Origin of the sequence: Thiomonas bhubaneswarensis (genome assembly GCF_001418255.1) — a bacterium.
GTDB lineage: Bacteria > Pseudomonadota > Gammaproteobacteria > Burkholderiales > Burkholderiaceae_C > Thiomonas > Thiomonas bhubaneswarensis.
The window spans coordinates 1-57,671 of sequence record NZ_LIPV01000004.1 but is presented as its reverse complement, the minus strand read 5'-3'; the positions used below and the strand labels follow the sequence as shown (position 1 = coordinate 57,671).

General features: G+C 65.9%; 45 protein-coding genes (1 of these 45 running past the window's edge). 22 read left to right on the top strand and 23 right to left on the bottom strand.

The features are described from left to right. Nucleotides 1–1,754, top strand: the 3' portion of a protein-coding gene (gene ppc, locus ASC45_RS06335) for a phosphoenolpyruvate carboxylase (RefSeq protein ID WP_055450203.1). It extends 1,057 nt beyond the left edge of the window; only the last 1,754 of its 2,811 coding nucleotides appear in the window; its start codon lies off the left edge, out of view; the stop codon is at nt 1,752–1,754. Between the two features lie 17 nt (nt 1,755–1,771). On the opposite strand, the gene ASC45_RS06330 is transcribed toward ppc, so the two are convergent. Beyond that, nucleotides 1,772–2,671, bottom strand: a complete 900-nt coding sequence (locus ASC45_RS06330; RefSeq protein ID WP_245609971.1) for a patatin-like phospholipase family protein — start codon at nt 2,669–2,671, stop codon at nt 1,772–1,774. 216 nt (nt 2,672–2,887) lie between these two features. On the opposite strand from ASC45_RS06330, the gene ASC45_RS06325 reads away from it, so the two are divergent. From ASC45_RS06325 to ASC45_RS06310, 4 genes are all read left to right on the top strand, one after another. Next, on the top strand, nt 2,888–4,441 hold the full coding sequence (locus ASC45_RS06325) for a TolC family protein (protein ID WP_055450201.1): 1,554 nt from the start codon (nt 2,888–2,890) through the stop codon (nt 4,439–4,441). 64 nt (nt 4,442–4,505) lie between these two features. After that, nucleotides 4,506–5,516 carry an efflux RND transporter periplasmic adaptor subunit gene (locus ASC45_RS06320; RefSeq protein ID WP_055450200.1) on the top strand — a complete coding sequence of 337 codons (1,011 nt, stop codon included), beginning with the start codon at nt 4,506–4,508 and terminating at the stop codon, nt 5,514–5,516. Next, complete coding sequence (locus ASC45_RS06315; RefSeq protein WP_055450199.1) at nt 5,516–8,731, top strand: efflux RND transporter permease subunit; 3,216 nt, start codon at nt 5,516–5,518, stop codon at nt 8,729–8,731. The genes ASC45_RS06320 and ASC45_RS06315 overlap by 1 nt, the downstream gene beginning before the upstream one ends. Nucleotides 8,732–8,817: 86 nt before the next feature. Further along, nucleotides 8,818–9,351, top strand: coding sequence for a cupredoxin domain-containing protein (locus ASC45_RS06310; protein WP_245609970.1), 534 nt, complete (start codon nt 8,818–8,820; stop codon nt 9,349–9,351). Here the strand turns inward: ASC45_RS06310 and ASC45_RS06305 are convergent, their stop codons facing one another. Beyond that, complete coding sequence (locus ASC45_RS06305; RefSeq protein ID WP_055450198.1) at nt 9,352–11,019, bottom strand: multicopper oxidase family protein; 1,668 nt, start codon at nt 11,017–11,019, stop codon at nt 9,352–9,354. Nucleotides 11,020–11,214: 195 nt separating this feature from the next. Here ASC45_RS06305 and ASC45_RS06300 point away from each other — a divergent pair, with 195 nt between their 5' ends. The 8 genes from ASC45_RS06300 (at nt 11,215) to ASC45_RS06265 (ending at nt 20,540) form a co-directional block, all read left to right on the top strand. Beyond that, complete coding sequence (locus tag ASC45_RS06300; protein WP_055450404.1) at nt 11,215–11,538, top strand: PepSY domain-containing protein; 324 nt, start codon at nt 11,215–11,217, stop codon at nt 11,536–11,538. A 358-nt stretch (nt 11,539–11,896) separates the two neighbouring features. Further along, nucleotides 11,897–12,229, top strand: a complete 333-nt coding sequence (locus ASC45_RS06295; protein WP_055450197.1) for a PepSY domain-containing protein — start codon at nt 11,897–11,899, stop codon at nt 12,227–12,229. An 82-nt stretch (nt 12,230–12,311) separates the two neighbouring features. Next, on the top strand, nt 12,312–12,929 hold the full coding sequence (locus ASC45_RS06290; RefSeq protein ID WP_055450196.1) for an undecaprenyl-diphosphatase: 618 nt from the start codon (nt 12,312–12,314) through the stop codon (nt 12,927–12,929). Nucleotides 12,930–12,934: 5 nt separating this feature from the next. Next, nucleotides 12,935–14,323 carry a TolC family protein gene (locus ASC45_RS06285; RefSeq protein ID WP_055450195.1) on the top strand — a complete coding sequence of 463 codons (1,389 nt, stop codon included), beginning with the start codon at nt 12,935–12,937 and terminating at the stop codon, nt 14,321–14,323. Further along, nucleotides 14,320–15,381: an efflux RND transporter periplasmic adaptor subunit gene (locus ASC45_RS06280; RefSeq protein ID WP_055450194.1), complete on the top strand. Its 1,062-nt coding sequence runs from the start codon at nt 14,320–14,322 to the stop codon at nt 15,379–15,381. The genes ASC45_RS06285 and ASC45_RS06280 overlap by 4 nt, the downstream gene beginning before the upstream one ends. Continuing rightward, a complete protein-coding gene (locus ASC45_RS06275; protein ID WP_055450193.1) occupies nt 15,378–18,545 on the top strand; it encodes an efflux RND transporter permease subunit in 3,168 nt (1,055 codons plus the stop codon). The genes ASC45_RS06280 and ASC45_RS06275 overlap by 4 nt, the downstream gene beginning before the upstream one ends. Next, the gene (locus tag ASC45_RS06270) at nt 18,526–19,203 is read left to right on the top strand and encodes a response regulator transcription factor (RefSeq protein WP_055450192.1); all 678 of its coding nucleotides are present in this window, start codon (nt 18,526–18,528) and stop codon (nt 19,201–19,203) included. Before ASC45_RS06275 ends, ASC45_RS06270 begins: the two co-directional genes overlap by 20 nt. Then, complete coding sequence (locus ASC45_RS06265) at nt 19,200–20,540, top strand: ATP-binding protein (RefSeq protein WP_055450191.1); 1,341 nt, start codon at nt 19,200–19,202, stop codon at nt 20,538–20,540. The genes ASC45_RS06270 and ASC45_RS06265 overlap by 4 nt, the downstream gene beginning before the upstream one ends. Here ASC45_RS06265 and ASC45_RS06260 read toward each other — a convergent pair. From ASC45_RS06260 to uvrB, 3 genes are read right to left on the bottom strand one after another with little or no spacing between them, the layout of a single operon-like run. Further along, nucleotides 20,518–21,060 carry a Uma2 family endonuclease gene (locus ASC45_RS06260; RefSeq protein WP_055450190.1) on the bottom strand — a complete coding sequence of 181 codons (543 nt, stop codon included), beginning with the start codon at nt 21,058–21,060 and terminating at the stop codon, nt 20,518–20,520. The genes ASC45_RS06265 and ASC45_RS06260 overlap by 23 nt on opposite strands. A 49-nt stretch (nt 21,061–21,109) precedes the next feature. Further along, nucleotides 21,110–22,351: a PQQ-dependent sugar dehydrogenase gene (locus ASC45_RS06255; RefSeq protein WP_055450189.1), complete on the bottom strand. Its 1,242-nt coding sequence runs from the start codon at nt 22,349–22,351 to the stop codon at nt 21,110–21,112. Between the two features lie 32 nt (nt 22,352–22,383). Further along, complete coding sequence (uvrB, locus tag ASC45_RS06250; RefSeq protein WP_055450188.1) at nt 22,384–24,477, bottom strand: excinuclease ABC subunit UvrB; 2,094 nt, start codon at nt 24,475–24,477, stop codon at nt 22,384–22,386. Nucleotides 24,478–24,612: 135 nt separating this feature from the next. On the opposite strand from uvrB, the gene ASC45_RS06245 reads away from it, so the two are divergent. Then, entirely contained in the window at nt 24,613–25,818 is a 1,206-nt protein-coding gene (locus ASC45_RS06245) for an amino acid aminotransferase (RefSeq protein WP_055450187.1), read from the top strand. 140 nt (nt 25,819–25,958) lie between these two features. Here the strand turns inward: ASC45_RS06245 and ASC45_RS06240 are convergent, their stop codons facing one another. The 3 genes from ASC45_RS06240 to ASC45_RS06230 all read right to left on the bottom strand — a co-directional run bounded on the left by ASC45_RS06240 (nt 25,959) and on the right by ASC45_RS06230 (nt 28,901). Then, nucleotides 25,959–27,155 carry a M20 aminoacylase family protein gene (locus ASC45_RS06240; protein WP_055450403.1) on the bottom strand — a complete coding sequence of 399 codons (1,197 nt, stop codon included), beginning with the start codon at nt 27,153–27,155 and terminating at the stop codon, nt 25,959–25,961. A 61-nt stretch (nt 27,156–27,216) separates the two neighbouring features. After that, entirely contained in the window at nt 27,217–28,662 is a 1,446-nt protein-coding gene (locus ASC45_RS06235) for a sodium:solute symporter family protein (RefSeq protein ID WP_055450402.1), read from the bottom strand. Between the two features lie 26 nt (nt 28,663–28,688). Beyond that, nucleotides 28,689–28,901, bottom strand: a complete 213-nt coding sequence (locus ASC45_RS06230) for a DUF3311 domain-containing protein (protein ID WP_055450186.1) — start codon at nt 28,899–28,901, stop codon at nt 28,689–28,691. A 505-nt stretch (nt 28,902–29,406) separates the two neighbouring features. Between ASC45_RS06230 and ASC45_RS06225 the strand changes: the two genes are divergently transcribed. From ASC45_RS06225 to queF, 3 genes are read left to right on the top strand one after another with little or no spacing between them, the layout of a single operon-like run. Next, nucleotides 29,407–30,699 carry a polyhydroxyalkanoate depolymerase gene (locus tag ASC45_RS06225; RefSeq protein ID WP_055450185.1) on the top strand — a complete coding sequence of 431 codons (1,293 nt, stop codon included), beginning with the start codon at nt 29,407–29,409 and terminating at the stop codon, nt 30,697–30,699. A 9-nt stretch (nt 30,700–30,708) separates the two neighbouring features. Then, nucleotides 30,709–31,368, top strand: a complete 660-nt coding sequence (locus ASC45_RS06220) for an RnfABCDGE type electron transport complex subunit B (protein WP_055450184.1) — start codon at nt 30,709–30,711, stop codon at nt 31,366–31,368. Nucleotides 31,369–31,388: 20 nt separating this feature from the next. Further along, entirely contained in the window at nt 31,389–31,808 is a 420-nt protein-coding gene (gene queF / locus ASC45_RS06215) for a preQ(1) synthase (protein ID WP_055450183.1), read from the top strand. A 1-nt stretch (nt 31,809) separates the two neighbouring features. On the opposite strand, the gene ASC45_RS06210 is transcribed toward queF, so the two are convergent. The 4 genes from ASC45_RS06210 to dnaX all read right to left on the bottom strand — a co-directional run bounded on the left by ASC45_RS06210 (nt 31,810) and on the right by dnaX (nt 35,885). Beyond that, nucleotides 31,810–32,907 carry an NHL repeat-containing protein gene (locus ASC45_RS06210; RefSeq protein WP_055450401.1) on the bottom strand — a complete coding sequence of 366 codons (1,098 nt, stop codon included), beginning with the start codon at nt 32,905–32,907 and terminating at the stop codon, nt 31,810–31,812. Between the two features lie 102 nt (nt 32,908–33,009). Continuing rightward, the gene (gene recR, locus ASC45_RS06205) at nt 33,010–33,621 is read right to left on the bottom strand and encodes a recombination mediator RecR (RefSeq protein WP_055450182.1); all 612 of its coding nucleotides are present in this window, start codon (nt 33,619–33,621) and stop codon (nt 33,010–33,012) included. A 13-nt stretch (nt 33,622–33,634) separates the two neighbouring features. Then, nucleotides 33,635–33,964 (bottom strand): YbaB/EbfC family nucleoid-associated protein, encoded by a 330-nt coding sequence (locus tag ASC45_RS06200; protein ID WP_055450181.1) that lies wholly within the window; start codon nt 33,962–33,964, stop codon nt 33,635–33,637. A 58-nt stretch (nt 33,965–34,022) separates the two neighbouring features. Next, nucleotides 34,023–35,885, bottom strand: a complete 1,863-nt coding sequence (gene dnaX / locus ASC45_RS06195; RefSeq protein WP_055450180.1) for a DNA polymerase III subunit gamma/tau — start codon at nt 35,883–35,885, stop codon at nt 34,023–34,025. Between the two features lie 135 nt (nt 35,886–36,020). Between dnaX and ASC45_RS06190 the strand changes: the two genes are divergently transcribed. Continuing rightward, the gene (locus tag ASC45_RS06190) at nt 36,021–37,409 is read left to right on the top strand and encodes a hypothetical protein (protein ID WP_055450179.1); all 1,389 of its coding nucleotides are present in this window, start codon (nt 36,021–36,023) and stop codon (nt 37,407–37,409) included. A gap of 135 nt (nt 37,410–37,544) precedes the next feature. Continuing rightward, on the top strand, nt 37,545–38,600 hold the full coding sequence (locus ASC45_RS06185; protein ID WP_055450178.1) for a cupin-like domain-containing protein: 1,056 nt from the start codon (nt 37,545–37,547) through the stop codon (nt 38,598–38,600). 27 nt (nt 38,601–38,627) lie between these two features. Here ASC45_RS06185 and ASC45_RS06180 read toward each other — a convergent pair whose 3' ends face one another. Together ASC45_RS06180 and ASC45_RS06175 are read right to left on the bottom strand one after the other, a co-directional pair. After that, complete coding sequence (locus ASC45_RS06180; protein WP_055450177.1) at nt 38,628–39,311, bottom strand: 7-cyano-7-deazaguanine/7-aminomethyl-7-deazaguanine transporter; 684 nt, start codon at nt 39,309–39,311, stop codon at nt 38,628–38,630. A 138-nt stretch (nt 39,312–39,449) separates the two neighbouring features. Next, the gene (locus ASC45_RS06175) at nt 39,450–40,058 is read right to left on the bottom strand and encodes a hypothetical protein (RefSeq protein ID WP_055450176.1); all 609 of its coding nucleotides are present in this window, start codon (nt 40,056–40,058) and stop codon (nt 39,450–39,452) included. Between the two features lie 98 nt (nt 40,059–40,156). On the opposite strand from ASC45_RS06175, the gene ASC45_RS06170 reads away from it, so the two are divergent. After that, complete coding sequence (locus tag ASC45_RS06170) at nt 40,157–42,991, top strand: valine--tRNA ligase (protein WP_055450175.1); 2,835 nt, start codon at nt 40,157–40,159, stop codon at nt 42,989–42,991. Between the two features lie 67 nt (nt 42,992–43,058). Here ASC45_RS06170 and ASC45_RS06165 read toward each other — a convergent pair whose 3' ends face one another. The 8 genes from ASC45_RS06165 to gyrA form a co-directional block, all read right to left on the bottom strand. Further along, a complete protein-coding gene (locus ASC45_RS06165) occupies nt 43,059–43,391 on the bottom strand; it encodes an integration host factor subunit beta (protein WP_055450174.1) in 333 nt (110 codons plus the stop codon). Nucleotides 43,392–43,535: 144 nt separating this feature from the next. Further along, on the bottom strand, nt 43,536–45,239 hold the full coding sequence (gene rpsA, locus ASC45_RS06160) for a 30S ribosomal protein S1 (RefSeq protein WP_055450173.1): 1,704 nt from the start codon (nt 45,237–45,239) through the stop codon (nt 43,536–43,538). Nucleotides 45,240–45,310: 71 nt separating this feature from the next. After that, nucleotides 45,311–47,299, bottom strand: coding sequence for a bifunctional 3-phosphoshikimate 1-carboxyvinyltransferase/cytidylate kinase (locus ASC45_RS06155; protein WP_055450172.1), 1,989 nt, complete (start codon nt 47,297–47,299; stop codon nt 45,311–45,313). Continuing rightward, the gene (locus tag ASC45_RS06150) at nt 47,289–48,203 is read right to left on the bottom strand and encodes a prephenate dehydrogenase (protein WP_055450171.1); all 915 of its coding nucleotides are present in this window, start codon (nt 48,201–48,203) and stop codon (nt 47,289–47,291) included. Before ASC45_RS06150 ends, ASC45_RS06155 begins: the two co-directional genes overlap by 11 nt. Before the next feature lie 4 nt (nt 48,204–48,207). Then, nucleotides 48,208–49,338: a histidinol-phosphate transaminase gene (gene hisC, locus ASC45_RS06145; protein WP_055450170.1), complete on the bottom strand. Its 1,131-nt coding sequence runs from the start codon at nt 49,336–49,338 to the stop codon at nt 48,208–48,210. Between the two features lie 54 nt (nt 49,339–49,392). Then, on the bottom strand, nt 49,393–50,490 hold the full coding sequence (gene pheA / locus ASC45_RS06140; protein ID WP_055450169.1) for a prephenate dehydratase: 1,098 nt from the start codon (nt 50,488–50,490) through the stop codon (nt 49,393–49,395). A gap of 6 nt (nt 50,491–50,496) precedes the next feature. Further along, nucleotides 50,497–51,600 (bottom strand): 3-phosphoserine/phosphohydroxythreonine transaminase, encoded by a 1,104-nt coding sequence (serC, locus tag ASC45_RS06135; protein WP_055450168.1) that lies wholly within the window; start codon nt 51,598–51,600, stop codon nt 50,497–50,499. A gap of 6 nt (nt 51,601–51,606) precedes the next feature. Continuing rightward, the gene (gene gyrA / locus ASC45_RS06130; RefSeq protein WP_055450167.1) at nt 51,607–54,201 is read right to left on the bottom strand and encodes a DNA gyrase subunit A; all 2,595 of its coding nucleotides are present in this window, start codon (nt 54,199–54,201) and stop codon (nt 51,607–51,609) included. A gap of 436 nt (nt 54,202–54,637) precedes the next feature. Here gyrA and ompA point away from each other — a divergent pair, with 436 nt between their 5' ends. Together ompA and aptA are read left to right on the top strand one after the other, a co-directional pair. Continuing rightward, nucleotides 54,638–55,330, top strand: coding sequence for an outer membrane protein OmpA (ompA, locus tag ASC45_RS06125; RefSeq protein ID WP_055450166.1), 693 nt, complete (start codon nt 54,638–54,640; stop codon nt 55,328–55,330). A gap of 178 nt (nt 55,331–55,508) precedes the next feature. Beyond that, nucleotides 55,509–56,867 carry an omega-aminotransferase AptA gene (gene aptA / locus ASC45_RS06120; RefSeq protein ID WP_055450165.1) on the top strand — a complete coding sequence of 453 codons (1,359 nt, stop codon included), beginning with the start codon at nt 55,509–55,511 and terminating at the stop codon, nt 56,865–56,867. A 78-nt stretch (nt 56,868–56,945) separates the two neighbouring features. Here aptA and ASC45_RS06115 read toward each other — a convergent pair. Next, the coding region (locus ASC45_RS06115) for an IS256 family transposase (RefSeq protein WP_141655740.1) at nt 56,946–57,671 on the bottom strand (726 nt) is incomplete at its 5' end.

Genomic DNA, 57,671 nt, shown 5'->3' with positions numbered 1-57,671 from the left:
CGGCCAATCTGCGCAAGCTCGCCGGGGTGCAGGCCACGCTGCCCGAAGTGGGCAGCGCCGAGCCCTATGCGAATGCCGACGAGTTCATCCACGATCTGCGCATCATCCGCGACTCACTCACGAGCCATCACGCCGAGGCGCTGGCCAGCGCGCGTCTCGACCCGCTGATCCGCGCCGCCGGGGTGTTCGGCTTTCGACTGGCCACCATCGACCTGCGGCAAAGCTCCGATCAGCACGAAGCCGTGCTGCGCGAACTGCTCGCCGCCGCCGATCTGTGCCCAGACTACAGCCATCTGGACGAAGCCGCCAAGCAGGCCTTGCTCATCCGCTGCCTCAACGACCCGCGGCCGCTGCGACTGCCGCATCACGTCTATTCGGAATGGACGCGCAGCGAGCTGGCCGTGTTCGACCGCGCCTACAGCGCACGGCGCGACTTCGGGCCGCGTGCCATCCGCCAATACATCATCTCGCACTCCGAGACCGTCAGCGACCTGCTCGAACTGCTGGTGCTGCAAAAAGAGGCGGGGCTGTTCCATGGCGCCTTGAACAGCGCCGACAGCCATGCCGAACTGCTGGTGGTGCCGCTGTTCGAGACCATCGAAGACCTGCGCAACGCCCCGGCTATCATGCGCGACTTCTACGCCCTGCCCGGCATCGCCGCCATGGTGCGGCGCTCCGGCGGCGAGCAGGAGATCATGCTGGGCTACTCCGACAGCAACAAGGACGGCGGCTTTTTCACCTCCAACTGGGAGCTGTATTGCGCCGAAGTGGCGCTGGCCGAGCAGTTCGAGCATCTCAAGGCCGAACATGGCATCACGCTTCGGCTGTTCCACGGACGCGGCGGGACGGTGGGCCGCGGCGGCGGCCCTAGCTTCGATGCCATCCTGGCCCAGCCACCGGGCACGGTCAACGGCCAGATCCGGCTGACCGAGCAGGGCGAGGTCATCACCAGCAAATACGGCAACCCCGACATCGGCCTGCGCAACCTCGAAACCCTAGTTGCCGCCACGCTGCAGGCCACGCTGCTGCCGCAGACCAAGGCCGTGAGCGCGCCACCGCACAAATTTCTTGAGGCTGCCGCCGCGCTGTCCGAGGCCTCGATGGCGGCCTACCGCAAGCTGGTGTACGACACCGCGGAATTCACCGACTACTTTTACGCAGCCACGCCCATCTCCGAGATCGCCGAGCTCAACATCGGCAGCCGCCCCTCTTCGCGCAAGGCCACCCGCGCGATCGCCGACCTGCGCGCCATCCCTTGGGGATTTTCCTGGGGCCAGTGCCGCGTCGCCCTGCCCGGATGGTATGGCTTCGGCAGCGGCGTGCAGGCCTTTCTCGAAACGCAGCCCGATGGCCTGAAGCTGTTGCAGCGCATGGCCAAGCAATGGCCCTTCTTCGCCACCCTGCTGTCGAACATCGACATGGTGCTGGCCAAGACCGATATGCGCGTGGCCGAGCGCTACGCCGAGCTGGTGCCCGACGCCAAGACGCGCAAAAAGGTGCTGGGCGCGCTGCAGCGCGAGTGGCAGCTCACGTCCGAGATGCTCACCGCCATCACCGGCAATGCCGACCGTCTGGTCGACAACCCCACGCTCAAGCGCTCGATCCACGCCCGGTTTCCCTACATCGACCCGCTCAATCACCTGCAGATCGAACTGCTCTACCGCTTCCGCGAAGGCCAGACCGACGAGCGCACCAAACGGGGCATCCACCTCAGCATCAACGGCATCGCGGCGGGGCTGCGCAATACGGGGTGAGATAACCGCGGCCCGCTTCAGCCGCCCATCTTTGCGTCGCGCAGCGCCTGCATGGCGGCGTCGTAGCCGAGCTGAATCGCCTCTTCGGCACGGCCGAATTCCAGAAAGCGGATGTCGCCCAGCGGCGGGCGGATCAGCACATCGGGCGGCTCGACGCGCAGGCGGCTTTCGGTGATGTGCATCTCCATCACGTTCACCGACGCCAGCAAGACCTCGAACACATTGGGCAGCGCCTCGTCCCTGGTCGACCAGCGCGAGAACTGATCCTTGATCGGCGCGCTTTGCGCAGCCAGGCGGTTTTTGAGCTCGGCCAGCACATGCCGATACTCGGCAGCCCAGCGACCGCCTTCGTTCTGCGGCGGAGATTCGGACTCGGCCTTGACCGATTTGACCCGGCGCTTGAGGCGGCCGTCCACCACACCGTAGTTGAGATCGACCGCGATCACCCGGTCCGCGCCCATGGCGCGCACCACGCTCACCGGTACCGGATTGCTCAGCCCGCCGTCCACCAGAACCCGCCCACCCAAACGTACGGGCGTGAAGATGCCAGGAACGGCGATGCTCGCACGCACCGCTTCGATCACATCCCCCGAACGCAATACGACTTCGGCGCCACTGCCCAGATCGGTGGCGATGGCGGCGAAGCGGATCGGCAGCGCCTCGATGCGCGTGGTCGGCAGGTGCTCGCGTACCAGCGCCGTCACCTTGGCGCCGTCGATCAGACCCGCGCGGGGAAACACCACATCGAAGAACGAGAGCGTCTTGCGCCAATCGAAGGTCTTGAACGTGGCCTCCAGCCCATCGGTGCTGCCCGAGGCGGCTACCGCGCCCACCAGGGCCCCGATGCTGCAGCCCGCGATGCAGTCGATCTGCACCCCAGCATCCGCCAACGCCCGCAATACCCCAAAATGTGCCATCCCCCGCGCCGCGCCACCGCCCAGCGCCAACCCCACCCTGGGAGCACGTCGGGCTTGGAGCGCGGATGGCGATGCGGCAGGGCGGGCAGCGGCGGATTGATTCATGCCGCAAGCATAAGGCGAGGCCGTCGAGGTAACGACCCTGAGTTCCCTAAGCCTGCGCTAAGGCAGGCTGCCTAGGGTGGAAGGCGTTCATGCCGCCACCTTGCGCTTCCCATGCAGCACGCTCCTTCGACTGGCATTCGGCAGCATCTTCAGCGCATCGGCCTGCTGACCGCCCTGCTTCTGGGCGGTTGTGCCAGCGTGCCCCAGCCGGCGGCCGTCACCACGCCCCGGATCAGCGCACAGAACCTGCTGCAACGCAGCCTCGGCGAGCCTGGACTGCAGCGCTTTCTTGCCGCACAGACGGGCACCAAACACCCCGCAAACCAGCCCTGGACTGCCTCCGACTTGAGCCTGGCTGCGCTGTATTTCCACCCCAAGCTGAAGTTGGATCAGGCCGCGCTGCACCTGGCCGAGGCCGATCTGCGCATCGCCCGCCAATATCCCAACCCCAGCTTGGACCTCGGCCTGAAGTACGGCGCCGCCGATGTCATGGCCGCGCCCAGCCCGTGGACGGTGGGTGCGGCCATCGGCCTGCTGATCCTGTCACATTCGCAACGCGCGGCACAGACCACGCAAGCCGAAGCCGGTGTGCGCGCCGCGCAGCTTTTGTTGCAGGATGCCCACTGGCAGGTCCAGGCAGGGGTTCAGCAGGCTTTTGTGGCGCTGTGGGCGGCGCGCCATCAAGCACGGTTGCAACAGCAGGTGCTCGACTCGCAGCTCGATCTGCAGGGCCGCACCGCGGTGCGGGCGCAGGCGGGGCTGGACGCGCCGTTGGCCGCCGCGCTGGCGCAGGAAGCGGCGCAGCGCGCGGCATTGCAACTCGCTGCCGATCGCGGTGCGGTGCAAGACGCCCAAGCCGCATTGGCCGCGGCCATTGGGCTGCCCGCATCCGCGCTGAACGGCGTGGCCCTCGATTTCGCCGAACTCGATGCGCCGACGCCGCAGCCCGATGCCGCACGGCTGGCCCGGTTGCGCAACAAGGCTCTGGCGCAGCGTCTGGACGTGCGTGCCGCCTGGCAGCGGGTGCATGCGGCGCAGGCCGCGCTGCAACTGGCGCAGGCGCAACGCGACGGCGGCCCGCCGCGCCTTGCCCCCGGTGGGGAGCGCGACCAGGGCGTGGATCGCCTGACCCTCACCGCCCGCGTGCCTCTGCCGCTGTTCAACCAGCATCAGGGCCAGATCGACGCCGCTCGGGCGCGTCTGGAGCAATCACAGACCGCGCTGCAGCAGGTTCAGCTCCGCGCGCTGGCCGCCATCGACCAGGCGGAGGCCGCGCTGCGGGCAGCGCAACAACAACATGCCGAGTCCCTGCAATTGCGCGACGCCGACCTCGCACTGCTGCACGCCGACCTTGCCGCGCAACACCGGGGACTGCTGGGCCCGGTCACGGTGCTGCGTGCCCGGTTGCGCGCCCTCGTCACCGCGCAGGCTGCACTGAAAGCGCGGGTAGCGCAATGGCGGGCGCTGGACGCGCTTCAGACCGCGCTGCAACAGCCGCTGCAACGCACAGAGGCCGACGGAACATCTGCGCCTTCGCCGACGGCGCCCTCTTCCCAATCCCCGCGCAACCGGCCGCCGGTTGCGCCGCACCTCTCCACCGTGATCTGGCGCGCGACGGCACCCGACCACTCGCCGCCACCTTGGAGCCAGCACGCCGATGAATGAACCGCAGCCGCAATCTGCTTCCTCCCCAGACAGGGTGACGGCTGGGTTGGGGAAGCCTTTCCCCATGCCCCGCTTCCTTCGCTCGACCCTCGCGATCACCGCGTTGGCGGCCCCGCTTGCCGCATCACCCGTCCCGGCTCGTGCCGCGACGACGAGCGCCGTGCATTGGAGCGCGGCGCAGATCGGTGCGTCCGGCCTGGTCATCACGCCTCTCGCTCCGGCGGCATGGCGCCAGTCGTTCAGTGCTAGCGCCATGGTGCAAAACCCGGCGCAGCTGTTGCAGGACTTGAGCGCGCTTGCCGTGGCGCGGGCGCAGGTGGTCGCAGCGCGCAGCGCAAGACAGCTCGCGCAGCTGCAGGCACAGCGGCTGGAAGGCTTGTTCCAGGCGGGGCAGAACGTGGCGCTGGCCGCGGTGCAACAGGCGCAGTCCAAGGAGCAGCAAGCGCAGGCGCAGCTCGACGTGGCTCAGGCCACCGAGCAGGAGGCGCAGGTCACGCTGCGCACCGACCTCGGCCCGGCTCTGGCCGCGCGTCTCGAACATGACGCCGCCTTGCGCCAGGCCCTTGCCGACGGCCGTGAGCTGATGGTTGACCTCACCCTGCTACCCGGCACGGACTTGCCTGCCGCCGCCCGGGTGCACTTGCTTCGGCCCGGCGCGAGGGCCGCAAAGCCAGATGCCTGGCTGCCCGCGCAACTCGTCGGTCCGGCCGCATCGGCCTCGGCGCAGGTTCAGGGTCTGCGCTATGTCCTGCTCGCCCCCGCCGCCAGCGGGCTGATGCCGGGTCTGCACCTGCAGGCGCGGGTGGAAGCGGGGCGCACCGAGACCGGCGTGCTGTTGCCCGCATCCAGCGTGGTGTGGACGCACGGCCAGGCGGTGGCCTTCGTCGCCAGCGCCGCACCAGGTGGCGGGCAGCGCCTCGCGCCGCGCATCGTCTCGACAGGCTGGCCGCTGCACGGCGGCTATGTGCAGCCAGGATGGGGTGCGCTTGCCGTGGTGACACGAGGCGCCGGGCTGGTGCTCACGCCGCCTCCCGCACCCCAGGCGCACATCGCAACCGGCGGGGACGACGACTGATGCCGCAGCAAGCCACACCTCCCGACAAGAACGATGTCGCGCCCGCCCCGCGTGGCATTCAGGCCGCGCTCCTGGCCGCCAGCATCCGCCGCCGCGGCGTGGTGCTGGCGCTGGCCGTGTTGCTGGCGCTGCTGGCGGCCAACGTGGCACGCACGGCGCGCACCGACGTGTTTCCCGAGTTTGCGGCCAAGATGGTGAAGGTGCAGACCGAGGCCCCCGGTCTGTCGCCCGAGCAGGTCGAGCTGCTGGTGACCGACCCGCTCGAAGCCGCCGCCAGCGGCCTGCTCGGGGTCAGGCAGGTGGCGTCGAAAAGCCTGCCCGGCATTTCCATCTTGAAGCTGTATTTCGAGGCCGACACCCGGCTGCAGGACGACCGCTGGCGCGTGGCGCAGCACCTCGCCAGCGTGCAGCTTCCCCCCGGTACCGGGCCGCCGCGGCTCATTCCGTTGACCTCCAGCACTGGCACCGTGCTGATGGCGGGCCTGACTTCGGCTCAGCATGGTCTGATGCAGCTTCAGTCCATCGCGCAGTGGACGCTGCGGCCTCAGCTCATGGCCGTGCCCGGCGTGGCCAATGTGCTGGTGTTCAGCCAGCAGGTGCGCGCGCTTCAGGTGAGGGTCGATCCGCAGGCGCTGCTGCGCCACGGTCTTGACCCTCAGCAGGTCGTCGCAGCGACACGCCATGCCACTGGCCTGCTGGGCGCCGGCTTCATGCCCACGCCGCAGCAGCGAGTGCTGCTGGTCAGCAGCGGCACGGCCACCTCGCCTGGGGCTCTGGCCGATACGGTGCTGCAGGCCACGCCGGACGGTGTGGTCACGCTGGGTGACGTGGCGCAGGTGGGCTACGCACCGCTGCCCGCCATCGGTGGCGCCAGCATCGGCGGACAGCCCGCGGTGATCCTCAAGATTCAGGAGTCCTACGGTGCCAACACCGTGCAGGTCACGCGCGGTGTGCAGGCGGTACTCGAACGCCACCGCGCCAGCCTGGCCGCGCAGGGCATCGAGCTGCATGCCGACTTGTTCCGCCCGGCGGACTTCATCACCCTGGCCATGCACAACGTGCGCGATTCGCTGCTGCTGGGCGCGCTGCTGGTGGTGCTGGTGATCGCGCTCACCTTGCTGGACTGGCGCGCCGCGCTGATTTCCTCGCTGGCGATCCCGCTGTCGCTGCTGGCTGCGGTGGCGGTGCTGGTGAGCATGGGGGTGACGCTCAACGTCATGACCCTGGGCGGTCTGGCGATCGCCATCGGCGTGGTGGTGGACGACGCGGTGATCGACGTCGAAAACATCCTGCGTCGGCTGCGCGACAACGCCGCTTCGGCGCAGCCGCAAGCGCCGCTGAGGGTCATCCTCGCCGCCTGTCTGGAGGTGCGTGGCGCCGTGGTGTATGCCACCGCGGCGGTGCTGCTGGTCATCGTGCCGGTGCTGCTGCTGCCGGGGCTGTCGGGGCGGCTGTTCTCCCCTCTGGCGCAAAGCTATGCGCTGGCGGTGCTGGCCTCGCTGCTGGTGGCGCTGACGGTCACCCCGGCGCTTTCGGCCCTGCTGCTGGCCGGGGCCGAACACCGCCTGCACATTCCCGCGCCGGTACGCGTGGCGCAGCGCGGCTATGGCGCGCTGCTGCGCCGCCTGCTGCCGCATTGGCTGCCCGCGGCGCTGTTCACCGCATTGCTCATCGGCGCGGCGGCGTGGCTGGCGCAGGGCATGGGCGGCAGCTTTCTGCCGCCGCTGCAGGAAGGGCAGTTCATCGTGCACATGCGGCTCGCGCCAGGGGCGTCGATCACGGCCTCGCTCGACATGGGTGCGCGGGTGAGTCAGGCGCTGGAGCGTCTGCCCGAGGTGCGTCTGGTGGCACAGCACACCGGCCGCGCCACGCTCTCGCCCGACGCCTCGGGCACGCAGAGCAGCTCGCTCGACGTGAACCTCAAGCCGGGGGCCGATTCCGACCGCGCGCTGGCAGCCATCGAGCGCGTGCTGCGCGGCTTTGCCGGGGCCACGTTCCGCGTCAACAGTTTTCTCACCGAACGCATGGACAACACCGTGGCGCGTGGTGCGGCGGCACCGCTGGTGGTGAACGTGCTGGGCAATCATCTGCACACCATCGACAGCGTGGCCGCGCAGGTCGCCTCCGTGCTGCGCAGCCTGCCCGGTGCCACCGGCGTGCAGGTGCAGGCGCCGCCAGGCGTGCCGCAGCTCGACATCGCCCTGGACGCGCAAGCCTTGCGCCGCTGGGGGCTACAGCCGCTGCCGGTGCTGCAGGCCATCCACACCGCGTTTGCCGGGAATATCGTGGGCACGGTGTTTCACGGCGCGGTACCCGTGCCCGTGCGTGTCGTCATGAGCCGGGACAGCCGAGACAACCCGCTGGCGCTGGGCGCGCTGCTCATTTCCACCCCGGCTCTGGGCATGGTTCCGCTTGCACAGCTCGCCCACATCACTGCGGCAAGCGGGCCTTCGGACATCCGCCATCTGGGCGGCCAGCGGGTGCAGGCTGTGCTGGCCGGCACGACTTCGGCCGATCTCACCGGTTTCGTGCAGCAGGCACGCGCCGCCATCGCCCGGCATGTGGCGCTGCCGCCGGGCGTGACTTTGCAGTTCGAAGGCGAGGCCCAGCAGCGCAGCGCCACATTGCGGCGACTGGCGGTGGACGTGCTGGGCGTGCTCGCCGCGCTGGTGCTGTTGCTGGCGATGGCGCTGCACCGTTCCTCGGCGCCGACGACCTCGCCTCGCACGGCAGCATCGACGACGGCGCGGCAGGTGGCGCTGGTGCTTCTGTCGGCACCAGCGGCCTGGACTGGCGGGGTGTTCGCGGCGTGGTGGGTGGGCGGGGTGCTGTCGCTGGGCGCCGTCATCGGTCTGCTGGCGCTGATGGGTATCAGCCTGCGCAATGCCATTCTGATCTTCACCCATGCCGCACAGTTGCAGAGAGAGCACGGTCTGGACTGGAACGCCGACCTCCTTCGGCGTGCCGTGGCCGACCGCCTGGCGGCCATTGTCATGACCAGTCTGGTGACGGCCCTTGGCGTGTTGCCGCTGGCGCTGGGCCTGCATGCGCCGGGCCGCGAAATCGAAGGCCCGATGGCCGTGGCCCTGCTCGGAGGTCTGGCCACCAGCCTGCTCTACAACCTGTTCGCCCTGCCCGCGCTAGCGCTGCGATTCGGCATGGCCCGGTCATCCCCTCCCGCATCGCGGTCACTCGAATCTCAAACTTCTGCGTGACGCAAGCATCCAATTTCTTTGCCGACGCGCAGCGATGGCCGCGCCGTCACCGCCACTCCCAACCCGCCATCGACAAGGAGATGCCCATGTTTCGCTCCGCCCTCAAGCCCAGCCACACGGCAGCATTGGCCGCCTTGGCCACGGCCGCGACGCTGTTCGCACCCGCCAGCCACGCCGCGCCCGCTGCACCGCCGGTGTACGTGCACATGAACGGCGCGAATATGTTTCTGGAAAACGTGGTGGCTGTGCGCCCCGGGCAGAAAGTGGTGTTCGTCGACGAGGACACCGGGCCGCACACCATCATCGGCTACAACCCGCTGACCGGCAAGACCAGCACGCGCTTCAACGGGGCGGTGCAGGGCACGCCGGGGCCGGGGCATCCGGTGAGCACCTACACCATTTCCTTCCCGAAAACCGGCCTGCAGTTTTACTACTGCTCGGTGCACGCCGAACTGGTGAAGGAGCCTGGCGGGCGTACCGTGCCGAAAAAGCGCCCCACGGTGCACGGCTTTGGCGACCCGATGGCCGGGCTCATCATCGTCACCACCGATCGCCGCCTGTTGGCTGAAAACCCACCGACCTCGCGCGAAAAAATCCTGCCCAACTACTTCGGCGGCTGATCACGCCACGGTGAACTGCCCCATCATGCCGTTGTCCTCGTGTTCGAGGATGTGGCAGTGGAACATGAAGGGGTGGGCATCACCCGCAGGTTGATCGAAGCGGGCGATCAGCCGCACGGTCTCGCCATGGCGCACCAGCACCGTGTCCTTCCAGCCGGCCTCGTGCGCGGGCGGGGTGCTGCCGTTGCGGCTCAGGATCTGGAAAGAGGTGCTGTGGTAGTGAAACGGATGGGCCATATGCCCCTGGTTGACCACTTCCCAAATCTCGGTGGCGCCTAGACGCAGCCGCTGGTCGATGCGCGTCATCTCCATATGGTGGTGGTTGATGGAAAACAGCTTCTCGCCACCCACGCCGAGGCTCATGCCGCCAGGGCCAGAGTCCTTGGCTGAACGCATACCACCCATGCCGCCCATGCCGCCCATCATGTTGCCCGACATGCCTTGCAAGGTGAAGCGACGCACCGGGGCATCGGCCTTGAGCACCGGAAGATCCACCATGCGCGCTGGCAACTGACCGCCCGTGCCCGCGGGCGTTCCGACGCGCAGTTCCAGCAGATCGAAGCCGTGGTGGTCAAAGGCGTCGGCATCCATTGGCATGCTGCTCAGGCCCGGCACTACGGCACCCGAATCGCTGCGCAGCACCAGCCGCTTGCCCTGCTCGCGGCGCAGATCGACCAGAATTTCGACACGCTCGCTCGGCGCCAGCAACAGGCTGTGCACCGCCACCGGGCGCGGCAACAATCCGGCGTCGGTGGCGATGACGTGAAACGCCCGACCATCGGCAAACGCCAGGTTGAACAGCCGCGCATTGGCCGCATTGAGCACCCGCAGCCGCACCCATTGCGCCGGGGCGTTCCAGTAAGGCTGCTCGCGGCCATTGACCAGAAAGCGGTCGCCCTTCATGCCCATGCGGTCCATCATGTCGGTCATGTAGAGCAGGCGGCCGTCCGCCGCCAAGCGCCGGTCCTGCAGGATGAGCGGCATGTCGTCCACACCATAGGTTTGCGGCAGGCCCAGATACCCGTCGGCAGGATCGTCCACCAGCAGCATGCCGCCCAGGCCGGCATAGACATGCGGGCCGGTGCGGGTGTCGGGGTGCGGGTGGTACCACAGCGTACCTGCTGGCTGTTGCAGGGTGAACTCCACACGGCGCCGCTCGCCCGGCGCGATGATGCTCTGCGGCCCGCCGTCCATGTCGCCCGGCACATGAGCCCCATGCCAGTGGGTGGTGGTGGACTGATCGAGCGCGTTGTGCAAGTCGATGCGTACCGCCTTGCCTCGCGGCACGCGCAGCGTGGGGCCGAGCACCGCGCCGTTATAGCCCCAGGTGGGCGTGAGCAGACCGACCGCCAGCATGCTGCTGCCCGCGCCCATGCGCAGGGCATAGTGCAACACACCGTCTTGCTGCTGACCGCGCAGTTCGGGAGGTACCCACAGCGCACGGCTGAACACCCCGGCGCGGGGTGCCGACGTGGGCTGTCGGCCCATGCCCATGCCGGGCATCGCGCCCATGCCTTGCATGCCCATCATGCCGCTCATGTCTGCGGCGCCTGCCGGTGCGGCCGCCGCGATGCCCAGCGCGCCGAGCGCCTGCAGGATGCCGCGGCGTTGCGGCGACTGCACAGTGGACGGCGCGTTCTTCTTGCCTCGGGTTGTTGCGTCTGACATGACTTGCCTACTTTGTTGATGTTTTTGCTACCGACTATATGCAAACCGGGGCTCGAGCGACGTGAGCAAATGTATGAGGACGTTGCTAAGCGTGCGCTCATTTCACAGGCCGACACTCCTTCCATCGCAAACGGTTTGCGATCGCCGCGCAGCAAGCGGTGTTTCGCTCGCAAGAGTTTTTGAAGGAGTTTGATCATGCAACAACGCAACAAAGCCGCTTTTCTGTTCGCCAGTGCGCTGGCTCTCGGTCTGGCTGGCGCCGCCGGTTCGGCCTACGCCATGGACGGCGCGCAGTACAGCAAGGAAGCCAAGGTGACGCTCGAAGAAGCCCGCGCCATCGCGCTCAAGACCATCCCCGGTGCGACCATCACCGACCAGGAGTTGGAGAAGGAAAAGGGCGGCAGCGGCCTGCGCTATTCCTTCGACTTGAAGGTGGGCCAGACCGAGCATGAAGTCGGCGTGGACGCGCAGACCGGTGCCGTGCTCGAAAACAGCGTCGAAGGCCCCAACGCGGACTGAGAAACAGTGAACAAATCCGCCACTGCCGCTCATGCCGCGCAGGCGGCTCCACTCGGCGTTGCAAATGCTTTGTGTGCCTACGGGCACGCATGCGCTTTGCGCCTTGATTGGCGCCGCCTGCGCAACCTGCTCGGGCGCACCGGATTCATTCACTGCTTTTGAGCGCCCCCAGGGCTGGGCTGTGCCCAGCCCGCCCCCCGAGGGGGTCAAGGAAACTTGGGGCGGCCCTGCGTTTCCTTGAGAGCCTCACGGGAGCCTTTCGCGCGGGCTCTATGTCTGCGCTAAGACAGGCCTCCTAGATTGTTCACCGCGTCTTCAGCGACGCGGTTTTTGCATCATCCATTCAGGGAGTTTCATCATGTCCATTCGCAAATCCATTCTCGTCATCGCCGCCCTCGCCGCGGCCGCCGCCGGGGTCAGCGCTTTCGCCGCAGGTGGCTCGGGCAACGATGCCCGCATCATCCCCAACGCCAAGGTCAGCCTGAGCCAGGCCGTCACCGCCGCAGAGCAGCATGTCGGCGGCACGGCGTCCAAGGCCGAAGTCGAGACCCATGCCGGCAAGCCGGTGTACGACGTCGAGGTCGTCAAGGGCCCACAAGTGTTCGATGTCAAAATCAGTCCCGACCAGGGCACAGTCATCGCCGCGGTGGCCGACAAGGCTGACCACGACGATCACGACCACCAGGACTGACATCCTCTGCCCTCCCCGTCAGCATTGGCGGGGAGGCTCTGCCTGCCCGTATTGACACTCTCGTTCACAGCCCTCAGCCGCCATGCTCCACCTCCCCGCCGTCTGGAATGACATCAACCTCGGTCTCTACAGCCATTGGGCTGCAAGCGGCGATGCCGGGGCAGGCAGGGTGGATGCAGCGCTGTTCTTCGCCGAATTCGCCATTTATGCCGCGCCGCTGCTGCTGGTCTGGGGCTGGCTGCGTCGCCCCGAGTCGCAGCGGCTACCCCTGTTGCAGGCGGCAGTGGCCGCGCTCCTGGCGCTGGGTCTCAATCAGATCGTCGGCCTGATGATTTTCGAGCCCCGGCCCTTCGCCGTCGGTCTGGGCCCCGCATTGTTGGCGCACGCAACCGACAGCGGTCTGCCGAGCGACCATCTCACCGTGATGTGGGCCGTGGCCTTCAGCCTGCTGCTGACACCCGCCTGGCGCCCTGCCGGTCTGGCGCTTGCGCTCATCGGCCTGCCGATGGCCTGGGCGCGGGTCTATCTGGGCGTGCACTGGCCGCTGGACATGGCAGCCGCCGCGCTGAGCGCCCTCGTGGCCGCGCTGGCCGTGCATGCTGCCCGCGGCTTGCTGCTGCAACCGGCCATGCCGATGCTCGGTCGTCTGTACCGAAAGCTGTTCGCACCGGCCATACGCCACGGCTGGGCACTGCGTTGATTGCCATGACCTCGAATCTGCCTTCGTCCCTGCGCCGCACCGTGCTGCTGGTCGGCCTGTTGCTGGGTGGCTGCGCCAGTTACCACGCCGAACCTCTGCCCACCGCGCCGCATCTGGCGGAGTCGGTGCAGGGCTTGCAGGTGGCGCGCAGCCGTATCGCCCTGCCCGCCTTGGCGCATTACGACTTCGATCCGGCCAAACCGCTCGACGCCACCGGGCTGGCCATTCTCGCTGTGCTCAACAATCCGCAGCTCAAGGCCGAGCGCGCCAAGGTCGGCGTGGCCCGCGCGCAGGCCTTCGATGCCGGGCTCTTGCCCGATCCTCAGCTCAGCCTGACACGCGACTTCCCCGGCAACAGTGCGGGCGCCACGACCTCGGCCTACAACCTCGGCCTGGCCTACGACATCGCCGCGCTCATCACCCACCATGCCGCTCAAAGCGCCGCGCAGCATGCCGCCACGCAGGTGAATCTGCAGGTGCTGTGGGCCGAGTGGCAGACCGTGGCGCAGGCCCGCCTGCTCTATACCCAGATCACCGGCAACGCCGCGCGCCTGGCGCTGCTGGAGCAGGAACGCCGCCTGTTCGAACAACGGCTGCAGCGCAGTCAGGCGGCACTTCAGGCCGGCAATGTCACCCGCCTCGATGTGGATGCCCAGCTCGTGCCGCTGCAGTCGCTCACCCAGACCATCCAGGGCATCCAGCGCCAGCAGCTCGGGCTGCAGTCGCAACTCCACGCTCTGCTCGGCCTGCAGGCCGACGTGCCTCTGCCGTTGGCCCCGGCCACACCACAGCCGGTGCCCGATGCGGCGCAGGTGGACGCGGCACTGCGAAACCTGCCGCACATCCGCCCCGACCTGATGGCGCTGCAGGCCGGCTACAGCGCGCAGGAGCAGAAGGTGTGGCAGGCGGTGCTGGGGCAGTTCCCGGCGTTCAACCTCGGCTTCACCCGCGCCAGAGATACCGCAGGCGTCAACACCATCGGCTTCGGCGTGAGCATCAGTCTGCCGCTGTTCAACCGCAATCAGGGCGTGATCGCCACGCAGCGCGCCACCCGCACGCAACTGCGCGCCGACTACCGTGCGAGGCTCGACCAGGCCGACGCCGATGTGCGGCGCTCGCAAGCCGACCTTGCCTTGCTGCGACAGCAACGGCAGACCCTGTTGGCCGCGCTGCCCGCGCTGGAAGCCGCGCAGGCCGCAGCCGAGCAGGCGCTGCAGCAGAGCGGCATGACGCTTCTCGAATACATCAACCAGCGCACCGCCGTGCTCGACCAGCGCCTGGCGCTGCAGGCCAACGCACAACAGACCGAAGAACAGGTGCTGGCCCTGCAGCTTCTCACGGGCCTTGGCCCCTACCAATCTGCGCCCACACCCGAAACCACCGCATCGCCATGACCCGTCTGCTCACCCTTCGCCTCCTTCTGCTCTCGATCGCGCTGGCATCGGCCTGCGCTGTCGCACCTTCGGTGCACGCAGCCGATACCGCACCGTCGGCGCTGGTCGAAGTCGCCCCGCTGCATCGGGGCCAGCTCGCCGACGTCGCCCAGGCGCTGGGCACGGTTCAGGCAGCGAGCAGCCAGACGCTAGCCGTCACCTTTCCCCGCCCGGTGCAGGTGCTCGGGGTTGAGGTGCGCGCCGGGCAGGCGGTGCGTCGTGGCCAGACGCTGCTGCGGGTGCAGGGCGCTCCTGGCAGCGACGTCACCTATGTCCAGGCGCAAAACGCCGTGAGCTTCGCCCAGTCCGAGCTGCAAAGACTCGAACAGCTGCAAGCCCAGCAACTCGCCACCCGCTCCCAGGTGGACGCCGCGCGCAAGGCCCTGGCCGATGCCCAGGCCCAGCTCGCCGCAGCTCGCGCCCAAGGGCTGAACGGCGGTGCTTCCAGCTATGTCGCGCCGTTCGACGGCCTGGTCACTGCGGTGCAGACGCAGACCGGCGCCCAGCTTCCCGCAGGCAGCGCGGCGCTGCTGCTGGCGCCGGCCAACCGTCTGCAGGCGGTGGTCGGTGTGCTGCCCGAGCAGGCGCGCATGCTGCGCCCGGGCATGACGGCCAAGGTGCAGGCGGTGTTCGACCCCGACCAGTCGGCGCAGGCCACGGTGCTCGCCGCAGCCGGCATGGTCAACCCGGCGACCGGGCGCGTGGACCTGACCCTTGCGCTGCCGCCCCAGCCCTGGCTGCTGCCCGGACTGGCGATAAGCGCCGATCTGCCGCTGCGCGTCTGGAGCGGGTGGGTGGTGCCGCGCAACGCCGTGCTGCGTGACGACCGCGGCCAGGCCTACGTGTTTCAGGACGATCACGGTCGCGCCCGCCGCGTGAATGTGAACGTCGAAATCGACCAGGGCGAATCGAGCGGCCTTGATGGCCCGCTCGACCCTGCGCTGCCATTGGTGGTGCTGGGCAATTACGAACTGGAAAACGGCATGGCGCTGCGCACCGCGACGAAAGGTGCGCGATGAGCGAGTCCAGGTCCACCCCCCGAACCGACGAGACCAGAGCTTCCACGCTTTCGACCTGGCTCCAGCAACACCGCCGCTCGGTGCTGTTTCTGCTCGCGCTGCTTGCTGCCGGAGGCATTCTGGCGGCGTTCAAGCTGCCCGTGGGTCTGTTTCCCAATGTGAGCTTTCCACGGGTGGTGGTGGCGGTCGACGCCGGGGTGCGGCCCACGCGCGAGATGGTGCTGCAAGTGACGCAGCCGCTGGAAGAAGCCATCCGCCGCGTGCCCGGCGTGGTGACGCTGCGCTCCAAGACCAGCCGCGGCGCCACCGACATCGACGTCACCTTCCACTGGGGCACCGACATGAACCTCGCCGCGGTGCAGGTGAACGAGGCGGCCAACCAGGTGCTGCCGCAGTTGCCCCCGGGCACCAGCATCCGCAGCAAGCGCATGGACCCGACGGTCGATCCCATCATCGCCTACAGCCTCACCTCCTCCAGCCTGAACCCGGTGCAGCTCTACGACCTGGCGCAGTTCCAGCTCCGCCCGCTTCTCTCCAGCGTGGACGGCGTGGGCCGGGTGCAGGTGCAGGGCGGCCAGCAGGAGGAATATCACGTCATCGTCGATCCGGCCAAACTGCAGACGCTAGGCCTGAGCATGGGCGATGTGGAACGCGCGTTGGCGCAAGGCAACCAGGTGCATGCCGTAGGCCGCCTGCAAGACCGCTACAAACTGCTGCTGGCGCTGGCCGACTCGCGCCTGCACGATGCGCGGCAGATCGGCGCCCTGGTGCTGAAGGCCACGCCCAGCGGCGTGGTGCGGCTGGGCGACGTGGCCACTGTGTCGCGCAGCGTGGTGCCGCAGTGGACCACCGTCACTGCCGACGGCAAGCCCGCCGTGCTGCTCAACATCTATCAGCAACCCGGCGGCAACAGCGTGAAAATCGCTGGCGAGGTGCGTCAACTGCTGTCCACGTACAAGCTGCCGCCGGGTGTGAAGCTGGCCAACTGGTACGACCAGAGCACGCTGGTGGTCGATTCCGCCGCCAGCGTGCGCGATGCCATCCTCATCGGCGTGGTGCTGGCCGGGCTGGTGCTGCTGCTCTTTTTGCGCAGCCTGAAAATCACCCTGATCGCCATGATCACCGTGCCTGCGGTGCTTGCTGCTACGGTGGTGCTGCTCTATGCCCTGGGCATGAGCTTCAACATCATGACCCTGGGCGGCATGGCCGCCGCCGTGGGTCTGGTGATCGACGATGCGATCGTGATGAGCGAGCACATCGTGCGTCGGCTCGGCGAGGGCCGACGCGGCGCGAACGATGGCGCCGACCAGCATGGAGGCGTAATGCACGCCGCCATGGAGTTTTTCCGCCCGCTGGCCGGCTCCAGCGCCTCCACCGTGGTGATCTTCGTGCCGTTGGCGTTTCTCTCCGGCGTCACCGGGGCCTTCTTCAAGGCCCTGGCGCTCACCATGGCCGCGGCGCTGGTGATCTCGTTCTTCGTCTCCTGGCTGGCGGTGCCGCTGCTGGCCGACAAGCTGCTGACCCCACGCGACATCGCCCGCGAACATGCGCGCGAGCACGGCCGCGTGCTCGCCGCATTGCAGCGCGGCTACGCCCGGCTGCTGCCGCGGCTGCTGCGCCAGCCGCTGCTGGTCTTGCCGGGCCTTGCGCCGCTGCTGCTGGCGGGCTGGCTGGCGTATCACGCCGTGGGCAGCGGCTTTCTGCCCAGCATGGACGAAGGCGGCTTCGTGCTCGATTACCGCACTCCCAGCGGCACCTCGCTGGCTGAGACCGACCGTCTGCTGGCGCAGGTGGAGCACATCCTCGCCACCACGCCACAGGTGCAGACCTGGTCGCGCCGCACCGGCCTGCAACTCGGTGGTGGCATCACCCACGCCAACGAAGGCGACTTTTTCGTGCGCCTGAAACCGCCGCCACGCGAACCCATCTGGCAGGTCATGGACCAGGTGCGCAGCCGCATCGAAGCCGAAGTGCCGGGCATCAACATCGACACCGCGCAGCTCATGCAGGACCTGATCGGCGACCTCACCGCCGTGCCGCAGCCGGTGGAGATCAAGATTTTCGATGACAACCCGGCTCAGCTTGCGGCCCTGGCGCACAAGACGGCAGCGGCCATTGCCAAGGTGCCGGGCATCGTCGAGGTGCGCAGCGGTATCCGCGTGGCCGGCGACGCCCTCGACATCCAACTCGACCCCACGCGCATGGCACTGCTCGGCGTGGACGCGCAGCAGGTGCAGGGCCAGCTCGCCGCACTGATCGGAGGACGGGTGAGCACGCAGATCGAGCAGGGGCCGAAGATGGTCGGCGTGCGCGTATGGGACAGCCCCAGTCTGCGCCAGACCCCGCAGGACATCGCCCGGCTGCCGCTGCGGGCGCCCAGCGGGCGGGTGTTCCAGCTAGGCGAGGTGGCGCGCATCGACGTGCTCACCGGCCAGCCCGAAATCATCCGCGAAAACCTGAAGCGCATGGCTGCGGTGACCGCCCGCATCAGCGGCGCCGACCTCGGCGGCACCGTGGCCGCGGTCAAGCGGGTGATCGACGCGCCCGGCTTCTACCCCGCCGGGGTCTATATCCAGCTCGGCGGCCTCTACAAGCAGCAGCAAATCGCCTTCAAAGGGCTTTTGCAGGTGCTCGCCGCCGCGGTGCTGCTGGTGTTTTTGCTGCTGCTGTTTCTGTACGAGCGCTTCAAGGTAGCGCTGGCGATTCTGGCCATGCCGCTGCTGGCCCTGCCCGCGGTGTTCGTCGGCCTGTGGGTGGCCGGGCTCGAACTCAACATCTCGGCCATGATGGGCATGACCATGATCGTGGGCATCGTCACTGAAGTCGCCATTTTCTATTTCAGCGAGGTGCAGGAACTGCTGCGTGCCGACCCTGCGCTGCCGTTGCCTTCAGCTCTGGCTCAGGCCGGGGTCAATCGCCTGCGGCCCATCGCCATGACCACGCTGGCAGCCATTCTCACCCTGTTGCCCCTGGCCTTCGCCATCGGTCAGGGCTCGGCCATGCAGCAGCCGCTGGCGGTGGCCATCATCGCTGGGCTGGCGGTACAGCTGCCCTTGGTGCTGCTGGTCATGCCGGTGCTGTTCGTCTTGCTGCGCGGCAGTCTGGCGCAAGACAATACCGTATCTAAGGCAACCGGAATCGACGATGCGCATCCTGCTGGTTGAAGACGATCACATGCTGGGAGCTGCCACCCGCGAAGCGCTGCGCGACGCCGCGCATGCGGTGGACTGGGTACTCGACGGCGCCTCAGCGATGGCGGCCGCGCAGGGCGGCGAATACGAGCTGATGCTGCTCGATCTGGGCCTGCCCAAACGCGATGGTCTGTCGGTGCTGCAGTCGCTGCGGCAAGGCGGCAGCAACATGCCCATTCTCATTCTCACCGCGCGCGACGGCCTCGAAGACCGGGTGCGCGGCCTCGACCTGGGTGCCGACGACTATCTCGTCAAGCCCTTCGAGAGCGCCGAACTGCTCGCCCGCATCCGCGCCGTGGCGCGGCGTCAGGGCGGGCAGGCGCAGCCGGTGCTGACCAACGGCGTGCTCGAGCTCGACCCGGTCACCCGCGAAGTGCGCTTCCAAAACCAGACGCAGCGCCTGACCGCGCGCGAATACGCTCTGCTCCACGCCCTGCTGCTGCGCCCCGGTGCCATCCTGTCGCGCAGCGAACTCGAAGACCGCATCTACGGCTGGAACGAGGAGGTGGAGAGCAACGCGGTGGAATTCCTCATCCACAGCCTGCGCAAGAAGCTCGCGCCCGAGGTCATCAAAAACGTGCGGGGGGTCGGCTGGCTGGTCCCTCGCGCAGAAAGCACCAGCAAGGCATGAAGCCTATTGCCGCCCTGCGCCACTGGGCCGCGCAATCGTTGCTGCGCAGGCTGTGGCTGTGGATGACCGTCAGCGTGGTGGTGGTGGGTCTGGGCACGACGGCGCTGTCGTACTTCTTCGCCTATCAGGAGGCCAATGAGCTGCAGGACGCGCAACTGCGGCAGATCGCCAGCCTGGTGCACCGCTGGGGCGGCCTGCCGACCGTCGCGCTCGACCCGGCAGGCGCCGACGTGGACCCAGACGCCCGCGTCGTGGTGCAGAAGCTCGGAGCGCCCATCGGCGCGCACGGCCTGCAACTCCCCGCCGGTCTGCAGGACGGCATGCATGTGGTGGAAAGCGGCGGTCATGCCTGGCGGGTGTTCGTGCGCGAGGGCGCGCAAGGCCGCATCGCCGTGGCGCAGCGCACCGATCTACGCACCGATGCCGCCATCGACAGCGCCCAGCGCACCCTGTTTCCGCTGCTCGCCCTCATTCCGCTGCTGGCGTTGTTGTCGGCTTGGGTGGTGAAACGCGCGCTGCGTCCGCTGCGCAACATGTCGCAGAGCGTAGACGCGCGCAGCGAGGCCGAGCTGCATCCACTGCCCGAGCAGGACGTGCCGAAGGAAGTGCTGCCCTTCGTGCGCTCGATCAATCGCCTGCTCGGCCGCCTGGCCGCAGCGATGGAGCAGCAGCGCCGCTTCGTTGCCGACGCCGCGCACGAACTGCGCACGCCGATTGCCGTGCTCAGCATGCAGGTGGACAACCTCAAGCCGCTGCAACTCGACCCGCAGGCGCGCGAACGCATCGGCGCGCTGCAGCAAGGCCTGCGCCGCGCTCGCGCCGTGGTCGAACAGTTGCTCAGTCTGGCGCGCTCACAGGGTGAACAGGCGCTGCAACGCCAGCGCATCGACCCGGCGCAGGTGGTGCGCGAAGTCATCACCGATCTGCTGCCGCTGGCCGAGAGCCGAGGCATCGACCTTGGCATCGACCATGCCGATGCCGTGCAGATGCTGACCGACCCGGCCCAGCTCTACACCCTGCTGCGCAACGCCACCGACAACGCGCTGCGCTACACACCGCCCGGCGCGCGGGTGGACCTGCGGGTCATCAGAAGCGCAGACAGCGTAGTAATCGAAGTGCAGGACAGCGGCCCGGGCATCCCGCCCGATCAGCTCGAGCGGGTGTTCGAGCCCTTCGTGCGCCTTCCGGGCGCCGAGGGCGAAGGCAGCGGCCTGGGTCTGTCCATCATCCGCCAGATCGCACAGCGGCTGGGAGGCAGCGTGTCGCTCGCCAACGCGCCCGAGGGCGGGCTGATTCTGCGTTACACGCAAACGCTCAACGCGGCCAGATCAGGCTGAAGTCGAAAGCGATGCGGCATTTGCTCAGTTCAAAACTCACCGTTTCATCCACCGCATCGGCGAGCTTGACGTAGCGCCCCTCGCGCAGGTGAAAGACCTTGCAGACGCGGTCTTCCACGTTCACCATGACGTAGTAGCGCACCCCCTCGGTCTCGTAGATGGTGAACTTGGCGTTCTGGTCCTTGAACGCGGTGGACTTGGAGAGAATCTCGAACACCAGTTCCGGCGCACGGGTGAGGTAAGCGCCCTCCACCGGATGGCAGACGACCAGGTTGTCCGGTTGCACCACGGTATCGTCGCTGATGCGCCAGTCCACCGGCAGCAGGGCGCGGCATTCGGGGCAATCGCTAAGAACGTTTTCCAGCTGCCAGGCAATCTTGTTGCTCACCGCCTGGTGCGACAGCGACGGCGCCGGCGACATGGCATGCGCCGTGCCGCCGATCAGCTCCCAGCGACCTTCCCACAGCTTGTAGTCGTCATAGGTGTAGTGCGGCGGGTCGAAGGCGTAGGCTCTGGACATCGAGTGCTCCTTGTTGCAGGTCGATCTTAACGCCGCAGCGGCGCCATCATCACACCGGCTGCACCCGGTACATCTTGGCCGAAGCGCCGTCGGAAATGAGGTAGAGCGCGCCGTCGGGTCCCTCGCGCACGTCGCGGATGCGCTCGCCCAGATCGGCCAGCAGGGCCTCGCGCGCCACCACCCGGTCGCCATCGAGTTGCAGTCGCCACAGCGCCTGACCCGCCAGTGCGCCCACGAACAGATTGCCGCGCCACGACGGAAACAGACTGCCGGTGTAAAACGCCATGCCGCAGGGGGCGATGGAAGTCGGCACCCAGTACGTCACCGGCTGCTCCATGCCGGGCGCGCTGGTCGCGCCGCCCACCGGCGGGCAGTTGCCCACCGGGGCACCGTATTCGCAGCCATAGGAAATCTTCGGCCAGCCGTAGTTGCGACCGGCGCGGGTGATGTTGACCTCGTCTCCGCCCTGCGGGCCGTGCTCGTGGGTCCACAGTTCGCCCGTCACCGGGTGCAGCGCCGCGCCCTGCACATTGCGGTGGCCGTAGCTCCAGATCTCCTCGCGAACCCCGGCGCGGCCGACGAAGGGATTGTCCGGCGGCACGCTGCCGTCAGACCGGATGCGCACCACCTTGCCGAGGGTGTTGGAGAGATCCTGCGCGGCGTCGCGCTGGCTGTAACGGTCGCCCAGGGTGACGAACAGCGTGCCGTCCGGCGCGAACACCAGCCGAGAACCGAAATGCGCCGTGCTGTCGATCTTGGGCGTCTGGCGGAAAATCACCTGCACATCAGTCAGGCTCGCCCCGTCGGCCGACAACACGCCGCGGGCCACGGCCGTGCCATTGCGCCCGGCATCAGCGCCGCTGCCCGCCTCGGCATAGCTGAGGTAGACGCGGCGGTTGCTGGCGAAGGCCGGGTCGAGCGCCACATCGAGCAGCCCGCCCTGCCCCCGGGCGTCCACTGCAGGCACGCCACGGATGGGCGCCGACGCCTTGCCGTCCATCGACACGATGCGCAGCGCCCCGGTGCGTTCGGTCACCAGCATGCGGCCATCGGGCAGGAAGACCAAAGCCCAGGGGCGCGACAGACCGCTGGCGACGATGCTGACCGTGAGCTTCACCCTGGGCTGGGTATCGGCCGACAACGGACCCGATGCCGCGCCTGCGGGGCTCTCGCCCAAAACCAGCACCGCCCCGCCGCCACAGGCGGCAAGCGCCGTGCTGCCCAGGCCCGCGCCGAGCCAGCGCAGGGTCTGTCGGCGCGGAGGGTTTGCGGGGTGGTTCGAGGTTGGCATGGTCGTCTCCTCCGGGTCGCCAAAGCACTGGTTCAGGCGCTTTGCTGCGCGTCGGTGTCGTGGTCGTCACCGCCGCCGAACACCCGCTGTCGCAGCAGCCCGAGTTGGTCGCGCACCCGCGCGGCCTGCTCGAATTCGAGATTGCGCGCATGTTCGATCATGCGCTTTTCCAGGCGCTTGATCTCGCGGGCCACGTCCTGCGCGTTGTCGATCTGCAGTTCCGCGATTTCACGCTCCACGCTGCCCGCGCGCAAGCCCTTGCCCGGGGTCTGCACCACACCGTCGATCAGGTCGCGCACCGATTTGTTCAAAGCCTTGGGCGTGATGCCATGTTCGGCGTTGAAGGCGATCTGCTTGGCGCGGCGGCGCTCGGTTTCGTCGATGGCGCGGCGCATCGAATCGGTGATGCGGTCGGCGTACAGAATCGCCATGCCGTTCACATTGCGCGCCGCGCGGCCTATGGTCTGGATTAGCGAGCGGGTGGAGCGCAGAAAGCCCTCCTTGTCCGCATCCAGAATGGCCACCAGCGAGACCTCGGGGATGTCCAGCCCCTCGCGCAGCAGGTTGATGCCCACCAGCACGTCGAAGGTGCCCAGCCGCAGGTCGCGCAAAATTTCCACGCGCTCCACGGTGTCGATGTCGGAGTGCAGATAGCGCACCTTCACCCCGTTCTCGTCGAGGTAGTCGGTGAGCTGCTCGGCCATGCGCTTGGTCAGGGTGGTGATGAGCACGCGCTCGCCCTTCTCGACACGCAGGCGGATTTCGCCCAGCACGTCGTCCACCTGGCTGGTGGCCGGGCGCACCTCCAGTTGCGGATCGACCAGCCCCGTGGGCCGCACCACCTGCTCCACCACCTGGTCGGCGTGCTGCTCCTCGTAATCAGCGGGGGTCGCCGAGACGAAGATCGCCTGCCGCATCTTGCGCTCGAATTCGGCAAATTTCAGCGGCCGGTTGTCCAGCGCCGAGGGCAGCCGAAAGCCGTACTCCACCAGGGTCTGTTTGCGCGCGCGGTCGCCGTTGTACATGCCGTTGAACTGCCCGATGAGAACATGGCTCTCGTCGAGAAACATGATGGCATCGGGCGGCAGGTAGTCCACCAGCGTGGGCGGCGGTTCGCCCGGCGCGGCGCCCGAGAGATGGCGCGAGTAGTTCTCGATGCCCTTGCAATGGCCGATTTCGGTGAGCATTTCCAGATCGAAGCGGGTGCGCTGTTCCAGCCGCTGCGCCTCGACCAGCTTGCCCATGCCGGTGAGTTCCTTCACCCGCTCACGCAGCTCCTGTTTGATGCTCTCGGCGGCTTCGAGCACTTTCTCGCGCGGCGTGACGTAGTGCGAGCTGGGGTAGATGGTGAAACGCGGGATCTTCTGCCGCACCACGCCCGTGAGCGGGTCGAACAGGCTGAGCGACTCGATCTCGTCGTCGAAAAGCTCGATACGCACGGCCAGCTCGGCGTGCTCGGCCGGAAAGATGTCGATGCGGTCGCCGCGCACGCGGAAGGTGCCGCGGGTGAAGTCCACCTCGTTGCGCTGGTACTGCATGCGCACCAGTTGCGCAATCACGTCGCGCTGGCCCATGCGGTCGCCGGTGCGCACGGTGAGAATCATGGCGTGATAGTCCGCCGGGTTGCCGATGCCGTAAATCGCGCTCACGGTGGCCACGATCACCACGTCGCGCCGCTCCAGCAGACTCTTGGTCGCCGACAGCCGCATCTGCTCGATGTGCTCGTTGATCGCGCTGTCCTTCTCGATGAACAGATCGCGCTGCGGCACATAGGCCTCGGGCTGGTAATAGTCGTAATAGCTGACGAAATACTCCACCGCGTTTTTCGGAAAGAACTCGCGGAATTCGCTGTAGAGCTGCGCCGCCAGCGTCTTGTTGGGCGCAAACACAATGGCCGGGCGCCCCATGCGGGCAATCACATTGGCCATGGTGTAAGTCTTGCCCGAGCCCGTCACGCCCAGCAGGGTCTGGTAGCTCAGCCCGTCGCCCACGCCTTCGGCGAGCTGGGCGATGGCCGTGGGCTGGTCACCCGCCGGCGGATACGGCTGGTACAGACGGAACGGCGAGCCGGGAAAGCTGACGAACTTGTCCGGGTCGAGCGACGGGACGGATTGCGGTGCGGACATGGGCGAAGGGTGGAGTTTGGAAATGCCGTCTGTACGGCGCAACGTCAGAACGGGCACGGGGCGTAAACTCGTGGTTCTCTGCGGCCTTTATTGTCCCGCAAGCCCGGTTTTCCCGTTACCTCACCCACTCCTCCCATGACCCAGTCGCTTTTTTCCCGCGTGGAAATGGCCCCGCGCGATCCCATCCTCGGCCTGAACGAACAATTTGCTGCTGACCCCAATCCCAACAAGGTCAACCTGGGCATCGGCGTCTACACCGACGCCGACGGCAAGCTGCCGCTGCTGGCCTGCGTCAAGGCCGCCGAAGCGCAACTCATGCAGGCACCCAAGCCGCGCGGCTATCTGCCCATCGACGGCATCGCCGCCTACGACAAGGCGGTGCAGGGCCTGGTGTTCGGCGCCAACCACGAGGCCGTGACCTCGGGCCGCATCGCCACGGTGCAAGGCCTGGGCGGCACCGGCGGGCTGAAGGTGGGTGCCGACTTTCTCAAGCGCATCAACCCCGACGCGAGGGTGTTGATCTCCGATCCGAGCTGGGAAAACCACCGCGCCCTGTTCGAAGCCGCGGGCTTCAGCGTCGGCACCTATCCCTACTACGACGCTGCCCAGCAGGGCGTGAACTTCGACGCCATGCTGGCCGCGCTGAACGCCGCTAGCGCGGGCACCATCGTCGTGCTGCACGCCTGCTGCCACAACCCCACCGGCTACGACATCAGCCCGGCGCAGTGGAACCAGGTGATCGCCACCCTCAAGGCGCGCGACCTCGTGCCCTTCCTCGACATGGCTTATCAGGGCTTCGGCGAAGGCATCGCCGAAGACGGCGCCGTCATCCAGCAGTTTCTCGCCGCCGGGCTCGACTTTTTCGTCGCCACCTCCTTCTCCAAGAGCTTCTCGCTCTACGGCGAACGCGTGGGTGCCCTGAGCGTGGTGTGCGCCACCAAGGACGAAGCCGGGCGCGTGCTGTCGCAGATCAAGCGCGTCATCCGCAGCAACTACTCCAACCCGCCCACCCACGGCGCGCAGATCGTCGCCACGGTGCTGTCGTCGCCCGAACTGCGCGCGCAGTGGGAACAGGAACTCGCGGGCATGCGCGAGCGCATCCGCGCCATGCGCAGCACCCTGGTGGAAAAACTCGCCGCCGCCGGCGTGAAGGGCGACCTGTCCTACATCACTCGGCAGAAAGGCATGTTCAGCTACTCAGGGCTGTCCGCCGCCCAAATGGAGCGCCTGCGCACCGAATTCGGGGTGTACGGCGTGTCCACCGGACGGATCTGCGTGGCGGCGATCAATTTGCACAACGTGGACTACGTTGCCAAGTCGATTGCGGCGGTGATGCAGTGATGGGTTGATGGGGGCGGGGGTGCATTCGCGACATTTGCGTCGACATGCTACGAAGATAGACCTGACCCTATTTTCCCTACATATTTTCCCTACAACTCCGGGCGACGCCACCGCGTAGCGCGCATGGCAGCCGGGGCCGATCAGCGCGCCAGCCACGCCGTCGCCAGCCGCACCCAGAAGGTTCCGCCGAGCGGGATCAGGTCGTCGTTGAAGTCGTAGTTCGGGTTGTGCAGGGTGCATGGCCCGGCGCCGTGTCCGGGGTCGCGGTGCCCGCCTTCGCCATTGCCAATGATCAGGTACGCCCCCGGCCGGGCCTGGAGCATGTAGGCGAAGTCCTCGGCCCCCATCGACGGACCGAACTCGTGCACCGCGTCCGCGCCGACCGTCTCGACCATCACCCCCCGGGCGAACTCGGCCTCGGCCGCGTGGTTGATCGTCGGCGGGTAGTTGCGCCGGAACTCGAAGTCGCACTCGACGCCGAATGCCGCGGCCGTGTGCGTGGCGATGTCGCGCATCCGCGTTTCGATCAGGTCGAGCGTCCCGGTTGTGAAGGTGCGCGCCGTGCCCTCGATCTCGGCGAATTCGGGAACGACGTTGCTCGCCTCGCCGGTGTGGATCATGGTCACCGAAATCACCGCCGGATCGAGCGGCGGGCGGTTGCGGGTGACCACGGTCTGGAACGCCTGGACCATCTGGCAGGCCGCCGGCACCGGGTCTAGCCCCAAGTCGGGCATCGCGGCATGCGCGCCCCTGCCCTTGAGCCGGATGCGGAACTCGTTGCTCGACGCCATCACCGGCCCGGCCTTGACCGCGAAATGCCCGGCCGGCAGACCGGGCCAGTTGTGCATGCCGAACACCGCCTGCACCGGAAACTTGTCGAACAGGCCGTCTTTGATCATTTCGCGCGCGCCGCCGCCGCCCTCCTCCGCCGGCTGGAAGATGCACACCACGGTGCCGTCGAAATCGCGCGTGCGCGCCAGGTGCTGCGCCGCGGCCAGCAGCATCGCGGTGTGGCCGTCGTGGCCGCAGGCGTGCATCTTGCCGGAATGCCGGCTGGCGTGGCCGAAGGTGTTGAGTTCGGTCACCGGGAGCGCGTCCATGTCGGCGCGCAGGCCGACCATGCGCCCGCTTTGCCCCCCGTCGCGCCCGCGGATCGCCCCGACCACCCCCGTCCGCCCGAAGCCGCGGTACACATCCACCCCCCACGATCGCAGCCGCTCCGCCACCAGGTCCGACGTGCGCCGCTCCTCGAAGCACAGTTCCGGGTGAGCGTGAAGGTCGCGGCGCAGCGCCTTGAGCGCGGGCGATTCGGTCACGATGGAGTCGATGAGTTGCATGGCGGTCCGTCCCAAAACAAAGGTGAGTGACGTGTCGATGACGTCCTGCTCGATAAGCTCGTCAGCCCGCCGGTTGCTCGCTGGCACGAACCGCCTGCTGACCTCGCGTCAGCGCGCTGACGACCAGCATGACGACGATGTTCAGCGCCAGGGCGACGATGCCCACGTTCAGGTCGGCCACGGCGCTCGGCAGGGCGGGCAGCAGTTTGCCGAGCGACAGGTGCTCGAGGCTGAACAGGGCCACCGTCGCCACACCGGCGACGATGCCGGCGAAGGCGCCCGGCGCCGTCACCCGGTTGCGGCCGGACAGACTCAGCAGCAGTGAGGGAAACAACTGCGTGACGAAGCTGTAGCCCATCAGCAGCAGCGCGACGATGGTGGCGCCGCCATGCAGCGTGAAACCCACGGCCACCAGCGCAACCACCGGCACCAGGCCCTTGGCGGTGCGCGCCACCTGGGCGTCGTTACAGCCCCTGTGCAGCAGGCGGTAGAAGTTGTGCGCCAGCAGCGTGGCGGCGTTCATCATGATGAGCGAGCCTGGCACCAGGGCGGTGAGCACGCCGATGGCTCCGATGATCCCCACCACCGCCGGCGAGAACGTGGCAGTGGCGATGTGGAACAGCGCCAAGTCGATGTCCGGCCCCTTGAGCCCCGGCACCTTGAGCAGCGCAGTAAAGCCGACGAAGTAGACGAACAGCAGTACCAGTTGGTACAGCGGCAGCACCACCGCGTTCTTGCGCAGGGTGCGTTCGCTGCGCGCGGTGTAGATAGCGGCGAAGGAATGCGGCCACATGAAAAATCCCAGGGCACTCAGACCCACGGTGGAAATGAACCACGACACGCTTTGCCCATGCTCGGGCAGCGCAAGGAAAGCCGGTCGGGCCGTGTCGATGTCGCGGAACATGGCCTCGATGCCGCCGAAATAGTGCGTTGGCAGGTAGATGCCGAGAAAGATGACCACGGCGAGAATGCCGATGTCCTTGACCACCGAAGTCCAGGCCGAGCCGCGCACGCCGGACACCATCACATAGATGGTCACGACCACCGCACCGATCCAGATCGCCACGGCGTTGTCGATGGCGCCGTAGCTGGCCGCGTGCACGATGATGCCCAGCCCCTTGAACTGCAGCACCAGATAGGGGATGAGGGCGATGATATCGACCACGGCCACCAACACGCCGAGCGAAGGACTGGCATAGCGCGTGCGGAAGTAGTCGGGCTGACTGATGAGCTTGTGCTCGCGCGCATAGCGCCACACCGGCGGCATGACGTAGTAGGAGAGGGTGTAGGCAAGCGAGCCGTAAGCGATGATGTAGAACGCAGGCCCTCCGAGGCCATAGGCGAAGCCCGAAGCGCCGAGGAAGGTGAAGGTGGTGTAGATCTCGCCGGCCAGCAGCAGGAACACGAACACCGAACCGAAGCCGCGACCCGCCACCGTCCACTGCTCCAGATGCATCGTGTGGCCGTGCCGCGCGCGGATGCCCAGCCACAGCGCGAAGGCCGTCATCAGACCGATCAGGACGAGGGCGATTTTCACGGCCGATCTCCTGCATCACCGTCGCGGCGATTGGCGGGATCGAGCCAGTACACCAGCGCCATGATGGGCGTGGTCAGCAGCAGCCACACCACGATCCAGCCCAGGACGAAGGGCATGCCGAGGATGAAGGGATGCACGGCGTTGTGCAGCAGCGGGCCGATCAAGGTGCCGACCGGAGGAAGCCAGCCCAGATAGCGAATGTTGCGCATCACAGCCTCCAGCAATAGGCGAGGGTGGTTCGTGAGAAACGCCAAAACGGTTCGATTCAGTTTTGCACACAATCAACTCGATATATGTCTGCAAATGTAAATGAGCCGACCTGCATGCAGTGCATTCCTTGTCGTTCAGGTCGCGCTCACGCTCGAGCAGCACGAAACGCGTGCATCGGCCCCCAGCACTGTTTCGGCGTCGACCGCCGCCCGGCTCTTTGCCGCACACGTCCGGTGATATCGCCGTCAGCCCGAAGCCGCGGTACACATCCACCCCCCACGATCGCAGCCGCTCCGCCACCAGGTCCGCCAGGTCCGACGTGGAACCGGAAAACGGGGTCACGGAAAACGGGGTCAGGTCTAGCTTCGTAGCATTTTCCCGTGCGTCAGAAGCGTTTGCCGTTGCCCCACTTCCGGTGTCCTGACCAGCGAATTCCCTCGTGCGCAGATGGCCCAGCCCGGCTAAAATTTGTGCATCGCAACAAGCCCGAAGTCGGAGCCCATCATGGTGTATGACCTGTATGAAACCCAGCGCGCCCTGATGCGCCCGCTGGCCGACTTTGCCGAAGCCGCCGCCAAGTTTTACGCCAACCCCATATGGCCCGCGGTGCCGCACACCGTCACCCAGCGCGTCTCGGCCAGCTACGACCTGATGCACCGGCTGTTGAAGGACTACGAGAAGCCGTCCTTCGACATCGACACGGTCTCCATACAAGGCAAGGCGGTGGCGGTGCAGGAACGGGTGGTGATGGAAAAGCCGTTTTGCCGCCTGTTGCGCTTCAAGCGGTTTTCCGACGACGCTGGCTTGCTCGGCAAGCTCAAGGACGACCCGACCGTGCTGATCGTGGCGCCGCTCTCGGGTCACCATGCCACGCTGCTGCGCGACACCGTGCGCACCATGCTGCAGGACCACAAGGTGTTCATCACCGACTGGAACGATGCCCGCATGGTGCCGATCGAAAAGGGCACCTTCAGCCTGGACGACTATGTGGCGTATGTGCGCGAATTCATCGCCGCCATCGGCCCAGACGTGCATGTGATGTCGGTGTGCCAGCCCACGGTGCCGGTGCTGGGAGCCATTTCGCTGATGGCCAGCGCCGGTGAGATCACGCCGCGCAGCATGATTATGATGGGCGGCCCCATCGACGCGCGCAAGTCGCCCACGGCGGTGAACAACCTGGCGATGAACAAGAGCTACTCCTGGTTCGAGAACAACGTGATCTATCGCGTGCCTGCCAACTATCCAGGAGCGGGGCGGCGGGTGTATCCGGGCTTTCTGCAGCACAGCGGTTTCGTGGCGATGAACCCCGACCGCCACCTTTCGTCGCACTACGACTACTTCCTCGACCTGATCCGCGGCGACAACGACGACGCCGAAGCCCACCGCCGTTTCTACGATGAATACAACGCGGTGCTCGACATGGACGCCGATTACTACCTCGACACCATCAAACTGGTATTTCAGGACTTCGGGCTGGTCAACGGCACCTGGAAGGTCGCGGGCAAGCCTGTGCGCCCGCAAGACATTCACCGCACCGCCCTGCTGACCATCGAGGGCGAACTCGACGACATTTCAGGCGCCGGGCAGACCGAGGCGGCGCACGATCTGTGCACCGGCATCGCCGCGGTCAGCCGCCAGCACTACGTCGCCGAGGGGGCGGGGCACTACGGCATTTTCTCGGGCCGACGCTGGCGCGAGAAGGTTTACCCGGTGGTGCGCGATTTCATCGCTGCGCACCCGCAGGGTGCGGCGGGCGATCCGCCACGCAAGCCTGCGCGCAAGCCCGCGGCCGCCTGACCACCCGTCATGCCCACAGCGAGCGAGGCCCTGGCCGCGCAAATCGACGCCCTGCTGCCGCAGACGCAATGCACCCGCTGCGGCTATCCTGACTGCGCGGCCTATGCCCGGGCCATTGCCGAAGAAGGCACCGAGATCAACCGCTGTCCGCCGGGAGGCGCACAGGGCATCGCCAGCCTCGCTGCCCTGCTGCACCGCCCTGCCCTGCCGCTCGACCCCGCCTGCGGCGGCGAGGGCCCGCGCGAGCTGGCCGTCATCGACCCGGCGCAGTGCATCGGCTGCACGCTGTGCATTCAGGCCTGCCCGGTGGACGCCATCGCAGGGGTGGCCAAGCATATGCATAGCGTGATCGCGCAATGGTGCACCGGGTGCGCGCTGTGCCTGCCGCCCTGCCCGGTAGACTGCATCCGCATGGTGCCGCCAACCGAGCCCGACGAAGCCCGGCGAACCGGCTGGAACGCCTGGAGCCCCGCCCAGGCGGACGAGGCGCGGCAACGCTACGCTCGCCATCTCGAACACCACCCGAGGCAGCCCGCCACGGATGGCCCGGCTGTGCCTAGCGCAACTTCCCCATCCAAAACTGCCGCCGCGCCTTCAGCAGACCGCAAGGCCGCCCTGCTCAAGGCCGCGCTGGAAAAGGCCCGGCAGCGTCAGGCCAGACCCCGCTGACTTTCAGGATCATCCTTGATATGACGACAAAACCCAGTAAAACGCTGCAAACCTTCCCGAATCCCGCCCCGGGGCGCGACTATCACATCCACATGCAGGTTCCTGAATTCACCTGCCTGTGCCCGCTGACCGGCCAACCGGATTTCGCCCGATTCGACATCGACTTCATTCCCGACAAGAAATGCGTCGAACTCAAGAGCCTCAAGCTCTATATGTGGAGTTACCGCGACGAGGGGGCGTTTCACGAAAAGGTGACCAACACCATCCTCGACGATCTGGTCAAAGCCATGTCGCCGCGTTTCCTGCGCGTCACCGCACGCTGGTATGTGCGCGGCGGCATTTACACCAGCGTGGTGGTCGAGCACCGCAAGCGCGGCTGGAAACCAGCGCCGCGCGTCGATCTGACGCAGTTCGACGCCGCCGACCCCACCGCAGCCTGATTCAAGTCATCAACGGCTTGTCGGGCAGGATGCGCAGCAGCGCGTTGAGGCCCGTCACCAGCACCGAGCCATCGGCCAGGGCCTGCACGCCGTAGGGCTGATGCAGGATGCCGGGCAGCGCGCCGACCATGACCTTGTCGCCCTCGCCGGTGCCGGCCAGGGTGCTCACCTGTCCGTCCGGGGCGATGCGGCGTACCCGGTTGTTGCCGGTATCGGCCACGATCAGGCTGCCATCAGGTGCGAACGACAGCGTTTGCGGGTGGAGGAACAGCGCCTGCCGGGCCGGGCCATCGGCGAAACCGCCTTTGCCGGGCGTTCCGGCGAAGGTGCTCACCTTGCCGTCCGGGGTGATGCGGCGGATGACGTTGTTGAAGTACTCGCTGACGAACACATTGCCATGCGCATCCAGCGTCAGCCCGACCGGGGTGTTGAACCGTGCCTGCGCGCCCTGGCCGTCGCGCCAGCCGGTGCTGCCCGGAGAGCCGGCCAAGGTGCTGACCACGCCGCTGGTGCTGATCCGGCGCACCGTGCTGTTGTACGCATCGGCCACATACACCACGCCCTGCGCATTGACCCCGAGGCCGACGGGATGGTTGAAGCGAGCCGCGCCGCCCTTGCCGTCGGCAAAACCTTCCACTTCGAGCTTGCCCGCCCAAGTGCTGACCATGCCGTCACGATGGATGCGGCGCACGGTGTTACTGCCGGAATCGGTGACGAACAGGGTGCCATCAGTCGCCACCGCCACGCATTCGGGTGAATAGAACCGCGCCTTAAGCGCCGGGCCGTTGCGGGCATCGCGCTGCTCCACCTCGCCGGCGACGAGGGTCACCTGGCCGTCGGTGCCCAGTTTGCGTACCACGCTGTTGACGTAGTCGGCGACGAAAAGGTTGCCCTGGGCGTCGAGCGCCATGCCGCGCGGGTCGTGAAACCGGGCCTGCAGAAAGCTGCCCGCGTTGTAGGCACCGGGGCCGATGGCGCCCGCATACACCTCGATAGAGCCCGCGGCCTGCATGGCCGCAAGGGCTGTCGGCCGCAGCCATGGTGTCAGCCCGGAACAGGCCAGCGCCCCGGCGGATTGAAGGAACAGTCGTCGCTGCATGGGTGTCAGGGAATGAATGCCCGCGTTGTTCACACGGATCGAATGCCTCAAGCTTATCCCGGCTCGACCGATCGTGCAGGGACGCCTCAGGCGCGAGCCGAATCAGGTGCCACGGCGGTCGACCAGCGCGCGGGCGATGGTGCCCAGATCGACATACTCCAACTCGGCTCCCGCGGGCACGCCGCGCGCCAGACGGGTGACGCGCAGGCCGCGCGGGCGCAGGGTTTCAGCGATGACGTGCGCGGTGGCCTCGCCCTCGTTGGTGAAGTTGGTCGCGAGAATGACTTCGTCCACCTCGCCGTCGAGCGCCCGGGCCATGAGGCGGTCGAGACCGATTTCTTTTGGCCCCAGACCGTCTAGCGGGCTGATGCGGCCCATGAGCACGAAGTACAGCCCGCGGTAAGTCAGCGTCTGCTCGACAGCGGCCAGATCGGCCGGGGTCTCGACGACGCAGAGCTGGCGGGCGTCGCGGCGCGGATCCGCACAGATGCTGCACACCGTGTCCTCGGTGAGGGTATTGCAGCGCTCGCAGCGCCGCACCGCGCCGAGCGCGGCGTCGAGCGCGCGGGCAATGCGCTGCGCGGCCTCGCGGTCATGTTCGAGCAGGTGGTAAGCCATGCGCGACGCCGACTTGGGGCCGACGCCCGGCAGATGCCTGAGCGCGTCGATCAGGGCGTCGAGTGCCGGGACATGCCCTGGGGCGGCCTCGTGCATCGCGCGCAGCCGGTCAGAACGGCAGCTTCATGCCCGGCGGCAGGGGCATGCCAGCGGTGGCCGCGCCCATCTTCTCCTGGGAGGTGGCTTCGGCCTTGCGAACCGCGTCGTTGAAGGCGGCGGCGACCAGGTCTTCCAGCATGTCGCGGTCTTCGGCGACCAGGCTGGGGTCGATGCTCACGCGCTTGACGCCGAACTTGCAGGTCATCACCACCTTCACCAGACCGGCGCCGGACTGGCCTTCGACCTCGATGTGCGCGAGCTCGTCCTGCACGCGCTTGAGATTGTCCTGCATCATCTGCGCCTGTTTCATCAGGCCGGAGAGTTGTCCTTTGTTGAACATGGGGTGTCCTTCGATCAAAATGGGAATGGCTGCATGGGCAGCGGTCAGACATTGTCCATCAGGCCGATGACGTCCGCCCCGCTGCGGGCATGGGTTTGAGGCTGCCGGGCACGATCTGCGCGCCCAGATCGCGGATGAGTTGCTGCACCAGCGGATCGCCTTGAATCGCGGCTTCGGCATCGGCCTGCGCCTTGGCCCTGGCCCGCGCGTCGCGCTGGGTCGCGCTGTCGGTCACCTCGCCCGTCTCGGTGCGCAGCATGATGTCCTGGCCCAAAGCCTGTCGCACAGCGGTCTGGAGTTTGTCGAGCGACCCGGCGCGGGTGAGTTGCTCGTTGGGCACGCGCAGCAGCCAGTTGAGGCCGTCGAGCGCGACCAGTTCGCTCTGCTGCGCCAGGGCGCGGGGCAGACCCGCAGGCACGTCGAGCCGCTGCACCAGCGCAGGCCAGTCGGTGCCGGGGGCGATCTGCAAGGGTGGCTTGATCGCGGCGCCCTGGGGAGGCGCGGCGGGCTGGGTAGCAGAGGACGGCACGGGCGCGGCCGCCCGAGCGATCTGGGCTTCGGCCAGCGGCACCGCGGGCGGCTTGGTCGACGCGATTAGACCGGTTGTGGCCGCTTCCTGCGCTACGTGTATCGGCGCAGCCGACTCCGACGGAGCACTCAAAATGGCCGCGCTACGCGGCATGGCCTCGGACGCCGTCTGCACAGAAGGCTTGGCTACCGGCGCAGAGGCCTGCGCAACGGGCGCCGCCTTGCCTTGGGACGCAGGTGCAGCGCCGCCTCCATTGGGCAGGGCCAGCCCGCCCGTCGGCACGCTGCCAGCCACGACCGGAGCAAACGCCAGCAGACGCAGCAGCGTCATCGTGAAGCCGGTGCGGTCATCCGGCGCGAGCGACAGTTCGTTGCGGCCGTGCAGCACGGTGGTGTAGGCGAGTTGCACCAACTCCGGGCTGAGCTGCCCCGCCAGCGTCATCAGCATTTCGTGTTGCGGATCTTGTGCATCGGCAGCTTGCGGCACGAGCTGCAGCAGCGCCAGGGTTTGCAGCAGCGTCGCCAGTTCTTCCAGCGCGACACCGAACGACAGGCCGCGCGCTTCCAGCGCGTCGGCCTGCGCGATCATGGCCACGCCGTCCTGAGCAGCCAGGGCCTGCAAAATTTGCAGCAGATCGCTGCGATCGACCGTGCCCAGCATCTGCTGCACGGCGGCCGTCTCGACCCGGCCGGCGCAATACGCCAGGGCCTGGTCGGTGAGCGAGAGCGCATCGCGCATCGAACCGTGCGCGGCGCGGGCGATGAGGCGCAGCGCGGCATCTTCCGCCGGCACGTTCTCGGCCTTGAGCACCTGCTGCAGATGATCGACGATGGCCGCGGGCATCATCTGCTTGAGATTGAACTGCAGGCAGCGCGACAGCACCGTCACCGGCACCTTCTGCGGATCGGTGGTGGCGAGCACGAATTTCACATAGTCGGGCGGCTCCTCCAGCGTCTTCAGCATGGCGTTGAAGGCGTGGTTGGACAGCATGTGCACTTCGTCGATCATGTAGACCTTGAAGCGGCCCGCCGTGGGTTTGTAGACCGCCTGCTCCAGCAGCGTGGTCATGTCTTCGACACCGCGATTGGAGGCGGCGTCGAGTTCGATGTAATCGACGAAGCGCCCAGCGTCGATCTCGGTGCACGCCGGGCAGACCCCGCAAGGCTGGCTGGTCACGCCGCCCTGCCCGTCCGGCCCGGTGCAGTTGAGCGCCTTGGCCAGAATGCGCGACACCGTCGTCTTGCCCACCCCGCGCGTGCCGGTGAACAGATAGGCGTGGTGCAGGCGGTTGTGGTCGAGCGCATGCGTGAGCGCCCGCACCACATGGTCCTGCCCCACGAGGGAAGCAAATGATTTGGGGCGCCACTTGCGCGCCAGCGCGACGGAAGTCATAGGCCCGATTCTATGGAGACTGCCAACCTTCCAGTGCGCTTGCCATCGTCATCGCGCGTACTCAGATGAAAAAGGCCTGCACGACATGGATGTAACGCTATGTATCATATGTTACGTTATAACGTTGACATGATCATGAAGCTCGACATCAGAATCATTCCGAAATTGCTCCTCACGATGCTGGCCTCGTCTGGTACTGCAGCATGGGCTGAAGCCGAAAAAGAACACCAAGCCTTGCAGATCAAGCCCTTCGCCATTCTCGGCGGAGTGGCCTATGACGATACGGTCGGTGGGCGCGGCGCAGGCTACGTCCAGAACGCCAACGGCATCTTCAATGTGCACACCGATACAGGCGGAGGACACAGCCACGGCGGCGATTTCAGTCGCGGCCTGAACCTGCAGACCCTCGAAGCTGGGCTGCATGCCCAGGCACCGGGCTGGGGCGAGGCCGCGCTGCGGCTGTCCAGCGATGGTCACGACTTCGAACTCGAAGAAGCGTGGCTGCGCAGTCGAGAGTTCATGCAGGGCGCGCAGGTGCAAGGCGGTCGGTTTTTCAGCGCCGTCGGCCAGCAGAACGACCTTCATCCTCACGCCTGGGATTTCGTCGATCAGGCGCTGCCCTATCAAATGCTGCTGGCTGGCGGCTTGCGCGGCGATGGCCTGCAAGTGAACTGGCTTGCTCCTCTGGGTGATGGGGCTCGCCTGCGTTTGAGCGCAGAGGCGCTGCGGTCGGACAATGAAGGCGTGGCAGCGCAGACGGGCGACGTACAAGGCTATGTCACCACCAGCGGCAAGACCGTGGACATTCCGATGCGCCGCAGCGCTCACTGGCCGCAGGTGTGGACGGCTTTTGCCAAAGCCGACTGGAATATCGCACCGGCCCAGTTGCTTTCCGTCGGCCTGGCCACCATCGGTGGCCGACAGCATCAGGAACTGCACACCTACCACCCCGGCATCAACGACGCCGACCATGCCTTGCAGGGCTCCACACGCACCGACATCGCGTCTCTGGGCTGGCAGCGCGAAGGCAGCGGCGAACAGGGCGCGGGCGACGTGCACCTGACGGCCGAATACTTCAGACAGCGCAAAGACCTGCTACTGGTTTACCACGACACCAAACCGTGGAATATCGGCATGCCGCGACAGTTACGCATCGACGGTTACGTGCTGCAGGCGCTCTACGGCATAGCGCCGCGGTGGCAGGTCGGGGTGCGCATCGACAGCGTGGGCAATGTGCATGAGGCCTTGCGCAGCGCCTCTCCGGCGAACTGCGCCCCACCCTATCAGGCCATGCGCTGTCCGCGCCAAAACAGCGCTTTTGACGCCCTGCAGCGGGCCAGCCTGGTGGCCACCTGGAACATCGACCGCCACCAACGTCTGCGGGTGCAGATGTCCCGCGCACGCGTGCCGGTAGCCGAAGATGTCAACGGCGATGGCCGCTATGACGCCGTTCGCCGATCCTTCAATCAGGTGTTCCTACAATACCAGCTTAGCTTCGGAGGCCAGCACGCTCACGCGCACTGAACGCTGTACGCCGACCAACATCGGGTGCGGTGGCCGCAGTCACTCGGTTTCGCGGATCGAGGACAGACCTCACAACTTGTCACAGCAGACGGACAGGCCATCTTCCAAAATAGGACGGTTCCAAGGAGACCTACCATGGCTGCCGTCATCACCGAGACATTCAACGACGCCGGGGTGCGCAATGCGCATAGCGAGGCGGCCGCCGCGCCCCAGTCGCGCGCCATCGAAGTAGTTCATGCGCGCGATCTGCCTTACGAGGCCTTCCTGCAGCACTATCTGCGCGCCGGCCGTCCGGTCATCATTCGTGATGCGGTGACCGCCTGGCCCGCGTTGCGCAAATGGACGCCCCAGTACTTCAAGGAGAACTTCGGCGACCGCGAAGTCCAGGTGTCTTACTCCAAGCGCATGCGTCTGGCCGACTTTGTGGACGCGGTCCTTGCATCCAGCGCAGAGCAGCCCGGCCCCTACCACCTTTACCGGCTGTTTTTGCACGAGGAGTTTGCCGACGTGCTGCCCGACCTGATTCCGCAGAATCCGTATGGCTTTCCGCGACGGCATGTCAGCGCTCTCATGCCCGAGGCATGGCGACGGCCCGACGGCTTTCTCAAGCTGCTGATGGGCGGGCCGGGAAGCAAGTTTCCGATCATGCATTACGACGCCGAGCACGCGCATGCCCAGATCACGGAAATTTACGGCGAAAAGGCCTATGTCCTGTTCGCCCCGCACGAAACGCCCAATGTCTATGCATCGCCCGCGCAGCCCAACCTGTCGCTGGTGGACAGGCCCGATCAGCCCGACCTGACGCGGTTTCCGCTGATGGCCAAAGCCACCCCTCACGTCGGCAGCATCGGGCCGGGCGAGATGATCTTCATCCCCGAAGGGTGGTGGCATTCGGCCCGTCCGCTGACAGTGTCCATCTCGGTATGCACGGCCATTCTGGATCAGTCGAACTGGGCAGGTTTCGCGCACGACATCAGCGCCGCAGCCCCGGGCAGTGCATGGCAGCGAACCCTGCTGCGGCAGCGCCTGCGGGCTTCCGGCATGTTCATGCACGCCATGGAGATGTTGCAGCACGCCATGCCCGGCCTGGCGCGCCGACTACGACTCCCCGCGCTGCTCGCGCCGATCTCGGCAGATGGCGTGCCAGAGCCATCGGCCACGCCCCTGGACATCAGGATCCGCACGCCGTAAGGCACGCGGTTTCGCTGAGGCATTGCCTCAAGCCGCCGCAGTCTGCATGGCCGCACTGCGGGCGAACCAGCGCTGCAACCCTGCGAGAAGCAGGCCGTAGAGCGGCAGAATGCCGGCCACTGCCATCATCAGCTTGACCGCGTAGTCGACCATGGCGATCTCGACCCAGTGCGCGGCCATGAACGGGTCGCTGCTTGCGTAGAAGGCGATGGAGAAGAACAACACGCTGTCCACCAGATTGCCCAGCACGCTCGACGCCGAGGGCGCCAGCCACCAGTGGCGGCTCCCTGCCAGCGTGGCCCGCAGACGGGAGAACACGAAAATATCGAGCATCTGCCCCACGGCATAGGCAATGAAGCTGCCCAGCGCGATGCGGAACACGAACAGATTGAAGCCGCCCAGCGCGGCCCAGCCGGCAAAGACGCCATCGTGAAACAGCACCGAAATGACGTAGGAAAGCACCAGTGCCGGCAACATCACCCAGCGCACCACCCGCCTGGCAGGCGCCGCCCCGAGCACACGCGCGGTGAGATCGGTGGCCACATAAACCAGGGGAAAGCTGAACGCCCCCCAGGTGGTGTGCAGGCCGAAGAGGGTGATGGGCAACTGCACCAGGTAGTTGCTGGCAATGATGATGGTGACATGCAGCGCGGCCAGGGCGGCCACGACGAGGCGCTGACGGGCAGCGCTCAAGGCGAGGGTGGACAACATGAGAGACCTTTTTCGTTGAGCGGCGGGTAAGGGAACCGCCGGGCGCCAGAACATGCAAAGCATGGCTGACCCATGGATCGGAGCCTGAATTTTAGCGCGCAGCCTTGGGTGAGCGCCCGTGCGCCCAGCCGCAAAGGGTCAGTAACGCCCGAGCACCGACTGCCCGAAGCCTTGCAGCGGCCCAAGGGGATTGCGCGTGACTTCGACTTCGGAGATGTCGGGCTGTCCGCCCCAGAGCTTGTACACCACGCGATCGTTCACCACGAGCAGCAGCATGTTGAAGCGCCAGCCGGTGGTCGTGGTTTCACGGCGGAAATCAAGAAAGTCGAGCCAGAAATTGCCCACGCGCTTGCGATCGATATGGCGCTGCTCGATCTCAAAGCCACGGCAGGCGGTTTGGGCCTGCATGCAGGCGCGGATGCCTGGATCCAGGGCAAAGTCATTGCCCGAGGGCGGCAGCAGGCGCCGCACGATGTCGGCGTAATTCAGGATGGTGATGTTCGGCGTGACTAGCGGATCGAGACCCTGCTCGCGAAGCTCTGCCGTGGTGGTGACGAACGGCTGGATACGCTCGAACGCCGCATGAGCCTGATTGAAGTTGGCCCAGGGCTTGCTGGTCTGTGCAACACCACGCGGCAGCAGCGAGGCGCAGCCTGAAAGCGCCAAGGCCAGACCCAGGCCCAGAAGCCCGATGAGAAGGCGTCTGACCGTGCAGGGTTCGGAGGAAGGAAAGACGACGTGACTCATGGCGCGAGTGTAGGCCAAGGCACCCTTAAAATGCCTCCCTTTGCCTCGTGGCCGCGATTCGCGCGGCTTTGCGAAGCGCAGCCCGCCGCTCCCATCCCATGACCGAACTAGCCAAATCTTTTGAGCCCCACAACATCGAAGCCCGCTGGACGCAGCGGTGGGAGGAACTCGGCGTTTTCGCCCCCACGCTGGACGCAACCCGGCCATCGTTCTGCGTGCAGCTTCCGCCTCCCAACGTCACCGGCACTCTGCACATGGGGCATGCGTTCAATCAAACGGTGATGGACACCCTCATCCGCTATCACCGCATGCTGGGCGACAACACGCTGTGGATACCGGGCATGGACCACGCGGGCATTGCCACGCAGATCGTGGTCGAGCGGCAGTTGCAGGCGCAGGGCATCGATCGTCATGACCTGGGTCGCGACACATTCGTGCAGAAGGTGTGGGAGTGGAAGCAGCAATCGGGCGACACCATCGCCAACCAGACGCGCCGCATGGGTTCGTCGGTGAGCTGGTCGCACGCTTACTTCACCATGGACGACAAGATGTCCAAAGCCGTGGTGGAGACCTTTGTTCAGCTGTATGAGCAGGGCCTGATCTACCGCGGCAAGCGCCTTGTCAACTGGGACCCGGTGCTCAAGAGCGCAGTGAGCGATCTGGAGGTGGAAAGCCAGGAGCATGACGGCTTCATGTGGCACATCCTCTACCCCTTCAGCGATGGCCCGATCGACGGCGTGCGCGGTATGCACATCGCCACCACCCGCCCCGAAACCATGATGGCCGACGGCGCGCTGGCGGTGCATCCTGAGGACGAGCGCTACGCCAAGTTCATCGGCAAATACGTCGATCTGCCGCTGTGCGACCGCAAAATTCCCATCATCGCCGACGGCTTCGTCGAGCGCGAGTTCGGCTCGGGCTGCGTGAAGATCACCGGCGCGCATGATTTCAACGACTACGCCTGCGCTCTGCGGCACGACATTCCCCTCATCACCATCTTCACCGAAGACGCCCACATCAACGAAAACGGCCCCAAGCGCTACCAGGGACTCGATCGCTACGCCGCACGCAAGGCGCTGTTGAAAGACCTCGAAGCGGGCGGCTTTCTGGAGAAGGCGGTGCCGCACAAGAACATGGTGCCGGTCTGCGCCCGCACGGGTCAGATCGTCGAGCCCATGCTCACCGACCAATGGTTCGTTGCCACCACCAAACCCGGGCCGGACGGCAAGAGCATGGCGCAGAAAGCCATCGATGTGGTGGCCTCGGGCGAAGTCAAGTTCGTGCCCGAAAACTGGGTGAACACCTACAACCAGTGGATGGGCAACATTCAGGACTGGTGCATTTCGCGCCAGCTCTGGTGGGGACATCAGATCCCGGCCTGGTACGGCGAAAACGGCGAAATTTTCGTGGCGCGCAGCGAGGCCGAAGCCCGCGACAAGGCGTCGGCTGCAGGCTACAACCGCTCGCTCACCCGCGACCCGGACGTGCTCGATACCTGGTATTCGTCAGCGCTGGTGCCCTTTTCCACCCTGGGCTGGCCCGCGCAGACCAAGGAGATGGACCTGTTCCTCCCCTCTTCGGTGCTGGTGACGGGCTTCGACATCATCTTCTTCTGGGTGGCCCGGATGATCATGATGACCACGCACTTCACCGGGCGAGTGCCTTTCCGCCACGTGTACATCCACGGCCTGGTGCTCGATGCCCACGGCAAGAAAATGAGCAAGAGCGAGGGCAATGTGCTCGATCCGGTCGATCTGATCGACGGCATCGAACTCGCCCCCCTGCTCGACAAGCGCACCACCGGCCTGCGCAAGCCCGAAACCGCGCCCGCCGTGCGCAAGGCCACGGAAAAGGAGTTCCCGGCCGGCATCCCCGCTTACGGTGCCGATGCGCTGCGCTTCACCTTCGCCTCGATGGCCACCCTGGGCCGCAACATCAATTTCGACACCAAGCGCTGCGAGGGCTATCGCAACTTCTGCAACAAACTCTGGAACGCCACCCGCTTCGTGCTGATGCAAGTCGATGGCCTGAGCGATTTCGACCGCGGCATGGGCCAGTGCAACGACACATGCGGCCCGGACGGCTATATGCACTTCAGCGCGGCCGACCGCTGGATTGCTTCGCTGCTGCAACGCACCGAGCAGCAAGTGACGCAGGGCTTTGCCGACTACCGCCTGGACTTCGCCGCGCACGCGATCTACCAGTTCGTGTGGGACGAGTTCTGCGACTGGTATCTGGAAATCGCCAAGACGCAGATCGCCAACGGCACGCCGCAGCAACAACGCGCCGCCCGCCGCACCCTGGTGCGCACTCTGGAAACCGTGCTGCGGCTGGCGCATCCCATCATGCCCTTCATCACCGAGGAGCTTTGGCAGACGGTGGCACCGCTCGCCGGGCGAACTGGCAGCAGCATCGCGGTGGCGCCCTACCCCGCAGCCCAGCCCGAGAAGATCGACCCGGCGGCCGAAGCGGAAATCGCCGCCTTCAAACAACTGGTCGAAGCCTGCCGCAATCTGCGCGGTGAGCTGGGGGTTTCACCGGCGCAGCGCCTGCCGCTGCTGGCCTGCGGAGACGTTGCGCTGATCGAGCGGCACCGGTCTGCGCTGCAGGCCCTGGCCAAGATTGCCGAGATCAAAATCTTTGCCGATCCGGCGCAGTGGAAAGCGGCCACCCAGTCCTCACCCACGGGCGCGCTGGGCGCCATGCAGTTTGCGCTGTTCGTCGAAGTCGATGCCGCAGCGGAACGCGCCCGACTCGGCAAGGAAGCCCAACGCCTTCAGGGTGAGATCGCGAAGGCGCAAGGGAAACTGGGCAACGCCAGTTTCGTCGACCGCGCTCCGGCAGCCGTCGTGGCGCAGGAGCAGCAACGTCTGCGAGACTTCGAGGCGCTTCTTGCCAAAGTGCAGGAACAGATCGCCCGTTTGCCAACATAAAAAAGGCCCGTGACCTGAGGTATCACGGGCCGTGACTGCGCTGGCCGTACGGGCAGCGCAAACTCATTCACTCGACAGCGTGTTTGGGCATGCCGCTCTTGTTCGCCTTGCGTTCGTCGGTCTGAAAGTCCACCAGCTCGCGCAGGGTCTTGCCCGGCTTGAAATGCGGTATGCGCTTTTCCGGCACTGCGACCTGCTCACCCGAACGAGGATTGCGGCCGATGCGTGCAGACCGATGGCTGACGCTGAAGCTCCCGAAACCCCGGATCTCGACACGGTGGCCGTCATCCAACGCCTGCGCCAAGGCGTCCAAAATGGTCTTGACCGAAAGTTCCGCGTCGCGATGGGCCAACTGAGGAAACCGTGCCGACAGAATTTCTACGAGATCAGAACGCGTCATGGGAAAAAGAGGTGAAAACGGCGGCCTCAGTGAAGACACCAGGGCCGCCGCACATCAGGGTCGCTCTGGCACGAACCGCATCCGGTTCGCGCCAGACTATCAGCCCCTATGCCGAGGGTTCAGCACAAGCGCCGAGCAAGCGGATCAGGAGCCCTTTTCCATTTTGGCGCGCAACAGAGCGCCAAGGTTGGTGGTTCCGGCTTCGCGCTGGTCGCCTGCCAGACGATCCATGGCCTCTTGCTGCTCGGCGGCGTCTTTCGCCTTGACCGACAACTGGATGTTGCGGGTCTTGCGATCGATGTTGACGACCACGGCCGAGACCTGATCGCCTTCCTTGAGCACGTTGCGGGCGTCTTCGACGCGCTCACGCGAGATCTCGGAGGCACGCAGATAACCCTCGATATCGTTGCCCAGATCGATGGTCGCGCCCTTGGGATCGACCGATTTCACCGTGCCTTCGACGATCTTGCCCTTGTCGTTCAGTGCGGCAAAGGACATGAAGGGATCGTCGAGCATCTGCTTGATGCCCAGAGAAATGCGCTCGCGCTCGATGTCGATGGCCAGCACCACGGCTTCGACATCCTGGCCCTTCTTGTAGTTGCGCACTTCAGACTCGCCCGTGTCGTTCCAGGACAGGTCGGACAGATGGATGAGGCCGTCGATGCCACCGGGCAGGCCGATGAACACGCCGAAGTCGGTGATCGACTTGACCGGACCGACCACCTTGTCACCACGCTTGTGGTTGGCGGCAAATTCTTCCCAGGGGTTGGGACGGCACTGCTTCATGCCCAGGCTGATACGGCGACGGTCTTCGTCGATTTCCAGCACTTGCACTTCGACTTCGTCACCCAGTTGCACCACTTTGCTCGGGGCGACGTTCTTGTTGGTCCAGTCCATTTCGGAGACGTGCACCAGACCTTCGATGCCCGGCTCGATCTCGACGAACGCGCCGTACTCGGCGATGTTCGTGACCTTGCCGAACAGACGAGTGCCTGCCGGGTAGCGGCGCGAGACGCCGTGCCAGGGGTCATCGCCCATCTGCTTGAGGCCCAGCGAAACACGGCCCTTCTCGGCGTCGAACTTGAGCACTTTGGCGGTGACTTCCTGACCAGGGGTGACCACTTCGCTGGGGTGACGCACACGACGCCAGGCCAGATCGGTGATGTGCAGCAGGCCGTCGATGCCTCCGAGGTCGACGAAGGCGCCGTAGTCGGTGATGTTCTTGACCACGCCGGTGACCAGAGCACCTTCCTGCAGATTTTCGAGCAGTTTGGCGCGCTCTTCGCCCTGGCTGGCCTCGACCACGGCACGACGCGACAGCACCACGTTGTTGCGCTTGCGATCGAGTTTGATGACCTTGAACTCCATGGTCTTGTTCTCGTACGGCGTGGTGTCCTTCACCGGGCGGGTATCGAGCAGCGAGCCGGGCAGGAAAGCGCGAATGCCGTTGACCATGACGGTCAGGCCGCCCTTGACCTTGCCGGTCGTGGTGCCCTCGACGAATTCGCCGGTTTCGAGCGCCTTCTCCAGCGACAGCCAGGAGGCCAGGCGCTTGGCCTTGTCGCGCGACAGCACGGTGTCGCCGCGGCCGTTTTCGAGCGCGTCGATGGCGACCGAAACGAAGTCGCCGACGTGAACATCGGCTTCACCCTGATCGTTGTAGAACTCTTCGATGGGGATGTAGGCGTCGGACTTCAGCCCGGCGTTGACCACCACAAAGTTCTGGTCGACAGCGACGACTTCGGCGGTGATGACTTCACCGGCCCGCATGTCGCGCGATTGCAGGGATTCTTCAAACAGTGCGGCGAACGATTCGTTGGAGGCAGCACTTGGGGAGACAGAGGACATTGAGTTGAGACTTTCAGACCACGGCAGTACCGTGGGGTTGGAGACAAAAACTGAAACGCGCGGGCGCGCGTTCAGGCCACTTGAACATCGTGCCGACGCCACAGCGCCAGCACGGTTTCGACCGTCTGCTCAAGGCTCAGGTCGGTACTGTCGAGCAGCTCGGCATCGGCCGCGGGCTTCAAAGCCGCAACCGCGCGCTGGGTATCGCGCGCGTCACGCTCGAGCAGCTCAGCAAAAACGTCGCCAAGTATAGCCGGATTTCCTTGTGAAATCAATTGTTTATACCGGCGCTCGGCGCGGCTGGCGGCGCTGGCGGTCAGGAAGACCTTGAGCTGCGCATCGGGAAACACCACGGTGCCCATATCGCGCCCGTCGGCCACGAGTCCGGGGGCACGGCGAAAGCTGCGCTGCAGGGCGAACAGGGCGTCGCGCACGGCTGGCAACGCGGCGATGGTGGAGGCGGCCTGCCCCACCGCTTCGGTGCGCAGTTGGGCGGCATCGAAGCTCTGCCCGTTCAGATGGATGCGCCCGGCGGCGAAGCTCACGGGCAACGTCGCCGCCAGTTGGGCCAGCGCAGCGCTGTCGTCCAGCGCCACGCCTTGCCGCAACGCGGCCCAAGCGGTGAGGCGATACAGCACCCCGGAATCGAGACAGTCGAAGCCCAGGGCTTCGGCCACCGCCGAGGCGATGCTGCCCTTGCCAGAGGCTGTGGGGCCGTCGATGGCGATAACCGGCACGGGCCGGGTAATGCGGAAAAAGTCCTGGAAATAGCCGGGATAGGTCTTGGCCACGCAACCCGGATCGGCGATGCGGATGTCGGCATGGCCGAAGCTGGCCAGCGAGAAGCACATCGCCATGCGGTGATCATCGTAGGTGGCAATGGTGGCGCTGCGCCATTGGTCTGGCTGCAAGGGGTGTATCCGCAGCCAATCGGTGCCCGATTCGACCTGCGCCCCGAGCTTGGCCAGTTCGGTGGCCATGGCATGAATGCGATCGGTTTCCTTCACACGCCAACTGCCGATGGCGGTGAGGGTCGTCGGCGCATCGGCGAACAGCGCGGTCATCGCCAGCGTCATGGCGGCGTCGGGAATGGCCAGGCAGTCGATCTCGCCACCCCGCAGCGCCTTCAGCCCGGGCTGAAGGCCGTCGGTTTCGATGAAATCATCACCCCAGCGCACCGAGGCGCCGAGATCTTCGAGCACCCGCGCGAAGGCGACATCGCCCTGAATGCTGTCACGCCCCACGCCCTCCACACGCACAGGCGCGCCACGGCGATGAAGCTGGCCCAGCACCCCCGCCGCCAGAAAATACGAGGCCGACGATGCGTCGCCCTCGACGGCGATACGGCCCGGGCTGCGCAGCCGACTGCCTGCGGGAATGACGAAACGCTCCCACCCCGTGCGCTGCACGCTCACGCCAAAGCGGCGCAACAGGTTCAGCGTGATCTCGACATAGGGTTTGGAAATCAACTCACCCTGCACGGCGATGACCACATCCTGCTCCGCGGCCTTGAGGGGCAGCGCCAGCAGCAGGGCGGTCAGGAACTGGCTGGACACATCACCACGCACCGACACATCGCCGCTCAGCCTGAACTGACTGGCCCCGATGCACAGAGGCGGATAGCCCGCTTGGCCCTCATAGTCGATCGCGCAACCGAACTGCCGCAGCGCGTCGACCAGATCGCCGATCGGGCGCTCGTGCATGCGCGGAACCCCGTGAAGCCGGTAATCACCGCCTTGCAGCGCCAGCGCAGCGGTAAGCGGCCGGATCGCCGTGCCGGCGTTGCCCATGAACAGATCGGCGCTGGGAGCTGGAAACCGCCCTGCCCCTCCCTGCACCAGGGCAGCGCTGCCCTCGCGCTTGAGCTCAATACCCAGACTCTGCAATGCGGACAACATCACGCGCGTGTCGTCGGAGTCGAGCAGGCCGGTGATCTCGGTCTGCCCCTCGGCGAGCGCCGCGAGCAACAGCACCCGGTTGGAAATGCTCTTGGAGCCGGGCAGCGCCACGCGCCCGCCCGCGCCGATGAGCGGCGGCAAATCCAGGAACTCAGGCGTCATCGTCAGCCACCATCGGCGCATCCCAGCCTTGACGCACCTGACTGGCGCGTCGGATCAAGGCCTCCACCGCACTCCAGTTACCCTGCCGGGTCTGGGCCTCGAACCCGGCCAGGGCTTGTTTGTAGATCTGCAACTGACGCAGCACCTCGTCGCGATTGGCCTCAAGGACATCGCGCCACATGTGAGGATCGCCGCCGGCAATGCGGCTGAAGTCGCGAAACCCTGGGCCTGCGAGTTGCAGGTAGGCGCTACCTTGCGGCTGGCTGCTCAAGGCGTACACATAGCTGAATGCCAGCAGGTGCGGCAGATGGCTGACCGCGGCAAAAGCCGCGTCGTGCTCTTCCGGGGTCATGACGGACACCACACCACCGATCGACTCCCATGCCTGGGTGGCAATGTCCACCAGGCTGTCGGTATTTGCTGCCAGCGGCGTGATGACCACACGCTTGCCGTCGAACAGATTGGCCTCGGCATGCAGCACCCCGCTCTTTTCCTTGCCGGCAATGGGGTGACAGGGCACGAACTGGCTCTGCCGCGCCCCCAGCTGAGACTGCGCCGCAGCGACCACATTGCCCTTGGTGCTGCCCACATCCATCACCAGCGCGTGCGGCTCGAGGCCATGTCGCAGTTGTTTGAGCAGGTCTGCGGTCGACGCCACCGGCACCGCCAGCAAGACCAGGTCGGCACCATGCACCGCTCGCAGAGCGGAATCAGCCTCCTCGTCGATGATGCCGCGTTCCAGTGCGTTGCGGGTGGTCGTGGGCGATTTGCTGTAACCCACGATGTGGCGGGCCAGCTTGGCGCGACGTGCCGCCAGGGCGAAAGAGCCCCCCAGCAGCCCGACGCCCAGAATGGCCAGCCGCTCGAACTGCACGGATGCCTCGTCGCCGATCACGGTGTCCATCGGTTCAGCTCTCGGCAAAATGAGCACGCAAGGCAGCGATGCACTTGGCGTTTTCCGCTTCGGTTCCCACCGAGATGCGCAACCATTGCGGCAAGCCGTAGTTGTCCACCGGGCGCGCGATCACCCCGCGCCTCAGCAAGGCCAGATTCACCCGGGCACCCGCACCATCGTCGGCGCCTACCTTGACCAGCACGAAGTTGCCTTGCGACGGGATGTAGCTCAGGCCCAGTGCATCGAAGGCCTCGGCCAGCTGAGCCTGGCCTGCGCGATTCACGGCATAGGCTTGCTCGATGAAGTCGTGATCGTCGAGCGCAGCCAGGGCCGCAGCTTGCCCGAGCGTGCTGGTGTTGAAGGCGGAGCGCACGCGATTGAGCACATCGGTAAGCGCGGGCTGCGCGACGCCGTAGCCGATGCGCAGCCCGGCCAGGCCATAGGCCTTGGAAAACGTGCGCGAAACAATGAGGTTGGGGAATTCGCGCACCCACGCCATGCTGTCGTAGCGAAGCTCGGGCAGGGTGTATTCGACATACGCCTCATCCAGCACCACGGCGATGTGCGGAGGCACCTTGCGCAGAAAGTCGTGCAGTTCGTCGGCGGACAGGAAGGTGCCGGTCGGGTTGTTGGGGTTGGCCACGAAAATCAGCTTGGTCAGTGGCGTGATGGCGGCCAACATGGCGGGCAGATCGTGTGCAAACGCCCGGTCGGGTACGACCTGGTGCTGCGCCCCGACCCCCTGCACCGCCTGGGTGTAGACGATGAAGCTGTAGCGCGCGTACATGCCGGCGTCGGCATCGGTGAGCAAGGCGCGTGCGGCCATTTCAAGCAGGTCGCTCGACCCGTGACCCAAGGTGATCCAAGCTGCCGGCACGCCGAGCCGGGTTGCGAGCGCCTGCTTGAGCGCGTAGCCGTCGTTGTCGGGATAGCGGGTACTGTCGCTCAGCGCCGCGAGCATGGCCTCCTTGGCGCGGGGTGACATGCCCAGCGGATTCTCGTTCGATGCGAGTTTGACGATGCGCCCGGGCTCCAGACCGAACTGCCGGGCCACTTCCGCGATGGGCTTGCCACCAACATAGGGAGAAATGGCCTGGACATAGTCGGCGCCCCAGCGGGCTTGCGTGGATTGGTGTTCTGGCATGGTCAGGTTTTCAGGGGTATTCAGGTCGCTGCGAGACTGCGCGTACCGCCTTGCTCAGTTCTCGCGCGGTTTTCTGTCGATGGGGTAGGAGCCCAGGCATTTGTACATCGCGCAGACCGCTTGCAGTTCGCGCAATGCGGTCGCCACTCGCGCGTCGTCCTGATGGCCTTCGACGTCGATGTAAAAAGCGTATTCCCATTCTCCCGAACGTGCCGGACGCGATTCGAACCGGGTCATGCTGACGCCGTGTTCGGCCAGTGGCTTGAGCAGGTCGTATACCGCGCCTGCCCTGTTGGGCACGGAGAGAATGAGGCTGGTGCGGTCGGCGCCGGTGGGCTCGGGTTGCGCCGCGCCCAACACGACGAAGCGCGTGGTGTTCTGCGCCTCGTCCTGAATGGCGCGAGCGGCGATATGCAAGCCATAAAGCACCGCGGTCGCCTCGGCGGCGATGCCCGCGATGCTCGCGTCCTCCGCGGCCAGTCTCGCACCTTCGGCATTGCTCGATACCGGCCGGAACTCGACGCCCGGCAGGTGAGCGCGCAGCCAACCCGCGCATTGGGCCAGGGCCTGGGGATGCGCAGCGACCGTCTGGATACCCTGCAAATCGGGCGTCTGCCGCATGAGGAAATGCCGTACCGGCAGGCTCACTTCGCCGCACAGGTGCACGGGGTGGGCGAGCAGCAGATCCATGCTGCGCGCCACCGCACCCTCGGTGCTGTTTTCCACCGGCACGATGGCGAACTCACTCTCGCCGCTGAGGTAGCTGCGGAACACATCGTCGATGGTCGCGCAGGGAAAGCCCTGGGCGCTGGCACCGAAAAACCGCCGCGCCGCCTGCTCGCTGAAGGTGCCGGCCGGCCCCAGGAAAGCCACGCGCTGAGGTGCCTCGAGGGCACGGCAGGCCGACATGACTTCACGCCAGATGGCACTGACCCCATCGTTGCGCAGCGGGCCTGCATTGTGCTCGTGCAGCTTCTCGATCACTTGGCGTTCGCGCTCGGGGCGGAACACCGGCATGTTCAGGCGCTGCTTGATATGACCGATCTGCTGGGCGGCTTGCGCACGCTGGTTCAGCAGGGCCAGGATCTGTTTGTCAAGGGCGTCGATCTGGTCGCGCCAAGGGGTCAGATCGTCTTGGGAGTCTTGGCTCATCGAAGTTCAGCCGTGGTGTTTTTCAAAGTCTTTCAGATAGTCCACCAAAGCCTGGACGCCTTCGAGCGGCATGGCGTTGTAGATGGATGCGCGCATGCCCCCCACCGACTTGTGCCCCTTGAGCTGCAACAGCCCAGCCGACTCGGCGCCCTGCAGGAAGGCTGCATTCAACGCGCTTTCGCGCAGATGAAACGGGACATTCATGCGCGAGCGGCATTCCCGTCCCACCCGCGTCTCGTAAAGCTGCGAGGCATCGAGCGCGTCGTACAGCAGGTGCGCCTTGGCGATATTGCGCGCCTCCACCGCGGCCAACCCGCTCAGCCCCTCGAAGCGCTGGCGCTTGATCCACTGCAACACCAATCCGGCGATGTAGATGGCATAGGTGGGCGGCGTGTTGAACATGGAGTGGTTGGCCGCCACCACAGCGTAATCGAAGGCGCTGGGGCAATGCGGCAGGGCATGGCCGAGCATGTCGCGCCGGATGATGACCAGCGTCAGTCCGGCAGGACCGATGTTTTTCTGTGCGCCTCCGTAGATGCAGGCGTAGCGCGACACATCGATCTGCCGCGACAACAGGTGCGATGACATGTCGGCCACAAGCGGCACGCCGTGGCTGTCGGGCACGAAGTGGAACTCCACGCCGTCGATGGTTTCGTTGGTGCAGACGTGCAGATACTGGGCGTCTGGGCGAATGCTCCAGGCGGCGTTGTCGGGAATGCTGCCGTAGCCCTGTTCATCGTGGGCGCTGGCGCTGATGTGCACATCGCAATACTTGCGCGCTTCGAGCTGGCTCTTCTGCGACCAGCTTCCCGTCACCACATAATCAGCCTTGGCCCCGCCCGAAAGATTGAGCGGCACGATGGCGTTCTCGGCAATGGCCCCGCCCTGCATGAACAGCACGGCGTAATCATCGGAGATACGCAACAGCTCGCGTAGATCAGCCTCGGCCTGCGCGATGATGGATTCAAACTGCGGGCCGCGATGGCTCATTTCCATCACACTCATGCCGCAGCCGTGCCAGTCGAGCATCTCGGCCGCCGCCTCTTGCAGCACCTCTTCAGGAATGGCGGCCGGCCCGGCAGAAAAGTTGTAGGGGCGTGATCGACTCATCCCGCTTTACTCCGCCGCCGCTGCGTCGACGCCGTCGTCCGACGCGGGCAACTCATCGTCGCCTTCCGCCTCGACGACAGGCTGCACCTGAATCAACTGCGCCTTGGCGTCGAGCGCGATCAGGGTAACGCCCTGCGTGGCGCGACCCATTTCACGGATCTCCTCAACCCTTGTACGCACCAGCACGCCGGTATCGGTGATGAGCATGATTTCATCCTTGGGCCGTACCAGACACGCGGCCACCACCCGGCCGTTGCGCTCGGAAGTCTGGATGGCGATCATGCCCTTGGTGCCCCGCCCGTGACGGGTGTATTCGGTGATGGACGTGCGCTTGCCGTAGCCGTTTTCCGTGGCCGTGAGCACGCTCTGGGTTTCGTCCTCGGCCACCAGCAGCGCAATGACGGACTGGTCGGCTTCCAGTTGCATGCCGCGCACGCCGCGAGCCTCGCGGCCCATCGGCCGCACGTCGGCCTCGTCGAAGCGCACGGCCTTGCCGGCATCGGAAAACAGCATGACGTCGTGCTGACCATCGGTGATGGCCGCGCCGATGAGGTAATCATCATCGTCCAGCCCGACGGCGATGATGCCCGCGGTGCGGCGGTTGGCAAAGGCCGTCAGCGGCGTCTTCTTCACCGTGCCTCGCGCCGTGGCCATGAAAACGTAGTGCTGCTCGTCGAAAGCCTTGACCGGCAGCACCGTGGTGATTTTCTCACCCGCCTGCAAGGGGAACAGGTTGACCAGAGGCTTGCCGCGCGAGCCACGCCCGCCCATCGGCGACTCGTACACCTTCATCCAATACACCCGCCCACGGTTGGAGAAGCACAACAGCATGTCGTGGGTGTTGGCGACGAAAAGCTGTTCGATCCAGTCGTCTTCCTTGGTGCCCGTGGCCAGCTTGCCCCGTCCCCCGCGGCGCTGCGCGCGGTATTCGGCCAGAGGCTGACTCTTGATGTAGCCCGAGTGCGAGATGGTGACCACGAGGTCTTGCGGGGTGATGAGATCCTCGACATCGATGTCGTAGGCGTTGACCTCGATGTGCGAGCGGCGCGCATCGCCGAACTCGGCACGCAGCGCGCCCATCTCCGTGGCGATGATCTCGGTCATGCGTTCGGGCTTGGCCAGGATGTCGAGCAGGTCGGCGATCTGCTCCATGACTTCCTTGTACTCGCCGACGATCTTGTCCTGCTCCAGGCCGGTCAGGCGCTGCAGCCGCATCTGCAGGATTTCCTGCGCCTGCGTCTCGCTCAGGTAATAGCCGTCGGCCTTGAGGCCGTAGCGCGGATCGAGATCGTCAGGCTGGAACTGGGTGATGTCGCCCTCGACGCGCGACAGCATGGCACGCGCCTCGCCCGGCTCCCAGGCCTGCGCCAGCAGACGCTCCTTCGCCACCGGCGGCGTCGGCGCAGCCTTGATGAGCTCAATCATGCGATCGACATTGGCCAGCGCCACCGCCAGGCCTTCGAGCACATGGCCGCGCTCGCGCGCCTTGCGCAGATCGAACACCGTGCGGCGGGTGATGATCTCGCGGCGGTGCGACAGGAAAGCCGCAATCATCTGCTGCAGATTGAGCAGGCGCGGCTGGCCGTCCACCAGCGCGACCATGTTGACCCCGAAGGTGTCCTGCAACTGGGTCTGCTTGTAAAGATTGTTGAGCACGACTTCGGGCACTTCACCGCGCTTGAGCTCGATGACCACGCGCATGCCCGATTTGTCGGACTCGTCCTGAATGTGGCTGATTCCCTCGATCTTCTTTTCCTGCACCAGCTCGGCGATGCGTTCGAGCAGGGTGCGCTTGTTCACCTGATAGGGCAGCTCATCGACGATAATGGCCTGGCGCTGGCCTTTTTCCAAGTCTTCAAAATGGCAGCGCGCGCGCATCACCACCCGGCCGCGGCCGGTGCGATAGGCGTCGCGCACCCCTGAGGTGCCGTAAATGATGCCCGCCGTCGGGAAATCGGGCGCGGGCACGCGCTCCATCAACTCCTCGATCGTCGCCTCGGGGTGGCGCAGGAGGTGCAGGCAGGCATCGAGCACTTCACCCAGGTTGTGCGGCGGGATGTTCGTCGCCATACCCACCGCAATGCCCGACGAGCCGTTGATCAGCAGATTGGGCAGCTTGGCGGGCAGCAGCAGCGGCTCTTGCTCGGAGCCGTCGTAATTGGGGCCGAAATCGACCGTCTCCTTGTCGATGTCGGCAAGCATTTCGTGCGCGATCTTCGACAGGCGGATTTCGGTGTAACGCATCGCCGCGGCGTTGTCGCCGTCCACCGAACCGAAGTTGCCCTGCCCGTCCACCAGCATGTAGCGCAGGGAGAAATCCTGCGCCATGCGCACGATGGTGTCGTACACCGATTGGTCACCATGCGGGTGATATTTACCGATGACGTCACCCACGATACGCGCCGATTTCTTGTAGGGCCGGTTCCACGCATTGCTCAACTCATGCATCGCGTACAACACGCGCCGATGCACCGGTTTGAGGCCATCGCGCACATCGGGCAAAGCGCGCCCCACGATCACGCTCATGGCGTAATCCAGATAGGAGCGGCGCATCTCCGACTCGAGGCTGATCGGGAGGGTTTCTTTGGCGAAGACGGACATGAGTGAGCGCTTTTCGGCAGGAATTCAGACGCTGGTGCGACCGGGCAGGCGCCCCAGTCGCACGCCAGAACCCACCCGGGCGAGTGCGTTCCAAGTCAAGCGGTCGATGTTAGCAGCCCGAGTTTCCTCACCCGGCTGTGGCGCCTCGCGGCATGTCCGAGCCACGCGATGAGCCCAAATCGCTCGATCGTTGCGAAACAGCCACACCCGATCGCGGCATCCCCGACCAACCGTAAAGCAACATCGCAAAGGATTGAACGTCATGGCCGCTGTGGCACAATGCCTACGGGTTTACTAGTAGTGAGTTTGGCGACGGGACGTCCTGTACACGAACGAGACACTGTTACAGCCGTTCATACAGAATTCATCCCGTCGTTTATGATTCAGGCACGCAGTTCATGCTGCGATGAACGATCAACGACCGAGAGGAAATAACATGACCCACCCCCAAAAAATCGCAAAATTGTTCGCTGCAGCTGTCATCGCAACGTCATCGCTGACGGTTGCCCATGCACAGGACGCCCGCAGCATCAACAACTGGCAAGACCCCTATGGTCTGACCTGGATGAACGGCGACAACAAGCTGTGCTGGCAAGACAACTTCTGGACCCCGGCCACCGCCTCCAGTGAGGCTTGCGGCCTGCCGGTGGTTGCCAAGGCAGAACCGGCGCCCGCCCCGGCACCGGCGCCCGCTCCTGCCCCTGCCCCTGCCCCGGCTCCTGCTCCGGCGCCTGTGCCTGTGAGCGAGAAGGTCACCTACAACGCGGATGCCTTCTTCCAGTTCAACAAGGCTGTTCTGCTGCCCGCCGGCAAGGAAAAGCTCGACGATCTGGCCACGAAAATCAAGGACATCAACCTGGAAGTCGTGATCGCCACCGGCTACACCGACAGCTTCGGCAGTGTGGCCTACAACCAGAAGCTCTCGGTTCGCCGTGCCGAAGCCGTCAAGGCCTATCTGGTGAGCAAGGGCGTTCCGGCTGACAAGGTTTACGTCGAAGGCAAGGGCAAGACCGACTTCCGCGTCGATCCCAAGAGCTGCAAGGGTACTTTCAAGCAACAAGTGGAATGCCAGGCTCCCAACCGCCGCACCGTGGTTGAGGTCGTTGGTACCCACATGGTTACCAAGTAAGATCCCGGTCAGCCAACCCGGCTGATCGCCTGTTCAAAAGCCCCGCCTAGCGGGGCTTTTTCATTGCTGCGGCGGCCCTGCGTTTTCTTGAGCGCTTGCAAGGCCACCTTCGATATATTGGAGGAGCTCGTCGATAACCCTATTCGGGCACACCTATTACCGTTCACAGGAGAGTTTCATGGATCAAGCCGAACTTCAGCGTTCCGGCACATTGACCGAGCTGCCTTCAATGGATCAGCTCTGGATGCCTTTCACCGCCAATCGTCAGTTCAAGGCCTCGCCCCGTCTGCTGGTCAGCGCCTCGGGCATGTATTACCGCTCCCACGATGGGCGGCAGATTCTGGATGGAACGGCCGGCCTCTGGTGCGTCAATGCAGGACATGGCCGACAGGAAATCAGCGCGGCCATCGCTTATCAGGCTCAGGAGATGGACTACGCGCCGCCGTTCCAGATGGGCCACCCCATCCAGTTCGAAGCCGCCAATCTGCTGGCCGATATCGCACCTGCAGATCTGAAAAAGGTGTTCTTCACCAACTCGGGATCGGAGTCGGTCGATTCGGCCCTGAAGATTGCTCTGGCCTATCACCGTGCTCGCGGCGATGGCACACGCACCTTGTTCATCGGCCGTGAGCGCGGCTATCACGGGGTGGGCTTTGGAGGCATTTCCGTGGGGGGCATGGTTGCGAATCGCAAGGTCTTCCGCGGCTCGCTTCTGCCCAACGTGGACCATCTGCCGCACACCTACTCGGCAGAACACCAGGCTTTTTCTCGCGGCATTCCCGAATGGGGAGCACACCTTGCCGACGACCTCGAGCGCATTGTCGCGTTGCATGACGCCAGCAATATCGCCGCCGTGATCGTCGAGCCGGTGGCTGGCTCGACCGGCGTGCTGGTGCCGCCCAAGGGCTATCTCGAACGCCTGCGAGCCATTTGCGACAAGCACGGCATCCTGCTCATTTTCGACGAGGTGATCACCGGCTACGGCCGACTGGGAACACCTTTCGCCGCGCAGTATTTCAAGGTCACGCCTGACATCATCACCACGGCCAAGGCAGTGAATAACGCGGCCGTTCCGATGGGTGCGGTTTTCGTGCGCAACGGCATCTTCGACACGGTGGTGAACGGATCGCCCGAAGGTGCCGTCGAACTCTTCCATGGCTACACCTACTCGGGCCATCCTTTGGCCATGGCCGCAGCGGTCGCGGCGCAGAAAATCTACAAACGCGAAAACCTCCTTACACGGGTTCATGACGAAGGCATTTCGCATTACTGGCAGGAAGCGCTGCATGCCTTGAGCGATGTGCGCCATGTCAAGGATCTGCGCAACCTCGGATTGATTGGTGCCATCGAGCTGGAATCTCGCCCAGGCGCCGTTGGCAAACGTGCCTATGAGGCCTTCGTGGCGAGCTACGCCCGCGGGCTGCTCGTGCGATACACCGGCGACACCATTGCCCTGTCGCCGCCACTCATCATCGAGCGAGGTCAAATCGACCAGATCATGTCGACCCTGCGAGACGTCCTCCGCACGCTGGACTGACCTGATCGTGCTCCGCCCGGGTCGCGTCCCGCGACGTGGTGTAGGTCCACAGCCCGGATAGGCTTAGCTACACGGCCCTCAGCGTGCCACAGCGGACAGCCGAGCCGGGGCAGTATCGCAGAGCGACTGGAGGCCTTCAAGCTGCATGTATCGACGGTTCAGCGACCCCTCGTCGTTCTGCTCCAGCATCATGGCACCGACCAGGCGGGTGATGGCCCCATCGTTGGGGAAGATGCCCACGACGTGGGTGCGGCGCTTGATGTCGGCGTTCAGGCGCTCGAGCGGGTTGGTCGAGTCGGTCTGCGGCCAGTGCGCCTTCGGGAAGGTCATGAAGGCCAGCACGTCGTGCTCGGCGTCGTCCATCAAGGCGCCGAGCTTGGGGAAGCGTTCGCGCAGTTGGTCGGCCACGGTGCGCCACTGCGCGCGGGCTGCCTCGGCGGTGTCCTGCACGAACACCGTACCGATCGCAGCGGCCACCATGCGGCGCTGGGTCTTGCCACCATGGGCCTGGGCGTTGCGCATGAAGTGCACGCGGCAGCGCTGCCAGGTGGCCTTGAGCACCTTGGAGACGGCCGCCTTGATGCCCTCGTGGCTGTCGCTGATCACGAGCTTGACGCCGCGCAGGCCGCGGCGGTTGAGGCTGCGCAGGAAGTCCGTCCAGAAGGGCTCGGCCTCCGAGGCGCCGACCTTCATGCCCAGCACCTCGCGCTGGCCCTCGGTGTTGACGCCCACGGCGATGATCACGGCCACGCTGACGATGCGGCCGGCCTCGCGCGTCTTGACGTAGGTGGCGTCGATCCACAG

Excerpts from the sequence above, each read along its gene's own strand:
- ASC45_RS06235 (WP_055450402.1), bottom strand. The coding sequence starts at position 28,662 with ATGACGGCCTTCGCGCTGTGGCTGGGCATCCGCGCGCGGCACGGCCAC.
- ASC45_RS06280 (WP_055450194.1), top strand. The coding sequence starts at position 14,320 with ATGACCCGTCTGCTCACCCTTCGCCTCCTTCTGCTCTCGATCGCGCTG.
- ASC45_RS06245 (WP_055450187.1), top strand. The coding sequence starts at position 24,613 with ATGACCCAGTCGCTTTTTTCCCGCGTGGAAATGGCCCCGCGCGATCCC.
- ASC45_RS06200 (WP_055450181.1), bottom strand. The coding sequence starts at position 33,964 with ATGTTCAACAAAGGACAACTCTCCGGCCTGATGAAACAGGCGCAGATG.
- queF (WP_055450183.1), top strand. The coding sequence starts at position 31,389 with ATGACGACAAAACCCAGTAAAACGCTGCAAACCTTCCCGAATCCCGCC.
- ASC45_RS06320 (WP_055450200.1), top strand. The coding sequence starts at position 4,506 with ATGCCCCGCTTCCTTCGCTCGACCCTCGCGATCACCGCGTTGGCGGCC.
- recR (WP_055450182.1), bottom strand. The coding sequence starts at position 33,621 with ATGCACGAGGCCGCCCCAGGGCATGTCCCGGCACTCGACGCCCTGATC.
- ASC45_RS06270 (WP_055450192.1), top strand. The coding sequence starts at position 18,526 with ATGCGCATCCTGCTGGTTGAAGACGATCACATGCTGGGAGCTGCCACC.
- rpsA (WP_055450173.1), bottom strand. The coding sequence starts at position 45,239 with ATGTCCTCTGTCTCCCCAAGTGCTGCCTCCAACGAATCGTTCGCCGCA.
- serC (WP_055450168.1), bottom strand. The coding sequence starts at position 51,600 with ATGAGTCGATCACGCCCCTACAACTTTTCTGCCGGGCCGGCCGCCATT.
- ASC45_RS06300 (WP_055450404.1), top strand. The coding sequence starts at position 11,215 with ATGCAACAACGCAACAAAGCCGCTTTTCTGTTCGCCAGTGCGCTGGCT.
- pheA (WP_055450169.1), bottom strand. The coding sequence starts at position 50,490 with ATGAGCCAAGACTCCCAAGACGATCTGACCCCTTGGCGCGACCAGATC.
- ASC45_RS06315 (WP_055450199.1), top strand. The coding sequence starts at position 5,516 with ATGCCGCAGCAAGCCACACCTCCCGACAAGAACGATGTCGCGCCCGCC.
- ASC45_RS06180 (WP_055450177.1), bottom strand. The coding sequence starts at position 39,311 with ATGTTGTCCACCCTCGCCTTGAGCGCTGCCCGTCAGCGCCTCGTCGTG.
- dnaX (WP_055450180.1), bottom strand. The coding sequence starts at position 35,885 with ATGACTTCCGTCGCGCTGGCGCGCAAGTGGCGCCCCAAATCATTTGCT.
- ompA (WP_055450166.1), top strand. The coding sequence starts at position 54,638 with ATGACCCACCCCCAAAAAATCGCAAAATTGTTCGCTGCAGCTGTCATC.
- ASC45_RS06165 (WP_055450174.1), bottom strand. The coding sequence starts at position 43,391 with ATGACGCGTTCTGATCTCGTAGAAATTCTGTCGGCACGGTTTCCTCAG.
- ASC45_RS06260 (WP_055450190.1), bottom strand. The coding sequence starts at position 21,060 with ATGTCCAGAGCCTACGCCTTCGACCCGCCGCACTACACCTATGACGAC.
- ASC45_RS06175 (WP_055450176.1), bottom strand. The coding sequence starts at position 40,058 with ATGAGTCACGTCGTCTTTCCTTCCTCCGAACCCTGCACGGTCAGACGC.
- ASC45_RS06225 (WP_055450185.1), top strand. The coding sequence starts at position 29,407 with ATGGTGTATGACCTGTATGAAACCCAGCGCGCCCTGATGCGCCCGCTG.
- ASC45_RS06310 (WP_245609970.1), top strand. The coding sequence starts at position 8,818 with ATGTTTCGCTCCGCCCTCAAGCCCAGCCACACGGCAGCATTGGCCGCC.
- ASC45_RS06290 (WP_055450196.1), top strand. The coding sequence starts at position 12,312 with ATGCTCCACCTCCCCGCCGTCTGGAATGACATCAACCTCGGTCTCTAC.
- ASC45_RS06190 (WP_055450179.1), top strand. The coding sequence starts at position 36,021 with ATGAAGCTCGACATCAGAATCATTCCGAAATTGCTCCTCACGATGCTG.
- ASC45_RS06325 (WP_055450201.1), top strand. The coding sequence starts at position 2,888 with ATGCAGCACGCTCCTTCGACTGGCATTCGGCAGCATCTTCAGCGCATC.
- uvrB (WP_055450188.1), bottom strand. The coding sequence starts at position 24,477 with ATGTCCGCACCGCAATCCGTCCCGTCGCTCGACCCGGACAAGTTCGTC.
- gyrA (WP_055450167.1), bottom strand. The coding sequence starts at position 54,201 with ATGTCCGTCTTCGCCAAAGAAACCCTCCCGATCAGCCTCGAGTCGGAG.
- ASC45_RS06220 (WP_055450184.1), top strand. The coding sequence starts at position 30,709 with ATGCCCACAGCGAGCGAGGCCCTGGCCGCGCAAATCGACGCCCTGCTG.
- ASC45_RS06230 (WP_055450186.1), bottom strand. The coding sequence starts at position 28,901 with ATGCGCAACATTCGCTATCTGGGCTGGCTTCCTCCGGTCGGCACCTTG.
- ASC45_RS06285 (WP_055450195.1), top strand. The coding sequence starts at position 12,935 with ATGACCTCGAATCTGCCTTCGTCCCTGCGCCGCACCGTGCTGCTGGTC.
- ASC45_RS06210 (WP_055450401.1), bottom strand. The coding sequence starts at position 32,907 with ATGCAGCGACGACTGTTCCTTCAATCCGCCGGGGCGCTGGCCTGTTCC.
- ASC45_RS06255 (WP_055450189.1), bottom strand. The coding sequence starts at position 22,351 with ATGCCAACCTCGAACCACCCCGCAAACCCTCCGCGCCGACAGACCCTG.
- ASC45_RS06170 (WP_055450175.1), top strand. The coding sequence starts at position 40,157 with ATGACCGAACTAGCCAAATCTTTTGAGCCCCACAACATCGAAGCCCGC.
- ASC45_RS06155 (WP_055450172.1), bottom strand. The coding sequence starts at position 47,299 with ATGACGCCTGAGTTCCTGGATTTGCCGCCGCTCATCGGCGCGGGCGGG.
- hisC (WP_055450170.1), bottom strand. The coding sequence starts at position 49,338 with ATGCCAGAACACCAATCCACGCAAGCCCGCTGGGGCGCCGACTATGTC.
- ASC45_RS06295 (WP_055450197.1), top strand. The coding sequence starts at position 11,897 with ATGTCCATTCGCAAATCCATTCTCGTCATCGCCGCCCTCGCCGCGGCC.
- ASC45_RS06275 (WP_055450193.1), top strand. The coding sequence starts at position 15,378 with ATGAGCGAGTCCAGGTCCACCCCCCGAACCGACGAGACCAGAGCTTCC.
- ASC45_RS06305 (WP_055450198.1), bottom strand. The coding sequence starts at position 11,019 with ATGTCAGACGCAACAACCCGAGGCAAGAAGAACGCGCCGTCCACTGTG.
- ASC45_RS06330 (WP_245609971.1), bottom strand. The coding sequence starts at position 2,671 with ATGGCACATTTTGGGGTATTGCGGGCGTTGGCGGATGCTGGGGTGCAG.
- ASC45_RS06185 (WP_055450178.1), top strand. The coding sequence starts at position 37,545 with ATGGCTGCCGTCATCACCGAGACATTCAACGACGCCGGGGTGCGCAAT.
- aptA (WP_055450165.1), top strand. The coding sequence starts at position 55,509 with ATGGATCAAGCCGAACTTCAGCGTTCCGGCACATTGACCGAGCTGCCT.
- ASC45_RS06240 (WP_055450403.1), bottom strand. The coding sequence starts at position 27,155 with ATGCAACTCATCGACTCCATCGTGACCGAATCGCCCGCGCTCAAGGCG.
- ASC45_RS06150 (WP_055450171.1), bottom strand. The coding sequence starts at position 48,203 with ATGGACACCGTGATCGGCGACGAGGCATCCGTGCAGTTCGAGCGGCTG.
- ASC45_RS06265 (WP_055450191.1), top strand. The coding sequence starts at position 19,200 with ATGAAGCCTATTGCCGCCCTGCGCCACTGGGCCGCGCAATCGTTGCTG.